The sequence below is a fragment of the Streptomyces sp. NPDC047043 genome (genome assembly GCF_040644055.1).
Classification (GTDB): Bacteria; Actinomycetota; Actinomycetes; order Streptomycetales; family Streptomycetaceae; genus Streptomyces.
This window is the reverse complement of record NZ_JBEYVO010000005.1, coordinates 282831-340501: the sequence shown is the minus strand read 5'-3', so window position 1 is coordinate 340501 and position 57671 is coordinate 282831. Positions and strand designations below refer to the sequence as shown.

Annotated in this window: 52 protein-coding genes (2 of these 52 cut by a window edge); 30 read left to right on the top strand and 22 right to left on the bottom strand. The window is 69.8% G+C overall.

Annotation, left to right across the window (positions count from 1 at the left end; all coding sequences use genetic code 11):
• The 3 genes from ABZ880_RS10605 to mshC form a co-directional block, all read left to right on the top strand.
• Nucleotides 1-142 carry the 3' end of a DUF3090 domain-containing protein gene (locus ABZ880_RS10605; RefSeq protein WP_361259882.1) on the top strand. It extends 449 nt beyond the left edge of the window, so the window shows 142 of its 591 coding nt (coding positions 450-591); the start codon falls outside the window, past its left edge; its stop codon occupies nt 140-142.
• Complete coding sequence (locus ABZ880_RS10600) at nt 106-933, top strand: SCO1664 family protein (RefSeq protein WP_361259880.1); 828 nt, start codon at nt 106-108, stop codon at nt 931-933. The genes ABZ880_RS10605 and ABZ880_RS10600 overlap by 37 nt, the downstream gene beginning before the upstream one ends.
• Before the next feature lie 116 nt (nt 934-1049).
• Complete coding sequence (mshC, locus tag ABZ880_RS10595; RefSeq protein WP_361259878.1) at nt 1050-2279, top strand: cysteine--1-D-myo-inosityl 2-amino-2-deoxy-alpha-D-glucopyranoside ligase; 1230 nt, start codon at nt 1050-1052, stop codon at nt 2277-2279.
• A 71-nt stretch (nt 2280-2350) separates the two neighbouring features.
• Here the strand turns inward: mshC and ABZ880_RS10590 are convergent, their stop codons facing one another.
• The 10 genes from ABZ880_RS10590 to ABZ880_RS10545 form a co-directional block, all read right to left on the bottom strand.
• Nucleotides 2351-2986 carry a hypothetical protein gene (locus tag ABZ880_RS10590; protein ID WP_361259876.1) on the bottom strand — a complete coding sequence of 212 codons (636 nt, stop codon included), beginning with the start codon at nt 2984-2986 and terminating at the stop codon, nt 2351-2353.
• Nucleotides 2987-3050: 64 nt separating this feature from the next.
• Nucleotides 3051-4793, bottom strand: coding sequence for a S8 family peptidase (locus ABZ880_RS10585; protein ID WP_361259874.1), 1743 nt, complete (start codon nt 4791-4793; stop codon nt 3051-3053).
• Between the two features lie 277 nt (nt 4794-5070).
• Entirely contained in the window at nt 5071-5973 is a 903-nt protein-coding gene (locus ABZ880_RS10580; protein ID WP_361259872.1) for a PAC2 family protein, read from the bottom strand.
• A 163-nt stretch (nt 5974-6136) separates the two neighbouring features.
• Entirely contained in the window at nt 6137-6808 is a 672-nt protein-coding gene (locus tag ABZ880_RS10575; protein WP_361259871.1) for a FadR/GntR family transcriptional regulator, read from the bottom strand.
• A gap of 80 nt (nt 6809-6888) precedes the next feature.
• Nucleotides 6889-8190 carry an amidohydrolase gene (locus tag ABZ880_RS10570; RefSeq protein WP_361259869.1) on the bottom strand — a complete coding sequence of 434 codons (1302 nt, stop codon included), beginning with the start codon at nt 8188-8190 and terminating at the stop codon, nt 6889-6891.
• A complete protein-coding gene (locus ABZ880_RS10565; RefSeq protein WP_361259867.1) occupies nt 8187-8939 on the bottom strand; it encodes a nucleoside phosphorylase in 753 nt (250 codons plus the stop codon). Before ABZ880_RS10565 ends, ABZ880_RS10570 begins: the two co-directional genes overlap by 4 nt.
• Nucleotides 8936-9802 carry an ABC transporter permease gene (locus ABZ880_RS10560; protein ID WP_361259865.1) on the bottom strand — a complete coding sequence of 289 codons (867 nt, stop codon included), beginning with the start codon at nt 9800-9802 and terminating at the stop codon, nt 8936-8938. Before ABZ880_RS10560 ends, ABZ880_RS10565 begins: the two co-directional genes overlap by 4 nt.
• Nucleotides 9802-10842: an ABC transporter permease gene (locus ABZ880_RS10555; protein ID WP_361259863.1), complete on the bottom strand. Its 1041-nt coding sequence runs from the start codon at nt 10840-10842 to the stop codon at nt 9802-9804. The genes ABZ880_RS10560 and ABZ880_RS10555 overlap by 1 nt, the downstream gene beginning before the upstream one ends.
• 1 nt (nt 10843) lies before the next feature.
• Nucleotides 10844-12526, bottom strand: a complete 1683-nt coding sequence (locus ABZ880_RS10550; protein ID WP_361259861.1) for an ABC transporter ATP-binding protein — start codon at nt 12524-12526, stop codon at nt 10844-10846.
• Complete coding sequence (locus ABZ880_RS10545) at nt 12507-13559, bottom strand: BMP family ABC transporter substrate-binding protein (RefSeq protein ID WP_361259859.1); 1053 nt, start codon at nt 13557-13559, stop codon at nt 12507-12509. Before ABZ880_RS10545 ends, ABZ880_RS10550 begins: the two co-directional genes overlap by 20 nt.
• 324 nt (nt 13560-13883) lie before the next feature.
• On the opposite strand from ABZ880_RS10545, the gene mtnA reads away from it, so the two are divergent.
• Nucleotides 13884-14915 carry an S-methyl-5-thioribose-1-phosphate isomerase gene (gene mtnA, locus ABZ880_RS10540; RefSeq protein ID WP_361259857.1) on the top strand — a complete coding sequence of 344 codons (1032 nt, stop codon included), beginning with the start codon at nt 13884-13886 and terminating at the stop codon, nt 14913-14915.
• Nucleotides 14916-14965: 50 nt separating this feature from the next.
• Here mtnA and mtnB read toward each other — a convergent pair whose 3' ends face one another.
• From mtnB to ABZ880_RS10525, 3 genes are read right to left on the bottom strand one after another with little or no spacing between them, the layout of a single operon-like run.
• Nucleotides 14966-15574, bottom strand: a complete 609-nt coding sequence (mtnB, locus tag ABZ880_RS10535) for a methylthioribulose 1-phosphate dehydratase (protein ID WP_361259855.1) — start codon at nt 15572-15574, stop codon at nt 14966-14968.
• A complete protein-coding gene (gene mtnC, locus ABZ880_RS10530; protein WP_361259853.1) occupies nt 15571-16296 on the bottom strand; it encodes an acireductone synthase in 726 nt (241 codons plus the stop codon). Before mtnC ends, mtnB begins: the two co-directional genes overlap by 4 nt.
• The gene (locus tag ABZ880_RS10525; protein ID WP_361259851.1) at nt 16293-16892 is read right to left on the bottom strand and encodes a cupin; all 600 of its coding nucleotides are present in this window, start codon (nt 16890-16892) and stop codon (nt 16293-16295) included. Before ABZ880_RS10525 ends, mtnC begins: the two co-directional genes overlap by 4 nt.
• Nucleotides 16893-17419: 527 nt before the next feature.
• Between ABZ880_RS10525 and ABZ880_RS10520 the strand changes: the two genes are divergently transcribed.
• The 4 genes from ABZ880_RS10520 to mtnK are packed head-to-tail and all read left to right on the top strand — an operon-like array spanning nt 17420 to nt 22318.
• Nucleotides 17420-18517 (top strand): substrate-binding domain-containing protein, encoded by a 1098-nt coding sequence (locus ABZ880_RS10520; RefSeq protein WP_361259849.1) that lies wholly within the window; start codon nt 17420-17422, stop codon nt 18515-18517.
• Complete coding sequence (locus ABZ880_RS10515) at nt 18504-20039, top strand: sugar ABC transporter ATP-binding protein (RefSeq protein WP_361259847.1); 1536 nt, start codon at nt 18504-18506, stop codon at nt 20037-20039. The genes ABZ880_RS10520 and ABZ880_RS10515 overlap by 14 nt, the downstream gene beginning before the upstream one ends.
• 38 nt (nt 20040-20077) lie before the next feature.
• Entirely contained in the window at nt 20078-21124 is a 1047-nt protein-coding gene (locus ABZ880_RS10510; RefSeq protein ID WP_361259846.1) for an ABC transporter permease, read from the top strand.
• 21 nt (nt 21125-21145) lie between these two features.
• Complete coding sequence (gene mtnK, locus ABZ880_RS10505; RefSeq protein ID WP_361259844.1) at nt 21146-22318, top strand: S-methyl-5-thioribose kinase; 1173 nt, start codon at nt 21146-21148, stop codon at nt 22316-22318.
• On the opposite strand, the gene ABZ880_RS10500 is transcribed toward mtnK, so the two are convergent.
• The 5 genes from ABZ880_RS10500 to ABZ880_RS10480 all read right to left on the bottom strand — a co-directional run bounded on the left by ABZ880_RS10500 (nt 22307) and on the right by ABZ880_RS10480 (nt 28306).
• Nucleotides 22307-22876, bottom strand: a complete 570-nt coding sequence (locus ABZ880_RS10500; protein ID WP_361259842.1) for an SMI1/KNR4 family protein — start codon at nt 22874-22876, stop codon at nt 22307-22309. The two genes, mtnK and ABZ880_RS10500, sit on opposite strands and share 12 nt — an antisense overlap.
• Nucleotides 22877-23073: 197 nt before the next feature.
• Nucleotides 23074-24690: a glycerol-3-phosphate dehydrogenase/oxidase gene (locus ABZ880_RS10495; protein ID WP_361259840.1), complete on the bottom strand. Its 1617-nt coding sequence runs from the start codon at nt 24688-24690 to the stop codon at nt 23074-23076.
• 51 nt (nt 24691-24741) lie between these two features.
• Nucleotides 24742-26283 carry a glycerol kinase GlpK gene (gene glpK / locus ABZ880_RS10490; protein ID WP_361259838.1) on the bottom strand — a complete coding sequence of 514 codons (1542 nt, stop codon included), beginning with the start codon at nt 26281-26283 and terminating at the stop codon, nt 24742-24744.
• Between the two features lie 80 nt (nt 26284-26363).
• Nucleotides 26364-27164: an MIP/aquaporin family protein gene (locus ABZ880_RS10485; protein WP_361259836.1), complete on the bottom strand. Its 801-nt coding sequence runs from the start codon at nt 27162-27164 to the stop codon at nt 26364-26366.
• Nucleotides 27165-27541: 377 nt separating this feature from the next.
• Nucleotides 27542-28306 (bottom strand): IclR family transcriptional regulator, encoded by a 765-nt coding sequence (locus tag ABZ880_RS10480; protein ID WP_361259834.1) that lies wholly within the window; start codon nt 28304-28306, stop codon nt 27542-27544.
• A 317-nt stretch (nt 28307-28623) separates the two neighbouring features.
• On the opposite strand from ABZ880_RS10480, the gene metH reads away from it, so the two are divergent.
• The 4 genes from metH to ABZ880_RS10460 all read left to right on the top strand — a co-directional run bounded on the left by metH (nt 28624) and on the right by ABZ880_RS10460 (nt 36793).
• On the top strand, nt 28624-32139 hold the full coding sequence (gene metH, locus ABZ880_RS10475; RefSeq protein ID WP_361259832.1) for a methionine synthase: 3516 nt from the start codon (nt 28624-28626) through the stop codon (nt 32137-32139).
• A gap of 230 nt (nt 32140-32369) precedes the next feature.
• Entirely contained in the window at nt 32370-33065 is a 696-nt protein-coding gene (locus ABZ880_RS10470; protein ID WP_361259830.1) for an HAD family phosphatase, read from the top strand.
• Between the two features lie 474 nt (nt 33066-33539).
• On the top strand, nt 33540-35144 hold the full coding sequence (locus tag ABZ880_RS10465) for an ABC transporter substrate-binding protein (protein WP_361259828.1): 1605 nt from the start codon (nt 33540-33542) through the stop codon (nt 35142-35144).
• 68 nt (nt 35145-35212) lie between these two features.
• Entirely contained in the window at nt 35213-36793 is a 1581-nt protein-coding gene (locus tag ABZ880_RS10460) for an ABC transporter substrate-binding protein (protein WP_361259826.1), read from the top strand.
• Nucleotides 36794-36866: 73 nt separating this feature from the next.
• On the opposite strand, the gene ABZ880_RS10455 is transcribed toward ABZ880_RS10460, so the two are convergent.
• Complete coding sequence (locus tag ABZ880_RS10455) at nt 36867-37538, bottom strand: response regulator transcription factor (RefSeq protein ID WP_016639462.1); 672 nt, start codon at nt 37536-37538, stop codon at nt 36867-36869.
• A 127-nt stretch (nt 37539-37665) separates the two neighbouring features.
• Entirely contained in the window at nt 37666-38607 is a 942-nt protein-coding gene (locus ABZ880_RS10450) for a RecB family exonuclease (protein WP_361259824.1), read from the bottom strand.
• A gap of 175 nt (nt 38608-38782) precedes the next feature.
• Between ABZ880_RS10450 and ABZ880_RS10445 the strand changes: the two genes are divergently transcribed.
• The 3 genes from ABZ880_RS10445 to ABZ880_RS10435 all read left to right on the top strand — a co-directional run bounded on the left by ABZ880_RS10445 (nt 38783) and on the right by ABZ880_RS10435 (nt 42029).
• Entirely contained in the window at nt 38783-40294 is a 1512-nt protein-coding gene (locus tag ABZ880_RS10445) for a site-2 protease family protein (RefSeq protein WP_361259822.1), read from the top strand.
• A 38-nt stretch (nt 40295-40332) separates the two neighbouring features.
• Nucleotides 40333-41232 carry a tRNA (adenine-N1)-methyltransferase gene (locus ABZ880_RS10440; protein WP_361259820.1) on the top strand — a complete coding sequence of 300 codons (900 nt, stop codon included), beginning with the start codon at nt 40333-40335 and terminating at the stop codon, nt 41230-41232.
• A gap of 221 nt (nt 41233-41453) precedes the next feature.
• Entirely contained in the window at nt 41454-42029 is a 576-nt protein-coding gene (locus ABZ880_RS10435; protein ID WP_361259818.1) for a hypothetical protein, read from the top strand.
• Between the two features lie 57 nt (nt 42030-42086).
• On the opposite strand, the gene ABZ880_RS10430 is transcribed toward ABZ880_RS10435, so the two are convergent.
• On the bottom strand, nt 42087-42392 hold the full coding sequence (locus tag ABZ880_RS10430) for a ferredoxin (RefSeq protein WP_361259816.1): 306 nt from the start codon (nt 42390-42392) through the stop codon (nt 42087-42089).
• Between the two features lie 242 nt (nt 42393-42634).
• On the opposite strand from ABZ880_RS10430, the gene arc reads away from it, so the two are divergent.
• The 5 genes from arc (at nt 42635) to prcA (ending at nt 48323) form a co-directional block, all read left to right on the top strand.
• Nucleotides 42635-44401, top strand: coding sequence for a proteasome ATPase (gene arc / locus ABZ880_RS10425; protein ID WP_361259814.1), 1767 nt, complete (start codon nt 42635-42637; stop codon nt 44399-44401).
• 245 nt (nt 44402-44646) lie between these two features.
• Nucleotides 44647-46158: a depupylase/deamidase Dop gene (gene dop / locus ABZ880_RS10420; RefSeq protein ID WP_361259812.1), complete on the top strand. Its 1512-nt coding sequence runs from the start codon at nt 44647-44649 to the stop codon at nt 46156-46158.
• A 154-nt stretch (nt 46159-46312) separates the two neighbouring features.
• On the top strand, nt 46313-46531 hold the full coding sequence (locus tag ABZ880_RS10415; RefSeq protein ID WP_030608326.1) for a ubiquitin-like protein Pup: 219 nt from the start codon (nt 46313-46315) through the stop codon (nt 46529-46531).
• Nucleotides 46532-46679: 148 nt separating this feature from the next.
• Nucleotides 46680-47525, top strand: coding sequence for a proteasome subunit beta (gene prcB / locus ABZ880_RS10410; protein WP_361259810.1), 846 nt, complete (start codon nt 46680-46682; stop codon nt 47523-47525).
• Between the two features lie 60 nt (nt 47526-47585).
• Nucleotides 47586-48323, top strand: coding sequence for a proteasome subunit alpha (prcA, locus tag ABZ880_RS10405; RefSeq protein WP_361259808.1), 738 nt, complete (start codon nt 47586-47588; stop codon nt 48321-48323).
• A gap of 60 nt (nt 48324-48383) precedes the next feature.
• Here the strand turns inward: prcA and ABZ880_RS10400 are convergent, their stop codons facing one another.
• Complete coding sequence (locus tag ABZ880_RS10400; RefSeq protein ID WP_361259806.1) at nt 48384-49400, bottom strand: LacI family DNA-binding transcriptional regulator; 1017 nt, start codon at nt 49398-49400, stop codon at nt 48384-48386.
• Between the two features lie 105 nt (nt 49401-49505).
• Here ABZ880_RS10400 and ABZ880_RS10395 point away from each other — a divergent pair, with 105 nt between their 5' ends.
• From ABZ880_RS10395 to tatC, 10 genes are all read left to right on the top strand, one after another.
• Nucleotides 49506-50765: an MFS transporter gene (locus ABZ880_RS10395; protein ID WP_361259804.1), complete on the top strand. Its 1260-nt coding sequence runs from the start codon at nt 49506-49508 to the stop codon at nt 50763-50765.
• A 9-nt stretch (nt 50766-50774) separates the two neighbouring features.
• Nucleotides 50775-52136, top strand: a complete 1362-nt coding sequence (gene pafA / locus ABZ880_RS10390; protein WP_055517796.1) for a Pup--protein ligase — start codon at nt 50775-50777, stop codon at nt 52134-52136.
• A gap of 135 nt (nt 52137-52271) precedes the next feature.
• Nucleotides 52272-53273, top strand: a complete 1002-nt coding sequence (locus ABZ880_RS10385; protein WP_361259802.1) for an FKBP-type peptidyl-prolyl cis-trans isomerase — start codon at nt 52272-52274, stop codon at nt 53271-53273.
• 60 nt (nt 53274-53333) lie between these two features.
• Nucleotides 53334-53705, top strand: a complete 372-nt coding sequence (locus tag ABZ880_RS10380; protein ID WP_030945962.1) for an FKBP-type peptidyl-prolyl cis-trans isomerase — start codon at nt 53334-53336, stop codon at nt 53703-53705.
• Between the two features lie 130 nt (nt 53706-53835).
• Complete coding sequence (locus ABZ880_RS10375; RefSeq protein WP_361259799.1) at nt 53836-54789, top strand: WYL domain-containing protein; 954 nt, start codon at nt 53836-53838, stop codon at nt 54787-54789.
• Between the two features lie 19 nt (nt 54790-54808).
• Nucleotides 54809-55840, top strand: a complete 1032-nt coding sequence (locus tag ABZ880_RS10370) for a WYL domain-containing protein (RefSeq protein ID WP_361259797.1) — start codon at nt 54809-54811, stop codon at nt 55838-55840.
• A 126-nt stretch (nt 55841-55966) separates the two neighbouring features.
• Nucleotides 55967-56257 (top strand): hypothetical protein, encoded by a 291-nt coding sequence (locus ABZ880_RS10365; RefSeq protein ID WP_361259795.1) that lies wholly within the window; start codon nt 55967-55969, stop codon nt 56255-56257.
• 20 nt (nt 56258-56277) lie between these two features.
• Nucleotides 56278-56472, top strand: a complete 195-nt coding sequence (locus ABZ880_RS10360; protein ID WP_360837472.1) for a hypothetical protein — start codon at nt 56278-56280, stop codon at nt 56470-56472.
• 261 nt (nt 56473-56733) lie between these two features.
• Nucleotides 56734-57021 carry a Sec-independent protein translocase subunit TatA gene (tatA, locus tag ABZ880_RS10355; RefSeq protein ID WP_361259793.1) on the top strand — a complete coding sequence of 96 codons (288 nt, stop codon included), beginning with the start codon at nt 56734-56736 and terminating at the stop codon, nt 57019-57021.
• Nucleotides 57022-57068: 47 nt separating this feature from the next.
• A protein-coding gene (tatC, locus tag ABZ880_RS10350; protein ID WP_361259791.1) for a twin-arginine translocase subunit TatC crosses the window boundary here: on the top strand, nt 57069-57671 show its 5' portion. 357 nt of this gene lie beyond the right edge of the window; only the first 603 of its 960 coding nucleotides appear in the window; the start codon lies at nt 57069-57071; its stop codon lies off the right edge, out of view.

Here is a 57671-nt window from a genome sequence, read left to right as displayed (position 1 = left end):
CGGCACGCAGGCGAGAGCCTTCGCCAAGCGCGCCCTCGACGTCGTCAACGCCGGGCGGCCGCCGTGCCCGCTGTGCAGCCTCCCGCTGGACCCGGAAGGACACGTATGTCCGCGCCAGAACGGATACCGCCGCGGAGCGTGACGCCCGTCGAACTGCTCGCCGACGGCGAGCTCACCGTGCGCGGCCGGATCCGCGACGCATCCAATGCCGCGCTGTACTGCACCGTCTCGCACGAGGGCCGGGAGGCGGCCTGCATCTACAAGCCCGTCGCCGGCGAGCGGCCCCTGTGGGACTTCCCGGACGGCAATCTCGCCCGGCGCGAGGTGGCCGCGTACGAGGTCTCCGAGGCGACCGGCTGGGGGCTCGTGCCGCCCACCGTGCTGCGCGAGGGACCGTACGGCGAGGGCATGGTCCAGCAGTGGATCGAGGTGTCCGCCGAGGACGACGCCCCCGAGCTGCTCGCCCTGGTCGACGGTGAGGAGCCCGAGCCCGGCTGGAAGGCGATCGGCTTCGCCGAGGTCGGCGAGGGGCGGACGGCGCTGCTGGTGCACGCCGACGACGAGCGGCTGCGCCGGCTCGCGGTCCTGGACGCCGTGATCAACAACGCGGACCGCAAGGGCGGCCACCTGCTGCCCACCACCGGGGGCCGGCTGTACGGCATCGACCACGGGGTGACCTTCAACACGGAGAACAAGCTCAGGACGCTCCTGTGGGGGTGGGCGGGAGAGCCGCTGGAGCCGGAGGCCATCGACGTCCTCAAGGCCCTCCAGGAAGGCCTGGCGGCGCAGGGAGCGCTGGCCGGGCGGCTGTCCGGGCTGATCACCGGCCCCGAGCTGGACGCCACGCGTGCGCGTGTGGAGGCGCTGCTGAAGTCGGGGAAGCACCCCGAGCCGAGTGGCGACTGGCCCGCCATTCCGTGGCCGCCCGTGTAGGAGGACACTGTCCGGTACCCGCGTGCACACCGTGCGGTACCGCGCAAGACCGCCTTACCGGCCATCCGGCCCGGTCCGGTTCGTATACGGAACTTCCGTCCGGTTAGGCTCATGACATGCATGCCTGGCCCGCTTCCGAGGTCCCCGCCCTGCCTGGTCAGGGCCGCGACCTGAGGATCCACGACACCGCGACCGGTGGCTTGGTCTCCCTTGACCCCGGTCCCGTCGCCCGTCTCTACGTCTGCGGCATCACGCCGTACGACGCGACCCACATGGGGCACGCGGCGACCTACAACGCGTTCGACCTCGTTCAGCGCGTGTGGCTCGACACCAAGCGGCAGGTTCACTACGTCCAGAACGTGACCGACGTCGACGACCCGCTGCTCGAGCGGGCGCACCGTGACGGCGTCGACTGGGTCGCCCTCGCCGAGAAGGAGACCGCCCTCTTCCGCGAGGACATGACCGCCCTGCGGATGCTGCCCCCGCAGCACTACATAGGCGCGGTCGAGGCGATACCCGGCATCGTGCCGCTCGTCGAGCGGCTGCGGGACGCCGGTGCCGCCTACGAACTCGAGGGCGACATCTACTTCTCCGTCGAGTCCGACCCGAACTTCGGCAAGGTCTCGAACCTCGACGCGGCCGCCATGCGGCAGCTGTCCGCCGAGCGTGGCGGCGACCCGGACCGCCCGGGCAAGAAGAATCCGCTCGACCCGATGCTGTGGATGGCCGCCCGCGAGGGCGAGCCCAGCTGGGACGGCGGCTCACTGGGGCGCGGCCGCCCCGGCTGGCACATCGAGTGCGTGGCCATCGCCCTGGACCACCTCGGGATGACCTTCGACGTGCAGGGCGGCGGCTCCGACCTCGCCTTCCCGCACCACGAGATGGGCGCCTCGCACGCTCAGGTGCTGACCGGCGAGTTCCCCATGGCCAAGGCGTATGTGCACGCCGGCATGGTCGCCCTGGACGGCGAGAAGATGTCCAAGTCCAAGGGCAACCTGGTGTTCGTGTCCAAGCTGCGGCGCGACGGGGTGGACCCGGCCGCGATCCGGCTGGCGCTGCTCGCCCACCACTACCGCTCCGACTGGGAGTGGACCGACCAGGTCCTCGAGGACGCCCTGGCCCGGCTCGGCCGCTGGCGCGCCGCCGTCTCCCGGCCCGACGGACCGCCCGCCGAGGCCCTCGTCGAGGAGATCCGCGAGGCCCTCGCGAACGACCTGGACGCCCCGGCCGCGCTCGCCGCTGTCGACCGCTGGGCCGGACAGCAGGAGGAGCAGGGCGGCACGGACATCGGGGCCCCCGGTGTCGTATCGCGTGCCGTGGACGCTCTGTTGGGCGTGGCCCTGTAACCACGCCGGGCACCGAGAAGGGGCGCTTCCTCCCCGCGGGTGGAAGCGCCCCTCGTCTTACCCGGTGACTGTCAGATCCTGCGGACCTGGATGCTGCGCAGGACGTTCGGGGAGCCCGAGTCCCAGATACCGACCACCTGGTGGCCGAAGGCGAAGGCCTCCTGCACCTGGTCGTGGGTCTGCGGGTTCGGGTTGGCGAAGATCCTGAACTGGCCCTGGATGCGCAGCGCGATCAGGCTGGGCTGCCCCGGGAGCGGCTGGACGACGTCGATGTAGCCGTCCGCGATGCCGGCCTGCAGCACCTGCGACTGGACCTGCTGCTGGGCGTGCTGCACGGCGATCTGCTGGATCTGGTGGAGCTGCTGCTGCACCTGCTGCTCGACCTGCTGTTGCTGTTGCTGGCCGTAGCCCTGCTGCTGCCCGAGCTGCTGGAGCAGCTGCTGGAAGGGCTGCTGCTGGCCGAGCTGCTGGAGCTGCTCCAGCGAGCCCATGCCCATACCCATGGGCTGCTGCTGTCCGAACGGCTGCTGCTGGCCGTAGCCCTGCTGCTGCCCGAACGGCTGCTGCTGCTGTCCGAACGGCTGCTGCTGGCCGTAGCCCTGCTGCTGCCCGAACGGCTGCTGCTGGTACTGCTGGTAGGGCGATGTGCTCGGGAACTGCTGGCCTTGCTGTTGTCCCAGTTGGCTCATCTGCGGGGTGGTGCTCATGCGGGTGTCACCTTCCCTTGATGGACTTGCCTTGATGGGTTGGTTCTTGCTGTGTTGCGCTGCGTCAGCCCGTGACGACCAGGCCGACGATCTCGTCGTCCGAGAACCACACCCGGACGTCGGGCCGTCCCCCCGCGAAGGCGGAGTGCACCGCCTGGCGGATCTCGGGGGACGGGTGGTTGAGGTTGCGCCAGGCGCCGGCCACGAACAGCCGTAGCCTCGGCGGGAGTTCACGGGGGTAGGGCAGCAGCTCGTCCCAGTACCGTTCGGCCTGGCCCGAGCCGACCGCCTGCGGCAGCAGATGGGTGACCGCCGCCTTGATGTCGGGCCGGTTGCCGATCCGCTGGGAGGCGGGCCGGCCCGGTGCGTCCTGCTGCGGGGAGCCCGTGGCCCGCAGCACCTCCCGGGCGCGCTCCGGGGACATCGGTTGCTGGGCCGCCGACTTGAGCATGCCCTGCAGTGCGGCGAGTGCGCCGACCACCACCGGGGAGGCGGAGGAGGTCCCGGAGAACGTGTCCGTGTACCAGGCGATCTCCTCGGGCCCGCCCTGCAGATCGCCGGGTCGGTCCCAGAAGCCGCCGGTGGTCGTGACCTCGCGTCCCCAGCCCTGCGCGTCCACACGGGCGCCGTAGTTGGAGAACGCCAGCCTCGACCGGTCCGGGCCGTGATCGCGGCCGTGCGTGCCGGGCGGCGGTGCGCCCGCGCCGACCACGACGGCACCGGAGGACTGGTTGGAGGGGTTGAACGGGTTGCGCCACCACTCCGGGAACTCGTCGGGGCGGCGCTCGTAGACCGCGTCGTCGAGCGACTCGGAGCCGTTGCCGGCCGCCTCGACCACGAGGACGCCCTTGGCGGTGGCGTACCGGATGGCCGCGAAGTCGTCCGGCCACCACTCGATCGCGATGTAGCCGCGCTGGTCGTCACGCTCGGCGTACTCGAACCGCGGTCCTGGTCGGTGGAGTTCGATCAGTACGACGTCGCCGGGGCCGAGCCGCTCGGCCGCCGCGTGGATCGCGGCCGCCGTGCCGATGCCCTGGAAGGACGCGGCCGCGGTCACCGCCTCCGGCACGATGCCGTTCACGCCGTACTCGCCCAGGTCACCGCCGATCACGCCGATCACGGCGGTGCCGTGGTTGCGCCAGGCGAGATCGGACAGCGGGGTGCCGACCACGACGCCGGCCAGCTTGGCTGCCAGGTCCTCATGGCCCAACTGCCAGGCGCCTTCGACGTCGATGACCGTCACCCCCTGACCCGCCCCACCGGGGCGCTGCCAGGCCCAGTGGGCGTCTATCCCCTCGGGCGCGGGACGCAGATAGCCCTGCCGGCTGCTGAAGTCGGGCGTGACGGGCGCGCCTTCCTTCAGCCGCCGGCTGTCGTCGGCGCTCTGCCCGACCTGCCCCAGGGAGGCGGGTACGGCGCCCGGTTTCACGTACGCCGTCTCGATCCCCGGCAGCGCGGCGATCCGCGAGCGCAGCTCCTGGGCGCGGCTCTCGCCGCCGCGCACCCGGTAGAACATCGCGAGGTCGGGCACGTTCCCGTCGCCCGGGGCCGCGGTCTGCTGCTGCAGCCGCTCCTCGCTGCCGAACAGGGGCTCCAGCGCCAGCTGTTCGTCGCTGAGGAACATGTTCAGCGACGAGACGTCGGCCCCCGCCGCCGAGCGGACGCCCTCGGCCTGGGCGCGCAGCCGGGCCTCGGGGCGGGCGACGACGATCAGTTCCTGCTCGGCTCCTCGATAGGTGAATCCCGCGCCGTCGGGCCCCGGCCCGGACGTTCCCGGCCCTTGCGCCGGCTGTACCTGGTCGCTCATCGGGTACCGCTCCCTTCGGTCCGTGCGGGTGGCCATCGGTGCACAACCAAGCACGCCGTCGGCGAGGCGTCCAGACCGTCTTCACCAACTCGGTTTGAAAACAAGTTGAATTGGGTACCGTGTGCAATCCGTCCTGAAGTAGATGTCACGTAGCAATCCGGCCAAATGCTGCAGAGGCGACTGGCAACTGACGGGACACGGGCGCCAGTTGACGCCGACTCGGACGAAAAAGAAGGGCGGTGCGCCTCATGCGCACCGCCCTCAGTGATTCAAGCGTTCATTCCTCCGACGACTCTTCGTCGTCGATTCCCGGCCTCGGCGGCTTCGGCGGTTTCGTCCGTCCGTCCCTGCGCCGCAGATACCGCTCGAACTCGCGGGCGATCGCCTCGCCCGACGCCTCCGGCAGCTCCGCGGTGTCCCGGGCCTCCTCCAGCGTCTGCACGTACTCGGCGACCTCGCTGTCCTCGGCGGCCAGCTGGTCCACGCCCACCTGCCAGGCGCGCGCGTCCTCGGGCAGCTCGCCCAGCGGGATGCGCACGTCGATCAGGTCCTCGAGGCGGTTGAGCAGGGCCAGCGTCGCCTTGGGGTTCGGCGGCTGCGACACGTAGTGCGGTACGGCCGCCCACAGCGACACCGCGGGTACGCCCGCGTGCGTGCACGCCTCCTGCAGGACGCCGACGATGCCCGTGGGGCCCTCGTACTTGGTCTCCTCCAGGTCCATGCGCTGCGCCAGGTCCGCGTCGGACGTGGTGCCGCTGATCGGAACCGGGCGGGTGTGCGGGGTGTCGCCGAGCAGGGCGCCGAGGATGACGACCAGCTCCACGCCCAGCTCGTGTGCGAAGCCGAGCAGTTCGTTGCAGAACGAGCGCCACCGCATCGACGGTTCGATGCCCCGGACGAGCACGAGGTCGCGCGGCTTCTCGCCGCCGACCCGCACCACCGACAACCTTGTCGTCGGCCACGTGATCTTGCGCACGCCGCCGTCCATCCACACTGTGGGGCGGTTCACCTGGAAGTCGTAGTAGTCCTCGGCGTCCAGCGCCGCGAACACCTCGCCCTTCCACTCCCTGTCCAGATGCGCGACCGCGGTGGAGGCGGCGTCGCCGGCATCGTTCCAGCCCTCGAACGCGGCCACCATGACCGGGTCGATCAGCTCGGGAACCCCCTCGAGCTCGATCACCCAGGCCTCCTTCCGACGTGCCCTCGCTTGACCACCCAACCTTACGGCGTGCGGCGGGGGCGCCCGCAGCCCCCTTGCACGGGGGAGTGAACGGATCACTGCCCCGTCCGGGGCCCCCGAACACCCATGATCGCCATCACGGGCCACCCCCGCGCGAAGCCCCTCAGAGCGAGGAGCGCAGCCACTGCTCCACGCTTGCGATGTGCACCGTCGCCCAGGACCGCGCCGCCTCCGCGTCCCGGTCGCGCAGCGCGGCCAGGATCGCCCGGTGCTCGTGCAGGGTGCGGCTGACCGCGTCCTCCTGGGTCAGACCGCGCCAGATACGGGCCCGGGTGGTCGGCCCGGACAGGCCGTCCAGCAGCGAGCAGAGCACCGAGTTGCCGGAGCTCTGCACGATGCCCCGGTGGAAGTCGAGGTCGCAGGCGACGAGCTCCTCCACCGAGGGCGCGTCGCCGAGCTTCTCCAACTGGGCCGACAGCGCATCCAGTTGCTGCTCGCTGATCCTGGAGGCCGCCATCGCCGTGGCGGCCGGCTCCAGGATGCGGCGCACGGCCAGGAACTCCAGGACCGTGTCGTCTCGGTGGAAGTCGACGACGAAGCTCAGCGCCTCCAGCAGCAGCTGCGGATCCAGGCTGGTCACATACGTGCCGTCGCCCTGCCGCACGTCCAGGATCCGGATCAGCGACAGCGCGCGCACCGCCTCCCGCAGGGAGTTGCGGGACAGCCCCAGCTCGGAGGCGAGCTCGCTCTCCTTGGGCAGCCGGTCGCCGGGGCGCAGCGCGCCGGAGACGATCATGCCCTTGATCTTCTCGATCGCCTCGTCGGTGACTGCCATGACCGGCCTCCCTGTCGTTCAGACATCCGATGTCTCAGGCCATTATGGGGGTTCAGTGGGCTGAACGGGACTGTGAATGCTCAGCTCAGGGCGAGGATCTCCAGGTCGGCGACCACAGCCGCCTCGTCGAGGGTCCGCAGCACCCGATCCCGCATCAGCACCCGCCCGTCGACGACGGTCTCCCGTACGTCCGCCGAGTGCGCGGCGTACGCGAGCGATGACCACGGGTCGTGCAGCGGCCGAAGATGTGCGCCGCCGAGGTCGAGCACGATCAGGTCGGCCCGCTTGCCCGCCTCCAGCGAGCCCAGCTGCTCCCCGAGCCCCAGCGCCCGCGCACCCTCGATCGTCGCCATCCGTACGGCCTGTTCGGCGCCGACCGCCGTCGGGTCGCCGCCCGCCTTGTGCACCAGCCCCGCCTGCCGTACGGCGCCCAGCACGTCCAGTGTGTTGGAGCTGACGGCCCCGTCGGTGCCGAGCCCGACGGTCACGCCGGCGCTCAGCAGCCGCGGCACCGGCGCGATTCCGCAGCCCAGCTTCAGGTTGGACACCGGGCAGTGCGCGACCGAGGTGCCGGTGCGGGCCAGCGCGGCGATCTCGGGGCCGGTGAGGTCCACGGCGTGCGCGAGCAGCACGTCCGGGCCGAGCACGCCGAGCGAGTCGAGCAGCTCGACCGGCCGCTTGCCGTACTTGACCTCGACGGTGGCGACCTCGGTGGCGTTCTCGGCCGCGTGGATGTGCAGCAGCGCCCCGAACTCCCGGGCCAGGGCGGCGATTTCGGTGAGCTGGTCGGGGGAGAGGGTGTAGGTGGAGTGGGCGAACACCACGGGACGGTGGCCGGGGCGGGCCGCGCCGCGCGCCTCCAGGTCCCGTCGCGCCCACTGCATCCGGTCCTGGTAGGCGATGCCGTCGGGCGGTTCCGGTACGTCCATGAAGGTGGGGCCGGAGTGCAGCCGCCAGCCGGACTCGCGGGCCGCCTGCTCGGCCGCCTCGTGGAACCAGTACATGTCGAGTGCCGAGGTCACCCCTGCCCGTACGCTCTCGGCGATCGCCAGCCGCACCGCCGCCGCCACGGTCTTCGGCGCCAGCAGTTCGGCCTCCGCCGGCAGCACCCGCTCCAGGAAGCCCTGCAGGGTGACGTCGTCGGCCCGGCCCCGCAGCAGGGTCATGGCGAGATGCGTGTGCGTGTTGACGAGGCCGGGCAGGACGAGACAGCCCGCGGCGTCAATGGACTCGGCGGCCGTGAACCGCGCTTTCAGCTCCTCGGCCGGTCCGACGGCGACGATCTCGCCCTCGTGGACGGCAACCGCCCCGTCCCGTACGACGGTTCCGGTCTCGTCGACGGTCAGTACGTCACCGCCGTGCACCAACAGGTCGATGCTCACGCCTGACACTCCTCAGCCAGCAGTCGCAGTGCCTCCAGTGACACCACCGCGCCGCGCTCGACGCCCGCCGCGACGACGTCCCGATGCGGGTTGTACCCGCCGGTGCTCTCCTCGTCGACGAGTTCGTCCGCGTTCGCGCCATCGACGACGAGCACACCGCCGGCGACGAGTCCGCGCAGCGAAGCCGTCACCAGCAGCGCGGACAGCTCCATCTCGATGGCGGCGAGCCCGGCACCGTCGTAGGAGAACAGCGGAATGAGCCCCGGCTGGAAGGCCGCCCGCGTCCACACGATGCCCCGGTGGTGCGGGACTTGGGCCTCTCGGGCCGCCCGCTGCAGTGCGAAGACGGCCTCGGGGGAGGAGACCGCCGGGTACTCGGGCGGCAGCAGCTGGTGCGTGACGCCGTCGTCACGTACGGCCGCCTCGGCGATGACCAGATCGCCGTCGCCGATGCCCGGCTTCATCGCGCCCGCCGTGCCGAACCGCAGGAAGGTGCCCACCCCCGCGTCCGCCAGCTCCTGGAACAGCAGGATCGCACCCGGCGCACCCACCCCGTGCGAGGCGACGGCGACCGGCAGTCCCTTCCAACTCCCGCTGAACACACGGTATTCACGGTGGTACGACACCTCTTCGGCACCGTCGAGCAGCGCGGCGACCGCGGCGGCGCGCGCCGGGTCGCCGACGACGACCGCGTGCGCCGGAAGTCCCGTGCGCGGTATCCGGGTGATGGGCAGCAGGTCCTGCGTCATGAGGCGGCTCCGGGGGAGGGGCGGATACGGCGACGGCGAGCCGTCGTGAGGAAGAGGGCGCCCAGCGTGACGACGTAGGGCGCGGCGTCGGTCGCCTGCTGCGGCAGACCGAGGCCCTGGAGGCGGAAACCGGCCGCCTCGGCGAGACCGAAGAGCAGCGCGGCGAGCAGCACGCCGACGGGCGCGGCACGCCCGAGCATCACCGCCACCACGGCGATCCAGCCGCGGCCCGCCGTCATGTTCTCGGAGAACAACGTGACGTTCCCGAGAGCGAGTTGGGCGCCGGCAAGACCGCACAGCACGCCCGAGACCAGCACGGCAGCGTACTTGTACTTCGCCGGGCTCACCCCGAGCGTCGCCGCCGCGTCCGGTGCCTCGCCGACCCCGCGCAGCCTGAGGCCCCACACATGCCGCGACAGCAGCACCGCGGCCACCGCGACCGCCAGCCACGCCAGATACGCGAGCGGTGTGAAGCCACCGACCAGCGGCAGCCCGGCAAGTGACGGGTCGTCGAAAGTGCCCTGCACACCGAAGACCGTACGGAGAAGGAAGCTCGTGAGGCCAACTGCCAGGAGATTCATGGCGATTCCCAGCACCACCGCGTCCCCGCGCAGGGTCACGGCGCCGATGGCCAGGACGAGTGAGTAGGCGGCGCAGGCGAGGGCTGCGGCCAGCACGCCCAGCCAGGGGCTGCCGGTGAACCAGCTCGTGGCCACGGAGGTGAAGCAGCCCAGCAGCATCATGCCTTCGAGGCCGATGTTGAACACGCCCGCCCGCTCGCAGATGGCCCCGCCCAGCGCGGCCAGCAGGATCGGGGTCAGCGCGCGCAGCGCCGACATCAGGAGATCGGAGTCGAAGAACATCACACCGCCTCCTTGCGACGGTCGAACCACCGGCTGGGAAAACGCAGTCGGGCCGCCAGGAACACGATCACCACGGCCTGCAGCACCTGGGTCAGCTCCCGCGGCACCTCGGTCGTCCGCTCCATCGCGAGCCCGCCGACCTGAAGGACGGCGAAGAAGAACGACGCGATCACGGTGCCTAGCGGAGCGGCGAACGCGAGCAGCGCGGCCGTGAGTCCCGTCCAGGTGTAGCCCGGTGCGGTCAGGGAGCCGTCGACGAAGCGGTACGGGAAGCTCAACACCCCTACGGCCCCCACGAGTCCGGCGAGCGCGCCGGACACGGACATCAACTTGAGGGTCAGGCCCCGGCGTTCGACACCGGCGTACGCGGAGAAGCGGGCGTTGAGGCCGGTCATGCGGATCTCGTATCCGAGGGCGGTGCGCTTGTCCGTGAACCAGTAGGCGACGGCCGCGAGGACGACCAGGACGAGGCCCACCGTCACCGTCGAGTCACCGAAGGCGGGCAGTGCCACGCCGTCGGGCAGTGCGCGGGTCTGGGGGAGGCTGGAGCCGGGGTCCTTGAGCGGGTAGCGCGCCAGATAGGAGGCGAGCGAGACCGCCGGGTAGCTGAGGAGAAGGCTGCTGACCAGGAGCGGGACACCGAGGTGGTTCTCGCAGAGGGCGGCCAGGACGGCGTACGCGGCACCGGCCGTCATGCCCGCGAGCAGCGCCAGTACGACGGTGAGGGGCGCGGGCAGCGGCGAGTACAGGCCGGTCACGGCAGCCGTGATGCCACCGAGCACCATCTGTCCGTCGCCGCCGAGGTTGATCAGCCCGGCGCGCAGCGGGATCGCCAGCGCGAGCGCCATGCCGAGGACGCTGGTGCCGGTGGACAGGGTGGAGCCGATGCCGTCGGCGCCGAGCGAGCCGGTGAGGACCGCCTCGTAGGCCGAGACCGGGTCCGCGCCGGTGCCGACGAGGAAGAGCGCGCCGATGAGGACGCCGGCGAGGACGGAGAAGGTGATGGGGGAGCGGAGGGCTCCGAGTACGGGGTGGTTCATGTCAGTCGACGGCCTCCACGGCGTCAGTGGAAGGTGAGATACCACTGGTCTGTGGCGGGGTGTCGTGGGACATGGCACCGGTCACTGGCGGGGCGTCGTGTGACATGGCACCGGTCACTGGCGGAGTGCCATGTGACATACCACCGGTCTGTGCGGGCGCGCCCGCCATGGCCAGCCCCAGCGTCCGCTCGTCCGCCTCGTCCTTCGCGTACGACGCCGTCACCCGGCCCTCGTACATCACCAGCACCCGGTCCGCGAGCCCGCGGATCTCGCTCAGCTCGGCCGAGACGAGCAGGACCGCGTGACCGGCGTCGCGGTAGGCGATCAGCTGGTCGTGGATGTTCTGGATGGCGCCGATGTCGACGCCGCGGGTGGGCTGCTCGACGAGCAACAGCGGTGCGTCGTGGGCGAGTTCGCGGCCGATCAGCAGCTTCTGCAGATTGCCGCCGGAGAGCGCGGAGGCGGGCACGTCGGGTGTGGACGCCTTGATGCCGAAGCGCTCGACGAGCTTGCGTGCGTGGGCGCGGACGGCCACGGGCGCGAGCAGACCTCGGGAGGACAGGCTCGTACGGTGGTGACCCATCGCGAGGTTGTCCGCGACGGACGCCGCAGGGGCCGTACCGACCGCGTGCCGGTCCTCGGGGACGTACGCCAGCCCCTGCGCCCGGCGTTCGGTGGCCGAGGCGTGGGTGATGTCCTGGGCGTTGAGCGACACCCGCCCGGCCGTGACCGGCCGCAGCCCGGCCAGCGCCTCGACCAGCTCGCTCTGCCCGTTGCCGGCGACGCCCGCGATGCCGACGATCTCCCCTGCGCGCACGGCGAGTTCGACGTCGTACACGGCGTCCGTGCTCAGGCCGGAGACGTCGAGGACGACGTCGCCCGGCGTGCCCGGCGCGTGGATGCGGTCCAGCTCGACCGCGCGCCCGGTCATCGCGGCCGCGATCTCGTCGGCGGACGTCTGCGCGGTGACCAGCCGGGCCACGACCCGGCCGTCCCGCAGCACCGTCACGTTGTCGCTGCCCTCAAGCACCTCGCGCAGCTTGTGCGTGACGAGGATGACCGAACGTCCCTGCGCGGCAAGGGACTTGAGCACCGCGAACAGGGCGTCCGCCTCGGCGGGCGTGAGCACCGCGGTCGGCTCGTCGAGGATGAGCGTACGGGCGCCGCGGTGCAGCAGCTTCAGGATCTCCACCCGCTGCCGCAGCCCCACCGGCAGCTCGCCGACCCGGGCGTCCGGATCGACCGCCAGCCCGTGCACCTCGGCGAGTTCGCGCACCCGGCGGCGGGCCGCGGCCCGGTCCACCAGACCGAAGCGGCGCGGCTCGGCGGCGTACACGACGTTCTCGGCGACCGTCAGCGAGTCGAACAGCTTGAAGCTTTGGTGGACCATGCCGAGCCCGGCGGCCATGGCCTCGCTCGGGCTGGCGAAGCCGGACCTGACGGCCCGCCCGTCGATGCTGATCGAGCCCGCGTCGGCGCGCTCCATGCCGTAGAGGACCGACATGAGCGTGGACTTCCCGGCGCCGTTCTCGCCCATCAGGGCGTGGATCTCGCCGCGGCGGACGGTCAGGTCGACGGAGTCGTTGGCGATCGTGCCGGGGAACCGCTTGGTGATTCCCCGGAGTTCGACCGCGACGTCCGTGAGACCGGCGCCTTCCGCGACCTCAGCCAGCGGCGGGGTCATCGACCTTCAGCTTCCCGGCGACGATCTGGTCGCGCAGCGCCTCGACCTTCTTCAGCACGTCCTTGTGGTCGGCGATCACGCACTTCGAGGAGTCCACGCCGGACTCCAGCCCGGTCAGGCTGATGCCGCCCTCCTTGAGGCCGTACGAGACGGTCGCGCCCGCCTTGCCGCCCAGGACCGCGTCGATGCCCTTCTCCACGGCGACGTCCGTTCGCTTGATCACATTGTCGACGACCGTGCCGGGCGACGAGGGGCACTGGTTGACGTCGACGCCGTACGCGAACGCGCCCTTGGCCTTCGCGGCCTCGAAGACGCCGTAGTTGCCGGCCGCGGCCGCCGCCATGATCTGGTCGTAGCCCTTGGACAGCAGGGAGTTCGCCTGCTCCTTGGCGCGCGCCGAGTCGTCGAACGGGGACTGGCCGCCGACGAAGCGGGTGGAGGTCTGCGTCGTGGCGGCGACCTTCCTGGCGCCGGCCGCGAACGGGTCGCTGTAGCGGCGGAACTGGGGCGTGTCGAGCACGTCGACCGCGCCGACCTTGGCGGACTTGCTGAGCAGGCCCGCCTCGGCGCCCGCGAGGTAGACGCCCTCGTGCTCCCGGAAGACCGCGCAACTGACGTTCTTGAACGTCTTCGTCGTGCACGCGTCGATCATCAGGAACTGCTGCTCGGGGTGCGCCTTGGCCTGCTGTGCCACCAGGTCGGCGAACTCGAAGCCGACCAGCACGATGGCGTCGGGCTTCGCCTCCACGGCGGCCTGCACGTTCTGCTGCTGCGAGGCGGTGTCCGTCGACTCGTACACCTTCTGCGACCCGTCGTGCTGCTTCGCCGCGGCCTTGACGCCGGTGACGGCTAGCTTCAGGAACTCGTTCTGCCCGACGGCGTCCGGCGTGACCAGGGTGAAGGACTTGCCGCTGCCGCCGCTCGCACTGGTGGAGGCGTCGTTCTTGGCGGCGGCGTTGCAGGCGGTGGCCACGGTGACCAGGAGCGCGGTGGTGACGGCGACTTGCAGGGTACGACGGGATCTGCGGTGCATCGGGGGACCTTCCGGGGATGCGGCAAGGAGCGCTCGACGGCGAGCGTGCGAGGGTGAGGGCGGGCGACGGGGCCAGGGCTGAGAGGGGGGCGGCTCAGCGGCTCAAGGTGCGACTCAAAGTCGACAGCCGTCGCCGGCGCACCGGCCGAAGTCCAGGAAGCGGCGCTTGGTGAGCAGCACTCGTCCTCCCTCGTCTCGACTGGTGGGCTGCGGGTGGGTGGACTGTACACCGAGGATTCGGACATCCGCCCGACCGTCTCGAACTGTGGTTCTTCAAGGTCATGTACCGTGGCGAGACCCACAGGAGCAGCAGGAGTACCCGTTATGTCCCAGGAATTGCGCGCCGTCGACTGGACCGGATCCGGTCTTGCGCTGATCGACCAGACCCTGCTTCCACAGCGCACCGAGACGATGGTTGTCCAGGATGTGGACACTCTGGTCGACGCGATCCAGCGCCTCGTGGTGCGCGGCGCTCCCGCGATCGGGGCGGCCGGGGCGTACGGCGTCGCGCTCGCGATCCTCCAGGGGCAGCGGGAGGGCTGGACGGACGGCGAGATACGCGCGGCCGTCGCCCGTGTCCGGCAGGCCCGGCCCACCGCCGTCAACCTCATGGTGTGCGTGGACCGCGTCATGACCCGCTTCGACGAGGGCCTCGACGCGGCGCTCGACGAGGCCGCCGCCGTCCAGCGCGAGGACGTCGAGGCGAACCGCGCGATGGGCGCGTTCGGCGCCGACTGGCTGCTCGAAAAGGTGGGCGTGGAGCGTCCGTTGCGCATCCTCACGCACTGCAACACGGGTGCGCTCGCCACGGCCGGCTGGGGCACGGCGCTCGGTGTCATCCGCGAACTGCACACCCGCGGCCGCCTCGAGGTCGTCTACGCCGACGAGACGCGCCCCCTGCTGCAGGGATCCCGCCTGACCGCCTGGGAGTTGGTCCAGGAGGGCATCCCGCACTACGTCCAGGCGGACGGCGCCGCCGCCGGCACCGTCCTGCGCGGCGAGGTCGACGCGGCGATCGTCGGAGCGGACCGCATCGCGGCCAACGGCGACACGGCGAACAAGGTCGGCACGGTGGGCGTGGCGCTGGCCTGCGCCGACGCGGGCATCCCGTTCCTGGTGGCGGCTCCCACGACCACGGTGGATCTGTCGACGAAGACCGGCGACGACATCCACATCGAACTCCGCGGCGAGGCCGAGGTGTTGGAGTGGGGCGGGGTACGAGTGGCTCCCGCCGAGTCCCGCGGCCACAACCCGGCGTTCGACGTGACGCCGGGGCGGTTGGTGACGGGGTTGGTCACCGAGCGCGGAGTGCTGGAAGTGGCCTCCGGTCAACTGCCCGCCGATTACCTGAAGTAGAAAGAAGGGGCACCCGAACTCGGGGGCCCCTCCTCGATATCGGCTCGGTGTCAGCGCTCCGTGAGCTCCAACTCCAGCAGCCACTCCACCACTTCGGTGTGATGACGCGCCTGACGCGGATCGGCGCCCCACACGTACAACCCGTGCCCGGCCACCACCACGGCCGGCATCCGCGGATCCCGCGCCGCCTCCAGCCGGTCCCCAAGTACCTTCATGTCCTGGCTGTTGGCGATGACCGGCAGCGTCACCTCGACGTCGTGGGCCGGCTGCCCGAGCCCCTTCAGCATCTCCAGGTCCTTGAAGACGATCCCGCCGGGCTCGCGCTTGCCCATCGCCACCGAGGCCACGGTGTGCACGTGCACCACCGCACCCGCACCGGTCAGCGCGGCCACGCGCGCGTGCAGCTCGGCCTCGGCGGACGGCTTCCCGCCCTGTACGGCTGCTCCCTGACCGTCCACCAACACCACGTCCGCGGGCGTCAGTTCACCCTTGTCGTGGCCGCTGGCGGTGACCGCGAGGCGCAGCGGCTCACGTGAGAGCACCGCGGACAGGTTCCCGGAGGTGCCTCGCATCCAGCCGAAGGAGGCGAAGCGTGCGGACTCGGCGGCGAGTACCGCCCCCGCCTCCTCGAGGTCGAGTGCGCTGATGCCGTCGGTCATGTGGTGCTCCCGGTGGTGCTGATGGTGATCTCGTCGAACGTCCCCGCCTGCGCGTGGTCCCCGACGCCCCGCTCGTAGTACGGCTCCCCGGGCCGCCGGATCCCGACGGCGTGCCAGCCGGCCGTACGGGCCGCGTCCAGCTCGCCGGGCCGGTCGGAGAGGAAGAGGAGACGGTCCGGCGCGATGCCGGTCGCCCCGGCGATACGGCCGTACGACTCCGGCTCCTGCTTGGGTCCGGCGTTCTCGGTGTCGTACAACCCCGAGATCAGCGGCAGCAGATCGCCCTCGGAGCTGGAGGCGAACCAGGCCCGCTGCGCCGCCACCGACCCGGACGAGTAGACGTACAGCCGCACACCCGCCGCGTGCCACGCCCGCAGTTGCGGTACGACGTCGTCGTAGAAGTGCGAGACGAGGTCGCCGCGTGCGAAGCCCTTGGACCAGATGACGCCCTGGAGGGTTTTGAGCGGGGTCGCCTTGCGGTCCTGGTCGAGCCAGGCGTTCAGCGCCTTCTCGATGCGGACGTTGTCGGCGTCGGGCTCGCCGAGCTCTTCCCGCACCTGTGCGACCGCCCGCGCCACGTCAGGATCGTCGGCCCGCTCGGAGAGCAGCGCTCCGAAACGAGAGCGCGAGTACGGGTACAGCACGTCGACGACGAATCCCGTGGCGCTCGTGGTGCCCTCGATGTCGAGCACCACCGCGTCCACGTCGTAGTGCAATGTCACACTGCACCCTTGTCTGCCTCGTAACCCGCCGCGATCGTGTCGTAGTCCGGAAAGCGGGAAGCGATCGTCGAACCGGTGAAGTTGCCGATCCAGCCGTCCTCCTCGTGGAAGAACCGGATTGCGGTGAACGACGGCTTCGTGCCCATGTCGAACCAGTGAGTGGTGCCGCGCGGCACGCCCAGCAGGTCGCCCTTCTCGCAGAAGACCGCGTGCACTTCACCGTTGACGTGCAGGTAGAAGATGCCGGAGCCGGAGACGAAGAAGCGGACCTCGTCGTCGTCGTCGTGCGTGTGCTCCTGCAGGAACTTCTCGCGGGCCGCCTTCGCCTTCGCCGGGAACTCCGGGTCGTCGCTGGGATGCAGGCCAAGCACGTCGACGGTGGTGAAGCCCTCCTCGGCGTTCAGCTTGTCGATCTCGGGGCCGTACGCGGCGAAGACCGTGTCGCTGTCGGCGTCGAACGGGACGTCCTCGCGGATCGGCCACTGCTCGTAGCGCACACCCAGCGGCTTGAGCGCCTCGGCGATCTCCGCGGGGTCCGCGGTGCGGCGCACAAGGGTCTCGGGGCCGGACTCGGACCAGGTCGTCAGCAGGGTCATGGCTCAACTCCAGGAGTCTGGAAGGGAAGTCCGGATACCGAGACAAGCACCGGACGGGCGGGGAGGAAAGGGAGACTTCGGCGAACAGGGATTCAGCCGCGACACAGCGCGCCGGGACAGCGGCGCATGCAGGGCATGAGCAGCGCGGTCGCGCGAGTGGTCGTCATCAGGGCCTCACTGTGCCGGGTCGGGTGCCGGTCAGGCGATGGTAACTCGCGGGGTCGCGGCGACCAGGTGTGACGTAGTCGTTGTCTCAACAATTGAGAAAGCGCATTCATCCCTTTGACGCATGGCTGAAATCGTTCTCATGATCTGAACATGAAGACGCTGCTGCTCGTGCGGCGGCTGTACGTGGACCTGCTCCGGTCGACCACGGCCAGCTGTCGCTGACCCCATCCGGAGCCCTGCCGCGCCCTGTCCGCGCGTGCGTCCGCCACCCCTCTGCGTGCCGGCGTGTTCCTTGCCCTGCTCCGGTTCAAGCATCCCCTCTTCCCTTCTGCACCACCCCTTGCACCTGGAGCCCCCTCATGTCCCGTACCCGCGTCCCCCTCGCCGCGCTCTCGCTGGCCTCCGCCTCCGCGCTCCTCCTCGCGGGCTGCTCCCAGTCCACGGACGCCTCGAAGAACACAGGCGACACCGCGGCCTCGGCCTCCGCCGCCACCGGCAAGAAGCCCGCCCCCTTCAGCAAGGGCAAGGTCAAGGTGGCCCTGGTCCGGCAGAGCGGCGCCGGCGACTACTTCGAGCAGTGGGGCAACGGCGCCAAGGCGCAGGCCAAGGCCCTCAGCATCGACCTGACCACCTACGACGCGCAGGCCGACAACGCCAAGCAGGCCACCGACCTGTCCTCGGCGATCAACTCCGGCGCGCAGGCGATCATCATCGACCACGGCTTCCCGGCGACCATCCAGCCGGAGATCGACAAGGCCGTGCAGAAGGGCATCAAGGTCGTCGTCTACGACGTCGAGACCAAGACCAAGGGCGTCGTCTCCACCGAGCAGGACGACGCCAGCATGGCCCAGGCCGTGCTCGACGTGATGGCCAAGTCGGTCGGCAAGAACGCCAAGGTCGGCTACGTGAACGTGGCCGGCTACGCCGCCCTCGACAAGCGCAACACCGTCTGGAAGAAGACGCTGGACGCGCAGGGCTGGACGCAGGAGTTCAAGGTCGGCAAGGTCACCGACTCCACGGCCACTGACAACGTTCCCCTGGTCTCCGCCGCACTCACCCAGCACTCAGACGTGACCGGCATCTTCGCCCCCTACGACGAGCTGGCGAAGGGCACCGTCCTCGCCGTCCAGAACAAGAAGCTGCAGGGCAAGGTGAAGGTCTTCGGCGCGGACGTCTCCAACGCCGACATCCAGAACATGACCGCGGCGAACAGCCCCTGGGCCGCCACGGCGGGCACCGACCCGTCCGCGGTCGGCGCCGCCGTCGTCCGCACGGCCGCCCTGGAACTGGCCGGACAGCTGAACAAGGACACCGTCTCCTTCCCGGCCGTCGCCATCACCCAGGACTTCCTGCGCAAGAACAAGATCGAGAACATGGACCAGCTGCGCGAGGCACTGCCCGCGCTGAACCTCTCCAAGGTCAGCACCGCGGACTGGATCCCCAATGTCGCCCACTGACACCGCCGTTGAGGACGAGCCCGCGGTCAGCCTGCGGGACGTCAGCATGGCCTTCGGCGGCAAGACGGTACTCGCCTCCGTCTCCCTCGACATCGCACCGGGCAGCGTGGTCGCGCTGCTCGGTGCGAACGGCGCCGGCAAGTCCACGCTGATCAAGATCCTCTCGGGCGTGCACACGGACCACGGCGGGGAGGTGCGGGTCGCAGGGGAGCCGGCAGCTCTCCCATCGCCGCTCGCGGCCCGGCAGCTGGGCATCCAGACGGTGCATCAGCGCATCGGCGAGGGCATCGTGCCCGGCCTCACGGTCGCCGAGAACCTGGTCTTCGAGGAGCTGGCACAGAAGAGGGGCAACCCGTTCCTCAACAGCAGCCGTGTCCTCGCCCGCGCCCGCCAGATCCAGTCGGGTCTCGGACTGGACTGGAGCGACAGCCTGCTTCGCCGCGATGTGAGCGAACTCGGCATCTCCGACCGCCAGTTGCTCATCCTGGCGCGCGCCCTGGCCACCCGCCCCCGTCTGCTGATCCTCGACGAGCCGACCTCGGCGCTCTCCGCCGCGGAGGCGGAGCGCCTGTTCGCGCTCGTCGAGAGGATGCGGGACGACGGCATCGCGGTGCTGTACGTCTCCCACCGCCTCGGCGAGATCGACGCGCTCGCCGACCGGCTGGTCGTCCTGCGGGACGGCCGTCTCACCGAGGACCAGGCCAGGCCCTTCGACTGGGGCACCGCCCTGCGCGCCATGCTCGCCCAGACCCATGAGGCGACCACGGCCCGCCCGGTGCGGGACGGGGCCGAGGGAGATGTCGTGCTGTCCCTTCGAGGGGTACGGCTCTTCGAAGGCCGCACCCCGCTCGACCTCGACCTGCGCACCGGTGAAGTCACCGGAGTCGTGGGCCTGTTGGGCGCCGGCAAGACCGAGCTGGCCCGCGGCCTCTTCGGCGCCGAGCCCTTCACCACCGGCACGGTCGAACTGGACGGCAGGCCGTACCGGCCCCGCCGTCCCTCCGACGCCATCCGCGGCGGCATCCACCTGGTCCCCGAGGACCGGCACGCCGACGCGCTCGTGCCCGGCTGGTCGCTGGCCCAGAACATCTCGCTGCCGTTCCTGAAGTCCCTGTCCCGGCTCGGACTCGTGAACTCGGCGAAGGAGGACGCCCTGGGCCGCGAGACCATCGACGCCCTCGGTGTCGTCACCCGCGACGAGCACAGCACCGTCGAGGAGCTGTCCGGCGGCAACCAGCAGAAGGTCGTCGTCGGCCGCTGGCTCGCCGAGACACCCCGCGTCCTCATCCTGGACGAGCCGTTCCGAGGTGTGGACATCGGCGCCCGCCGCGACATCGGCCGCCGGGCCCGCGCCCTGGCCGCCGAGGGCTCGGCCGTCCTCGTCCTGTCCGCCGACGTCGACGAGATCCTCGAGATCGCCGACCGGGTCGTCGTGCTCGCCGCCGGTGAGATCCACCTCGACGCCCACGGCGAGGACGCGGAGCGCGACCGCGTCATCCAGACCATCTCCGCGTCCGTCTGAGTCCCTCCGACACCGGCCGCCGAAGGAAGCAGGCACCCATGACCACCACCCAGAGCACCGAGGTCCCCACCAAGGCGGCGATCCCGCCCGCGACCTCCACCGCCGTGCGCGTCCAGAACGCCGTGATCAAGTACGGCTTCATCTTCGTGACGGTCGCGCTCTTCCTGTACTTCGCGCTGAGCGAGGGCTCGTTCCGTGAGTCGGCGACCCTCCTCGACACCCTCCGCTACGTCTCCGTGGCCGCCATCCTCGGCCTCGGCGTCACCCTCACCATGGCCGTCGGCGGAATGGACATGTCCGTCGGCGCGGTCGCGGGCCTCGGCGTCTCGGTCGCCGCCCAGACGATGGTGGTCTTCAACCAGATCGGCACGGTTGCCATCATCGCGGTGCTGGCGGCAGGTGCCCTCGCAGGCCTGCTCAACGCGCTCCTCATCGTCGTACTGAAGATCCCCGACATGCTGGCCACCCTGGGCACCATGTTCGTGATCCAGGGCTCCAAACTCATCCTGGTCGACGGCCAGTCCATCACCCCGGGCATGACGATGTCCGACGGCTCCACCGCGCCCGGCAGGTTCACTGCGGGCTTCCTGAAGATCGACCGCGGGGCGGTCCTCGGCATCCCCATCTCCGTCCTGGTCTTCGGCGGTCTGACGATCGCCGCCTGGGTGTTCCTCGCCCGCACCCGCTGGGGCCGGATCCTGTACGCCATCGGCGCCAACCCCGAGGCCTCCCGCCTGGCCGGCATCCGCGTGGGCGCCTACCGGGCCCTCGCCTACGTCATCTCAGGCGTCCTCGCTTCGACCGGCGGCCTGATCCTGGCGTCCCGCATCGGCCAGGGCGACGTCTCGGCCGGAACCTCCCAGCTGCTGGAGGCGGTCGCGGTGGCACTGGTCGGCACGTCCGTCCTCGGCCGAGGCCGCCCGAACGTCTGGGGCACGGCCCTGGGCGCCGTCCTGATCGGCATCATCACCACCGGCCTGACCATCAAGGGCCTGCCGTACTACACACAGGACGTCGTCGAGGGCGCGGTGCTGATCCTCGCCCTCGTCTTCAGCTTCACGTTGTCCAAGCGCCGTACCGCATAAGGAAGTTCGAGGAGTTCTGCGATGGGCTACCGCATCCTGGAGACCGACGACATCCCCGGCTACCTGCACGAGCGGGGCCACTGGGAGGACGTCGGCGACATCCACGTCCGCGAGGTTTCGGACGGCAACATGAACCGCGTCTTCCTGGCGTCCAGTGCGGACGGCACCCGCAGCCTCGCCGTCAAGCAGGCGCTGCCCTGGGTCCGTGTCGCCGGCCCCTCCTGGCCGATGAACCCGGACCGCGCCGACGCCGAGGCCCGCGCGTACGAGCAGGTCGCCAAGGTCGCCCCCGACAAGATCCCGGCGATCCACGGCTACGACCCCGAGAACTACGCCCTCGTCATGGAGGACATGTCCGACCTGGAGGTCCTGCGCACGCTCCTCAACGAGGGCACCTCCTACGGTCCGGACACCTCCGCCCGGATCGGCGAGTTCGTCGCCCAGTTCTCCTTCGCGACCAGCGACTTCGGCATGGGGTCGGCGGACCGCAAGGCGCTGATCGCGGCCTCGGTCAGCCCCGAGCTGTGCAAGATCACCGAGGACGTGGTCCTGTCCGAGCCGTACCTCGAGCACGAACACAACCACTGGCACGAGGGGTTGGACGACCTGGCGGCGGAGTTCCGCGCGGACGCCAAGCTCCGCACGGAGGTCGCCGACCTGCGCCATGCCTTCATGACCAGCGCCCAGGCCCTCCTCCACGGCGACCTGCACACCGGCAGCATCATGGTCGGCACCCGCGAAGGCGCCCCCGTCGTCCGGGTCTTCGACCCAGAGTTCTCCTTCGTCGGCCCGATCGGTTACGACCTCGGCCTGTACTGGGCGAACGCGCTGGTGTCGGAGGAGCGGGCCCGGGCTCTGGGCACCCTGTCCGACCACGCGGACCAACTCCGCCTGTCCTGGGAGGCGTTCGAGAGGGAGTTCCGCCGCCTGTGGCCGACCCGGGTCGACACGTTCTTCGACGACGCCTACCTGGACCGCTTCCTGCGCCGCGTCTGGACGGAGTCCCTCGGCTACGCCGGCACGGAAATCATCCGCCGCATCATCGGCTTCGCCCACCTGACCGACCTGACGACCCTGCCCGACCCGGTACCGGCGTCGCGGCGGGCCCTGCTGCTGGGACGCGAACTGATCGTGCGGCGGGAGGAGTTGGGGGACTCGGCCGCCGTACGCGAGGTCGTGGCCTCACTCGGTTGACGCCGCGTCGAACCACTCCTTGCCGGCGCCCCAGTGCGCGACCCAGCCGGGGAAGCCGGGCGCGGAGGTGGTGAAGCCGAACTCCGCGCCGAACGGCATGGCGCCCACATCGGTGACGTGCCATATGTGCCCCCGGTGCGGGCCGGTGACGACGAGATGCCAGTTCATGGCGCACCCGTCCGTCCCGAGCACGACCGAACCGTGGTTGAGCACCTGGTCGATGACGGCGTCGGCGTCCTCGTACGTCCCGTCGTCCTCCTCCCAGAGCCAACCCCCGGTGAGCGGGAAGGGTTTGCTCAGGTCCCGGTCCTGCCCGTCGTTCCCCCAGTCGTCGGGCAACTCGGCCAACCCCATGAGTCCGTACTCCGGCGGCCCCTGGAACGACCCGTCGGACACCTCCGCGACGAACGTCCGATACGGCTCGGGCAGTACCACCCCGTGCTCCGCCTCGAAGGCACGCACCGCCTCCCAGCCAAGTGCCGATTCCCCGCCGTCGTCCACGCCGAACGCCGCACGCAGCGCGGCGAGGTCCTCGGGACCGGCCTGTTCAGTGTTCATGCGCTCATGAAAACACCCGCCACTGACAACGGTGGGCGCACGCGAAAAGGGGCGGCTCCGTCGGCGCGGAGTCGCCCCTTTTCGCGGATCCGGCGCCCTGGGGGAGAGGGGCCGTTCCCTGTCGTGCCGGCCCTGGTCAGGGAAGGGGCCGGCACGAGGTCTGCTGCATCCGGCAGGTCACTTCCAGTCCAGGCAGGTCACTTCTTGTCGAGCAGGTCCTGGACCTTGGCGCGGACCTCGTCCGTGGCCAGACCCCGGATCGTCAGCGTCGTACGGCGGCGCAGCACGTCGTCCGGCGTCTCGGCCCACTCGTTGTCCCGGGCGTAGACGACCTGCGCCCAGATCTCCGGCGCGTCGGGGTGGACCCGCTGGGCCAGTTCCGGGTTGTCGTTGGCCAGGCGGGCGATGTCGAACGCCAGCGAACCGTAGTGCGTCGCCAGGTGCTTGGCGGTGTCGGCCGCCATGCGCGGACCCGGCGCAGGGTGGTCGACGAGCAGCCGGTGCGCGACCGCGCGCGGATTGGCGACACCCGGCAGCGGCAGCTTCTTCGGCAGCGAGGAGATCGGCTCGAAGTCGTCACCCAGCGGAGCGCCCGGCAGCGCCTCCAGCTTCTGCATGACCGTACGGCCGATGTGCCGGAAGGTCGTCCACTTGCCGCCCGCGACGGACAGCATCCCGCCACGGCCTTCCGTGACGACGGTCTCGCGCTTGGCCTTCGCCGTGTCGCCGGGACCGCCCGGCAGCACCCGCAGACCCGCGAAGGAGTACGTGATCAGATCACGGCTCAGCTGCTGGTCCCGGACCGAGAACGCGGCCTCGTCCAGGATCTGGGATATGTCCTGCTCGGTGACCGCGACGTCCGCCGGGTCGCCCTCGAACTCCTCGTCGGTCGTCCCGAGAAGGAGCATGTCCTCCCACGGGAGGGCGAAGGTGATGCGGTACTTGTCGATGGGGGTCGCGAGCGCGGCCTTCCAGGGGGAGGTCCGCTTCAGGACCAGATGCGCGCCCTTCGACAGCCGGATCGACGGAGCGGCATTCGGATCCTCCATGCGGCGCAGGTGGTCGACCCAGGGGCCGGTCGCGTTGAGCACCAGCCGGGCGTTGACGCCGAACTCGTCACGGGACGTGCGGTCGCGCAGGTCGGCGCCGGTCACCCGGCCCTTGGTGAACCGCAGGCCGGTCACCTCGGCGTGGTTCAGGACGACCGCGCCCGCCTCGACGGCCGCGCGGACCGTCATCAGCGCCATGCGGGCGTCGTTCATCTGGTCGTCGCCGTAGACGGCGACGGCCTTGAGGTTCTCGGTGCGCAGCTCGGGCACGTCCTGCGCCGCCTTCGCGGGGGACAGGAGGTGACCGACGCCGTCACCGAACGCGGAGAGCGCGGAGTAGGCGAAGACGCCCGCCCCGAGCTTCGCAGCGCCGTGCGGCCCGCCCTTGTACACGGGGAGGTAGAACGTGAGCGGGTTCGCCAGGTGTGGTGCCACCTGGCGAGAGACCGCACGGCGCTCGAAGTGGTTCTCCGCCACCAGCTTCACCGCGCCGGTCTGCAGATAGCGCAGACCGCCGTGGAGAAGCTTGGAGGAGGCGGAAGAGGTGGCGCCGGCGAAGTCGCCGGCGTCGACCAGAGCCACCCTCAGGCCGGACTGCGCGGCGTGCCAGGCGGTGGAGATGCCCAGGATGCCGCCGCCGATCACGAGAAGGTCGTACGACGCCTTGGCGAGCTGCTCCCGGGTCTCGGCGCGGCTCGGGTTGGAGCCGGAGGCCGGGCGCGTACCGAGGGCAGGCACGGACTGCAGGGTGGACTGACTGGTCATTTCGGGTTCTTACTCCTCATCAGAGCGTGCTGAGCCGTCGAGTGGCTCTCGTCAGCTCTCTTCGTCCTCGAGCCAGCCCATCGTCCGCTCGACGGCCTTGAGCCAGCTCTTGTACTCACGGTCGCGGGCGTCCGCGTCCATGCGGGGGGTCCACTCGGCGGCCCGCCGCCAGTTGGCGCGCAGGTCGTCGGTGCTGGTCCAGAAGCCGACGGCGAGACCGGCGGCGTAAGCGGCGCCGAGGCAGGTGGTCTCGGCGACCATCGGGCGCACCACGGGGGCGTCCAGGAAGTCCGAGAGCGTCTGCATCAGCAGGTTGTTGGAGGTCATGCCGCCGTCGACCTTGAGGGCCGCGAGCTCGACGCCCGAGTCCTTGGTCATGGCGTCCGTGATCTCACGGGTCTGCCAGGCGGTGGCCTCCAGGACGGCGCGCGCGAGGTGCGCCTTGGTGACGTACCGGGTCAGACCGGCGATCACACCGCGGGCGTCGGAGCGCCAGTACGGGGCGAACAGACCGGAGAAGGCCGGCACGAAGTAGGCGCCGCCGTTGTCCTCGACCGAGAGCGCGAGCGTCTCGATCTCGGCGGCGGTGGAGATCAGGCCCATCTGGTCGCGCATCCACTGCACCAGCGAACCGGTGACGGCGATCGAGCCCTCGAGGGCGTAGACCGGCTTCTCGTCACCGATGCGGTAGCCGACCGTGGTCAGCAGGCCGCTGTACGAGTTGATGATCTTCTCGCCGGTGTTCAGCAGCATGAAGGTGCCGGTGCCGTACGTCGACTTGGCCTCGCCCTCCGCGAAACAGGTCTGGCCGAACAGGGCCGCCTGCTGGTCGCCGAGCGCGGAGGCGACCGGAATGCCGCCGAGCAGGTCGCCCAGCTTGCCGCCCTTGATCTCGCCGTAGACCTCGGCGGAGGAGCGGATCTCCGGCAGCATCGCCAGCGGGACGCCGATGGACTCGGCGATCTTCTCGTCCCACTCCAGCGTGTGCAGGTTCATCAGCATGGTGCGGGAGGCGTTGGTGACGTCGGTGTAGTGCTTGCCGCCGTCGACACCACCGGTCAGGTTCCAGATGACCCAGGTGTCCATGGTGCCGAAGAGGATGTCGCCCGCCTCGGCGCGCTCACGCAGACCCTCGACGTTGTCGAGCAGCCAGCGGGCCTTGGGGCCGGCGAAGTAGGAGGCCAGCGGCAGGCCGGTCTCGCGGCGGAAGCGGTCCTGGCCGACGTTGCGGCCGAGCTCCTTGCAGAGCGCGTCGGTGCGGGTGTCCTGCCAGACGATGGCGTTGTGGACGGGCTCACCGGTGTTCTTGTCCCAGAGCAGCGTGGTCTCACGCTGGTTGGTGATGCCGATGGCCTTGATGTCGTCACGGGTGATGCCGGCCTTCTGGATGGCTCCGGCGACGACCTCCTGGACGTTGGTCCAGATCTCGTTGGCGTTGTGCTCGACCCAGCCCGGCTTCGGGAAGATCTGCTCGTGCTCCTTCTGGTCGACGGAGACGATACGGCCGTCCCGGTCGAACACGATGCAGCGGCTGGAGGTGGTGCCCTGGTCGATGGCGGCGATGAAGGGGCCGGCGGTGTGCGCGTCGGTCACTGTGTGCTCCTGAAATTCCTTGGAGGGAGGGGCTGTCTGTACGGCGCGGTGCTGTTTAAGTGCGGTGAAGGCTGGTGCTCTTAAGCAAAGGCGACGTTGTAGATGCCTGCAGCGAGCGCGGCGCCGATCAGGGGACCGACGACCGGGACCCAGGCGTAGCCCCAGTCCGAACCGCCCTTGTTGGGCAGGGGCAGGAGGGCGTGCACGACACGCGGACCGAGGTCACGGGCCGGGTTGATCGCGTAACCGGTCGGACCGCCGAGGGACAGACCGATGGAGACGACGACGAGCGAGGTGATCAGGGCGCCCAGGACGCCCAGGCCCTTGCCGCTGTCGTTGAGGCCCTGCGTGAGGACGGCGAGCACCAGCACGATGGTGCCGATGACCTCCGTGGCGACGTTCTGCCAGGCGACCCGGACCTCGGGGCCGGTGGAGAAGATGCCCAGGACCGGGCCCGCGCCCTTCTCCTGCGCCTCGACGGCCTTGGAGGTGGTGGCCTGCGCGCCCGGACCGCCGACGATCTCCCTGTCGGTGAGGTGCGCGTGGAACTGGCCGTAGTAGGCCACCCAGACCAGAGCCGCACCGATCATGGCGCCGAGCAGCTGCCCGCCCCAGTAGATCGGGACGTCGCTCCAGTCGATGCCGTCCTTCTTGAGCGCGAGTGCGAGCGTCACGGCCGGGTTGAGGTGGGCGCCGGAGAGCGGCGCCGAGGTGTAGACCGCCGTGAGTACGGCGAAGCCCCACCCGAAGGTGATGGCGAGCCAGCCGGCGTTGCGTGCCTTGGAGGCCTTCAGCGTCACGGCGGCACAGACGCCGCCGCCGAGCAGGATGAGTATGGCGGTACCGATGGTCTCGCCGATGAAGATGTCGGAGCTGGACACCCGCGACTCCTTTGTCCTTCGTCCAGGGGACCGAACCCCGGGTCCCTCCGGAGGTTCGAGCTGCCCTCGGGGGTGAGAGCGATGGCCGGCCCTTGGCGTTGTCACACTCTAGCGCGTATTGCCGGTAGGTGTTCGACAATGCCGACCGATGGACGGGAGTCTTGCCGCGGCGTTACGTGCGCGTCAAGGGTTCTGTTCTCGAAAACGGGATCGTTACTGATTGCTGTGAGCAGTCGATCTTGCAGGTCAGCTGCGTACGGACGAGTAACAAGCACCGTCCGTGCCTGCAAGGGCTTTCGACGGGTTTGTCACGTTACGAATGAGGCCGGAACGTCACCCGACGTTCCGGCCTCCCCATGCGTCCCTCTGTGCGTCCCTCAGAAGCGGCCGCCGCCCAGATCCCGCGACACCGCACGGGCGCAGTCCCGCACCGCCGCGATCAGCTCGGGGCGCAGCTCGCCGTCCCGGCACAGCCGCTCCACGGCGCCGGTGATGCCGACCGCGCCCACCGGCATCCGCCGCCGGTCGTGGATCGGTGCCGCGACGGAGGCGACGCCCTCCCACGTCTCCTCGACGTCGGCGGCGTAGCCACGCGCGCGTGACATGTCGAGGATGTGCTCGAAGTCCTCCAGCTCGCACACGGTGCGGTCGGTGAAGGGCTTGCGGTCGGCCTCGATCACCTCGCTGTGCGCGACCGGGTCGTACGCCGACAGGACCTTGCCCAGGGCCGTGGAGTGCAGCGGCTGCATGGCCCCTATCTCCAGCACCTGCCGGCTGTCGTCGGGCCGGAAGACGTGGTGCACGATCAGCACGCCCTGCTGGTGCAGGACACCGAGATACACGCTCTCGCCGCTGGACCGGGCCAGGTCGTCCGTCCACACCAGGGCGCGCGCCCGCAGCTCGTGCACGTCGAGATAGGTGGTGCCCAGGCGCAGCAGTTCGGCGCCCAGCTGATAGCGCCCGGAGGCCTCGTCCTGCTCGACGAAGCCCTCCTGCTGGAGGGTGCGCAGAATGCCGTGGGCGGTGCCCTTGGCGAGGCCCAGCGAAGAGGCGATGTCCGAGAGGCCGAGCCGCCGCTCGCCGCCCGCGAGCAGCCGCAGCATCGCGGCCGCCCGCTCGAGCGACTGGATGTTCCGTGCCATCGCCGTACTGCCTCCGTCCCCTCGACCGTCGACGAAACTTCGTCATTACACCGTGGTTGCCGCCGTTCGGCAATGTCGAACACTACCGGTCGATGCCGACCTCCCGCCAATGGTCGGTCCGCATCGGTCGGTTCTGTTGTCTCACTGGTATCCCGCAAGGCAGGCCCTGGGTGACCTGCCCGTCACCCTCGTCCGGCCCGTGGACGCACCTGACCATCCCAGGCCGACCCCGGTTACCCTGACGGGGTGCGCCCATCGCGGAGAGTTCCGCGGACCGCGCAAAGCCGACAGCCGTCGCACCAAAGGGAGCCCCTTTCATGGCCTCGTCGCCACTGACCCCTTCCGCCGACAGCCGGACCCGTGCGTCCGCGCTCCGTGAGGCGCTCGCCACCCGTGTGGTGGTCGCCGACGGAGCGATGGGGACCATGCTCCAGGCGCAGGACCCCACACTGGAGGACTTCCAGCAGCTCGAAGGCTGCAACGAGGTCCTCAACCTGACCCGCCCGGACATCGTCCGCTCGGTGCACTCCGCCTACTTCGACGCGGGTGTGGACTGCGTCGAGACCAACACCTTCGGCGCCAACCTCACCGCCCTCGGCGAGTACGACATCCCCGAGCGCGTCGCAGAGCTGTCCGAGGCCGGCGCCCGTATCGCCCGCGAGACGGCGGACGAGTTCGCCGCGCGCGACGGCCGTCAGCGCTGGGTGCTGGGCTCGATGGGCCCGGGCACCAAGCTGCCCACCCTCGGCCACACCACCTTCCACGCCATCCGCGACGCGTATCAGCAGAACGCCGAGGGCCTGCTCGCCGGCGGCGCCGACGCGCTCCTCGTGGAGACCACCCAGGACCTGCTGCAGACCAAGGCCTCGGTCATCGCCGCCCGCCGGGCGATGGAGACCGCCGGCTACGAGGTCCCGCTGATCGTCTCGGTCACGGTGGAGACCACCGGCACCATGCTGCTCGGCTCCGAGATCGGCGCCGCGCTGACCGCGCTGGAGCCGCTCGGCATCGACATGATCGGCCTGAACTGCGCCACCGGCCCCGCCGAGATGAGCGAGCACCTGCGCTATCTGGCCCGCCACTCGCGCATCCAGCTGTCCTGCATGCCGAACGCGGGCCTGCCGGTCCTCGGCAAGGACGGCGCGCACTACCCGCTGACCGCGCCGGAGCTCGCCGACGCGCAGGAGACCTTCGTCCGCGAGTACGGCCTCTCGCTCATCGGCGGCTGCTGCGGCACCACCCCCGAGCACCTGCGCCAGGTCGTCGAGCGCGTCCGCGAGCTGGCCCCGACCGAGCGACACCCGCAGCCCGAGCCAGGCGCCGCCTCGCTCTACCAGACCGTCCCGTTCCGCCAGGACACCTCGTACCTGGCCATCGGCGAGCGGACCAACGCCAACGGCTCGAAGAAGTTCCGCGAGGCCATGCTGGAGGCCCGCTGGGACGACTGTGTGGAGATGGCCCGCGAGCAGATCCGCGAAGGCGCCCACATGCTGGACCTCTGCGTGGACTACGTCGGCCGGGACGGCGTCGCCGACATGGAGGAGCTGGCCGGCCGTTTCGCCACCGCCTCCACCCTGCCGATCGTCCTCGACTCCACCGAAGTCGACGTCGTCCGGGCCGGGTTGGAGAAGCTGGGCGGCCGCGCGGTCATCAACTCCGTCAACTACGAGGACGGCGACGGCCCCGAGTCCCGCTTCGCGAAGGTCACCGCGCTCGCCCAGGAGCACGGCGCCGCGCTGATCGCGCTGACCATCGACGAGGAGGGCCAGGCCCGCACCCCCGAGAAGAAGGTCGAGATCGCCGAACGGCTCATCGACGACCTCACCGGCAACTGGGGGATCCACGAGTCGGACATCCTCATCGACACCCTGACCTTCACCATCTGTACCGGTCAGGAGGAGTCACGGGGGGACGGCATCGCGACGATCGAGGCGATCCGCGAACTCAAGCGCCGCCACCCGGACGTGCAGACCACGCTGGGCCTGTCCAACATCTCCTTCGGCCTCAACCCGGCCGCCCGCATCCTGCTCAACTCCGTCTTCCTCGACGAGTGCGTGAAGGCGGGCCTGGACTCGGCGATCGTCCACGCGTCGAAGATCCTGCCGATCGCCCGGTTCAGCGAGGAAGAGGTACAGACGGCCCTCGACCTGATCCACGACCGCCGTACCGAGGGCTACGACCCGCTGCAGAAGCTCATGCAGCTCTTCGAGGGCGCCACGGCGAAGTCCCTGAAGGCGGGCAAGGCCGAGGAGTTGGCCGCCCTTCCGCTGGAGGAGCGTCTCAAGCGCCGCATCATCGACGGCGAACGCAACGGCCTGGAACAGGACTTGGACGCCGCCCTGCAGGAGCGCCCGGCCCTCGACATCGTCAACGAGACGCTCCTGGACGGCATGAAGGTCGTCGGCGAGCTGTTCGGCTCCGGCCAGATGCAGCTCCCGTTCGTGCTGCAGTCCGCCGAGGTCATGAAGGCCGCGGTCGCCCACCTCGAACCGCACATGGAGAAGTCGGACGCCGAGGGCAAGGGCACCATCGTGCTGGCGACCGTGCGCGGCGACGTGCACGACATCGGCAAGAACCTCGTCGACATCATCCTGTCCAACAACGGCTACAACGTCGTCAACCTCGGCATCAAGCAGCCGGTCTCCGCGATCCTGGACGCCGCCGAGGAGCACCGCGCCGACGTCATCGGCATGTCCGGCCTCCTGGTCAAGTCGACCGTGATCATGAAGGAGAACCTGGAGGAGCTCAACCAGCGCGGCCTGGCGACCAGGTTCCCGGTCATCCTCGGCGGTGCGGCCCTCACACGCGCGTACGTCGAGCAGGACCTGCACGAGCTGTACGGGGGCGAAGTCCGTTACGCCCGCGACGCGTTCGAGGGCCTGCGTCTGATGGACGCGCTGATCGGCGTCAAGCGGGGCGTGCCCGGCGCGAAGCTGCCCGAGCTCAAGCAGCGCCGGGTGCGCGCAGGCGCCCTACAGGCCGAGGAGGAGCGCCCCGAGGAGGGCAACGTCCGCTCCGACGTCGCCACCGACAACCGCATCCCCGCCCCGCCGTTCTGGGACACCCGCGTCATCAAGGGCATCCAGCTGAAGGAGTACGCGAGCTGGCTGGACGAGGGCGCGCTGTTCAAGGGGCAGTGGGGGCTCAAGCAGGCCCGCACCGGCGAGGGACCGTCGTACGAGGAACTCGTGGAGAGCGAGGGCCGGCCGCGGCTGCGCGGTCTGCTGGACCGGCTGCAGACCGAGAACCTCCTCGAAGCGGCCGTCGTCTACGGCTACTTCCCGTGCGTCTCCAAGGACGACGACCTGATCATCCTGGACGAGCACGGCAACGAGCGCACCCGCTTCACCTTCCCGCGCCAGCGCCGCGGCCGCCGGCTGTGCCTCGCGGACTTCTTCCGCCCCCAGGAGTCGGGGGAGACGGACGTCGTCGGTCTCCAGGTCGTCACCGTCGGCTCGCGGATCGGCGAGGAGACGGCCCGTATGTTCGAGGCCAACGCCTACCGCGACTACCTCGAACTGCACGGCCTGTCCGTCCAGTTGGCCGAGGCGCTCGCCGAGTACTGGCACGCGCGCGTGCGTTCGGAGCTGGGCTTCGCCGGTGAGGACCCGAGCGAGATGGAGGACATGTTCGCCCTGAAGTACCGGGGCGCCCGCTTCTCCCTCGGCTACGGCGCCTGCCCCAACCTGGAGGACCGCGCCAAGATCGCCGATCTGCTCCAGCCCGAGCGCATCGGCGTCCACCTGTCCGAGGAGTTCCAGCTGCACCCCGAGCAGTCCACGGACGCGATCGTGATCCACCACCCGGAGGCGAAGTACTTCAACGCCCGCTGAGAAGGGTCCCCCGGGCGGCCGCAAGCGTCGCCCGGGACGCACCGAAACGGCGCCCGGAAGGGACAGAAAGCGCAGCTCACAGCTGCCCCCGGCGGTATACACGGTGTGCCCCGGACCACGCCGAATAAACGAGGCGCTTCGCTCGCGGGCGACGTACACTGGTCGGTCCACTGCAGGCCGGTTCCCCCAGCGGGAACCGGCCTGCTCGCCCCTCAAGGAGGTGCGCCCGGATGACCAGTACGGTCCCTGCGCTCGGAACCCGTACGGCCGAAGGCTCAGCCCTGCAGGCCGTGCTCCTCGACATGGACGGAACCCTGGTGGACACCGAGGGCTTCTGGTGGGACGTCGAGGTCGAGATCTTCGCCGGCCTCGGCCACGCCCTCGACGACACCTGGCGCCATGTCGTGGTCGGCGGCCCCATGACCCGCAGCGCGGGATTCCTGATCGAGGCCACCGGCGCCGACATCACGCTCGCCGAGCTCACGGTGCTGCTCAACCAGGGGTTCGAGGACCGCATCGACCGCACCCTGCCGCTGATGCCGGGCGCCGCACGGCTGCTCGCCGAGCTCACCGAGTGCGAGATCCCCACCGCTCTGGTCTCCGCCTCCCACCGGCGCATCATCGACCGGGTGCTGACCTCGCTGGGTCCACAGCACTTCGCCCTGTCGGTCGCCGGCGACGAGGTGCCGCGCACCAAGCCGCACCCCGACCCGTATCTGGTCGCGGCCGCCGGGCTCGGTGTGGATCCGGCCAGATGTGCGGTCGTCGAGGACACCGCGACCGGCGTCGCGGCGGCCGAGGCCGCGGGCTGCCATGTCGTGGTGGTGCCCTCGGTGGCCCCCATCGCCCCCGCCCTCCGGCGCACCGTCGTGGGCTCGCTCGAAGAGGTCGACCTGGCATTTCTGCGCGGACTGATCGCCGCCTGATCACTTTCTGATCGCCAACTGATCGCTGTTCGATGACGGAAATGCGCCGGGTGTTCACCCAGCGTGCAAGGCTGATAGACAAGGAATTCCCGGCACCGGTGTGCGAAAGAATTCGAAGCACGCCGGATGGCCGAATTCCGGTGCGGTTCCCGACCGTTGGGAATGTGACGTTCCCCACTGACGCGAGGGTCGACAGGTCGGGCAACGTGTGCTCTTCGCCCCCTTTCGGGGTCCTGCGGCCTGCCCTTGTGTCCCGATTGATGGAAGGCTGCACTAATCCTTCCGCTGTCGGGTTTTCAGTCTGTCCGCACCCGGTTTCGCTGCGTGATGGGTTCTCAACTCCGGTGGCCGCGAACCCTCGTGCTGGTGCGGACTAATCTCGTCGCGAGAACCAACACCTCTACCCCCGTGATCCGCCGCGACACCCCTGCATGCCGGATACACGGACTAGTACAGCTCTGGAGAAACACGAGCATGAACCGCAAGACTTTGGTGCTGCCTGCCGTCGTCGGCCTGCTCGCACCCGTGCTCGCCGCCTGTGGGGGCTCCGACAGCGGCAGTGGCGGATCCGCCGAGATCGCCGTCGGCACCACGGACCAGTTCACCGCCACGAAGGACGCTCCCGCGCCGCTCGACCCGGCGTACGCGTACGACGTCGGCACCTGGAACATCCTGCGCCAGACCGTGCAGACCCTGATGATCCAGCCGAAGGGCGAGGGCGACCCGGTGCCCGAGGCCGCACAGAGCTGCGGTTTCACCGACTCGGGCAACGAGCGCTACGCCTGCAAGCTGCGCGACGGCCTGGAGTTCGCCAACGGCGACAAGATCACTGCGGCCGATGTGAAGTACTCCATCGACCGCGCCCTCGCCATCAAGGCCGACTCCGGCGTCTCCGCCCTGCTGAACACCATCGACACCGTCGAGACGCAGGGTGACAACGAGGTCATCTTCCACCTCAAGACCGCGGACGCCACCTTCCCGTACAAGCTGTCGACTCCGGTCGCGGGCATCGTCAACCCCGACGACTACGAGAAGAACAAGCTGCGCGACGGCTTCGACGTCGACGGCTCCGGCCCGTACACCCTCTCGACCGAGGTCAAGGACGACGCGGTCGTCAAGGCCACGTTCACCAAGAACCCCAACTACAAGGGGACGCTGAAGGTGAACAACTCCAAGGTCGACATGATCTCCTACGCGGACGCCGACGAGATGGGCAAGGCGCTCGACAAGGGTGACATCGACGTCATGACCCGCACGATGTCGCCGGAGCAGATCAAGAAGCTGGACAGCGGCGCGGACAGCAACGCCGACCTGGTCGAGATGGCCGGCCTCGAGATCCGCTACCTCGCCTTCAACACCGACGCCCCGAGCGTGAAGTCCAAGGCCGTCCGCCAGGCGATGGCCCAGCTGATCAACCGCGGCGAGATCGTCTCGAAGGTGTACGGCACCCAGGCCGAGCCGCTCTACTCGCTGGTCCCGGCGAGCATCACCGGCCACTCGAACTCGTTCTTCAACAAGTACGGCGACCCGAGCAACGCCAAGGCCAAGGCCCTGCTGACCGCCGCGAACATCAGCACCCCGGTCAAGCTGACGCTGCACTACACGACCGACCACTACGGCTCGGGCACCAAGAAGGAATTCGAGATCCTTCAGAAGCAGCTCAACGACAGCGGCCTGTTCGACGTCGACATCAAGGGCGCACCCTGGGCGACCTTCGTCCCGGCCGAGCGCAAGGGCCAGTACGACGTCTGGGGCATGGGCTGGTTCCCGGACTTCCCGGACGCCGACAACTACCTCGCGCCCTTCCTCGACAAGGACAACTTCCTCAAGTCGCCGTACCGCAACAGCAAGATCATCAACACTCTGATCCCGGCGTCCCGCCGAGAGGCGGACCGCATCGCCGCCTCGGGCAACCTCACCGAGATCCAGGACATCGTCGCCGACGACGTCCCGATCCTGCCGCTGTGGCAGGGCAAGCAGTACGTCGCCGCCCGCGACGACGTCACGGGGACCGCGTATGCGCTCAACTCCTCCTCGACCCTTCAGCTCTGGGAGCTCGGCCGTGGCGTGAGCGGCTGATCTCTGTTCGTGCCCGGGGCCCAGGGACGGCGCCCCGGGGTCCCGTAACCGACGAGAAGGCACCTGCAGTGAACTTGCGTAACCAGTGGCCGGTCCTGCCCGTAGTGGCGGGGCTGGCCTCCGGCCTTTTGACCGGCTGTGGAACGGACGGCGGTGACTCCGGGGGGACCGGTTCATCCGTGGTGATGGGGATGTCCGACGACGTCCTGGCCACCGACCCCGCCTCCGGTTACGACCCCGGCTCCTGGCTGCTGTTCAACAACGTCTTCCAGTCGCTGCTCAGCTTCCCCAACGGAGGCACCGAGCCCGAGCCGGACGCCGCCCAGTCGTGCGGCTTCAGCGACACGACGACCAAGGTCTACAAGTGCACGCTCAAGGACGGCCTCAAGTTCAGCAACGGTGACTCGCTCACCTCGGAGGACGTGAAGTTCTCCTTCGACCGCATGCTGAAGATCAACGACGCGGCCGGCCCGGCGATCATGTTCCCCATGCTCGACAAGGTCGAGGCGCCGGACGAGAAGACGGTCGTCTTCCGGCTGAAGGTGCCCGACGCCACCTTCCCGAGCAAGATCGCCTCGGGTGCGGGCTCCATCGTCGACCACACCCAGTACGACGGGAACAAGCTGCGCAAGGACGGCAAGGCGGTCGGCTCCGGCCCGTACAAGCTGGACTCCTTCGGCGAGGACGAGGCCGACTTCTCGGTCAACGAGAGCTACAAGGGCAACGCCGAGGTGAAGAACTCCGGCGTGAAGCTCAAGTTCTTCCACGGACGCCAGTCCGCCCTGAAGAAGGCTTTGCTGGACGACAAGATCGACATCGCCTACCGCGGTCTGACCGCGACGGACATCGCCGACATCCAGAACGCCGACAACAGCTCCAAGGTGGAGGTCGTCGAGGGCAGCAGCGCCGAGGTCCAGCACCTGGTCTTCAACATGGACGACCCGGTGGCCGGAAAGCTCGGCGTGCGCAAGGCCATCGCCTACCTCATCGACCGCGACGCCCTCATCAAGGACGTCTACGAGGGCACTGCGACCCCGCTGTACTCGATCATCCCGGCGGGCATCGCGGGCCACAACACGGCCTTCTTCGACACCTACGGCGCGAGCCCCTCGCCGGCCAAGGCCGCCGCCGCCCTGAAGGCCGAGGGCATCAACGGCAAGGTCAAGCTGACCCTGTGGTCCACGCCGTCGCGCTACGGCCCGGCCACCGACGAGGAGCTGAAGGCGATCGCCAAGCAGCTCAACGCCAGCGGGCTGTTCGACGCCGACGTGAAGTCCGTCGCCTTCGACCAGTACGAGAAGGACATCGCCAAGGGCAAGTACGGCGTGTACGTGAAGGGCTGGGTGCCGGACTACCCGGATGCCGACAACTTCACGGCCCCCTTCTTCGGCAAGGGCAACGTGCTGAGCAACAACTACAACAACAGCACCATCACCAGCACGCTCATCCCGCGCACCGCCGCCGAGAGCGACCGCGCCGCGACCGACAGCGACTACGGCCGCCTCCAGGACATCGTCGCCGACCAGCTGCCCGTCCTCCCGGTCTGGCAGGCCAAGCAGTACGCGGTCACCCGCGAGGGCGTCTACGGCCTCGAGTACTGCCTCGACGCCTCAACGGTCTTCCGCTTCTGGGAACTCAGCAAGGACTGAGCAACAGCCGTACGCACACAGAAGGGCGCCCTCTCACGGAAGAGGCGCCCTTCGTGTCGTACGACGACTGCCGCTACTGCGCGCCGGGCCGCACCAGTCCGCTCTCGTAGGCGTACACCGCGGCCTGTACCCGGTCGCGCAGCCCCAGCTTGGTAAGGACATGCCCGACGTGCGTCTTGACCGTGGTCTCGCTGACGAACAGGTCGGCGGCGATCTCGGCGTTCGAGAGCCCGCGCGCCACCAGCTTCAGCACCTCGACCTCGCGCTCGGTCAGCGTGTGCAGCGTGTCCGGGACCGGCTCGTCACCGGAGGGCAGATGACCGGCGTACTTGTCGAGCAGCCGTCGGGTGATGCTCGGTGCGAGCATCGCCTCGCCGGCCGCCACCACCCGGATCGCCTGCACCAGCTCGTTGGCCGGCGCGTCCTTCAGCAGGAAGCCGCTGGCACCCGCCCGCAGTGCCTCCACCACGTACTCGTCGAGGTCGAAGGTGGTCAGCACCAGCACCTTCGCCGGGCCGTCCCGCCCGGGCCCGGTGATCTGCCGGGTCGCCTCCACACCGTCCATCCGCGGCATGCGGATGTCCATCAGGACCACGTCGGGCTGCAGCGCCCGCACCTGGTCGAGCGCCTGGAGGCCGTCTCCGGCCTCGCCGACGACCGCGATGTCCTGCTCGGCCTCCAGGATCATCCGGAAGCCGGTACGCAGCAGCGGCTGGTCGTCGACCAGTAGGACGCGGATGGCCACGTAAGTCTCCTTCGCTAGTCCGGCCCCATTCTGCCCTGCGGGACGTCAGCGGACCCGACCGCCCTCGGAGCCGGTGGTCGAACCCCGGCCGGGCGCCCGCCGCCTGGCACGTGCGCCCGGCCGGGGTTCAGCCACCGGCTCTGACCGGCAGCGGATAGGGCGGGGGGGTGCCCCCGAACTCCGGGCAGTGCGCCTGGTGGTCGCACCAGCCGCACAGCTTGGTGGGCCGCGGCCGCCAGTCGCCCGACTCCGTCGCCTGCCGGATCGCCTCCCACAGCGCGAGCAGCTTGCGCTCGACGCGCTCCAGGTCGGCGAGGACGGGGTCGTACGTCAGGACGTCCCCGCTCCCGAGATACACGAGCTGCAGCCGCCGCGGGACGATCTTCTTCAGGCGCCACACCACCAGGGCGTAGAACTTCATCTGGAACAGCGCGCCCTCGGCGTACTCGGGCCGGGGCGCCTTGCCCGTCTTGTAGTCGACGATCCGCACCTCGCCCGTGGGCGCCACGTCGACCCGGTCGATGATCCCGCGCAGCGTCAGCCCCGAGTCCAGCTCGGCCTCGACCCACAACTCCCGCTCGGCGGGCTCCAGCCGGGTCGGATCCTCCAGCGTGAACCAGCGCTCCACGAGCTGCTCGGCCTCGCCCAGCCACCGCGCGAGCCGCTCCCCGTCGGGATCGTCCTCGAACAGCTCCACGACCTCGGGCCTGCTCTCCCGCAGCCGGTCCCACTGGCCGGGGATCAGCGACTTGGCGCGCGGCGCGGTCCGCTCCGCGGCCGGGGCGTCGAAGAGCCGCTCCAGGACCGCGTGCACCAGCGTGCCGCGCGTGGCCGCCTCGCTCGGCTTCTCGGGCAGCCGGTCGATGACCCGGAACCGGTAGAGCAGCGGGCACTGCATGAAGTCACTGGCACGCGAGGGCGACAGACTGGCGGGCGCTATGGCGACCGGCGGGGGCGTGTCCGCCGTGTCGACCGCCGTCGCCGGCGTCTGTTCCTCCGTCACGGGCGGATCCGCCTGTGCCGTACCGCTGCCGGCGGCCTCCGCCGCGCCCTCCGTGCTCGTCTCCATGACCCCAGACCTTACGGCCCGCCACTGACAGTGACTCACCCGCGGCCGTGACGGGTGCGACGGCTGGGAAAACACAGGGGGTGCCGGGGCGGAACGCGCCGCGACGGCCGCATACCATCGACCCCAGACCCTTCCGCCCGGCAGGCGCGGAAGACGCTTCGAACGAGGGGACATCGTGGACGAGAGCGGCGGGAGCGGGCAGCCGCGGCCCGGCACCGACGAGCCGGCCGAGCACCACGCAGGGGCCCCGGCCCCAGCCGCGCCCACACCCACCCCGGCCGAGGAACAGCCCACACAGGCCGCCGAGCGGGAGGACGGCAGCGAGCCCACGAAGAGCAACGGCACCGGGCCGGACCCGTCCCAGGGTGCCGACCCGGAAGCGAGCCCTGCGGACAGCCACCCGGACCAGAGCTCCGCGGACGACCGCCCCTTCCACGACGGCGACCACGCCGCGCCCCACGCCTCCGGCCACGGCGACCACCGCACCCTCGCCCACTCCGGCACCACCAGGACCACCCCGCCCCAGCGCCCCGAATCCCCCCGCGGCGGCCTCCTCATGGGCCGCCCCTTCGGCGTGCCCGTGTACGTCGCGCCCAGCTGGTTCCTCGTCGCCGCCCTGATCACCTGGGTCTTCGGCGGCCAGCTCGACCGCGTCCTGCCCGAACTCGGCGCCGCCCGCTACCTCGTCTCCCTCTTCTTCGCGGTCGCCTTCTACGCCTCCGTCCTGGTCCACGAACTGGCCCACACGGTCGCCGCGTTGCGCTTCAAGCTCCCGGTCCGCCGCATCCAGCTCCAGTTCTTCGGAGGCGTCTCCGAGATCGAGAAGGAGGCCGAGACCCCCGGCCGGGAGTTCGTCCTGGCCTTCGTCGGCCCCCTCCTCTCCCTCGTCCTCGCAGGCCTCTTCTACGTCGCCCTGCAGCCCGTCGAGCCCGGCACCGTCCCCGGCGTCCTGCTGGCCGGCCTGATGATCTCCAACCTCATCGTGGCCGCCTTCAACCTCCTGCCCGGACTGCCCCTCGACGGCGGCCGCATGCTCCGCGCCGTCGTCTGGAAGATCACCGGCAAGCCGATGAGCGGCACCATCGCCGCCGCCTGGGTCGGCCGGGCCCTCGCCGTCTCCGTCCTGATCGGCCTTCCGCTGCTCACCCAGTCCGGCGCCCTCGGCTCCACCGCCGAGGACAGCGTCGGCATGGACACCGTCACCGACGCCCTGCTCGCCGCGATCCTCGCCGCCATCATCTGGACCGGCGCGGGCAACAGCCTGCGCATGGCCCGGCTGCGCGAACACCTCCCCGAGCTGCGCGCCCGCAACCTCACCCGCCGGGCCGTCCCGGTCGAGACGGACACCCCGCTGTCCGAGGCCCTGCGCCGCGCCAACTCCGCCGGTGCCCGCGCCCTCGTCGTGGTCGACGCCGAGGGCAACCCGCTCTCGCTGGTGCGCGAGGCCGCCATCGTCGGCGTACCGGAACACCGCCGCCCCTGGGTGCCCGTCAGCGGTCTCGCCCAGGACCTCACGGACGGCATGCGCGTCTCGGCGGAACTGGCGGGGGAGGACCTCCTCGACGTCCTGCGGGCCACCCCCGCCACCGAGTACCTGGTGGTCGAGGAGACCGGCGAGATCTACGGCGTCCTGTCCGCCGCCGACGTCGAGCGGGCCTTCGTGAAGGCCATGGCCAGACCGTCCTAGTGGTCGGCGGCCCTGCCAAACCCCGGTAGTCTGTTCACATGTCCGAACCGACCGGTGCCGCCCGCAGGCGCGGGCCCTTCAAGGTCGGGGACCAGGTTCAGCTGACCGACCCCAAGGGCCGCCACTACACGTTCACGCTCGAGGCCGGGAAGAACTTCCACACCCACAAGGGTTCCTTCCCGCACGACGAACTGATCGGTGCTCCCGAGGGCAGCGTTGTCCGCACCACCGGGAACGTCGCCTACCTCGCGCTGCGCCCCCTGCTCCCCGACTATGTCCTGTCCATGCCCCGCGGGGCTGCCGTCGTCTACCCCAAGGACGCCGGGCAGATCCTCGCCTTCGCCGACATCTTCCCCGGCGCCCGCGTCGTGGAGGCCGGCGTCGGCTCCGGCTCGCTCAGCAGCTTCCTGCTGCGCGCCATCGGCGACCAGGGCATGCTGCACAGCTACGAGCGCCGCGAGGACTTCGCCGAGATCGCCCAGCAGAACGTGGAGCGCTACTTCGGCGGCCCGCACCCCGCCTGGCAGCTCACCGTCGGCGACCTCCAGGACAACCTGAGCGACGTCGACGTCGACCGCGTCATCCTCGACATGCTCGCCCCCTGGGAGTGCCTGGAGGCCGTCTCCAAGGCGCTCGTCCCCGGCGGCATCCTGTGCTGCTACGTCGCGACCACCACCCAGCTCGCGAGGACCGTCGAGTCCATCCGCGAAATCGGCTCCTTCAACGAGCCGACCGCCTGGGAGACGATGATCCGCAACTGGCACATCGAGGGCCTGGCCGTCCGCCCGGACCACCGGATGATCGGCCACACCGGCTTCCTCCTCACCGCCCGCCGCCTCGCCGACGGCGTCGAGCCCCCCATGCGCCGCCGCCGCCCCGCCAAGGGCGCCTACGGCGAGGACTACGCCGGCCCCAACGCGGACGGGGGCGGTCGCTGACGCGACCGCGTACCGCAGTCAACGCAATGGCGCTGCGGCCGAGTTCCCGGATGCCGTCCCGAACTCGGCCGCAGCGCCCTTCTGTTGACACGGCGCCACAAAACGAACAATCCCGGCGCGGCGTTGTCGAGGAACCGAACACCCCGCCGTTCCCCCGTACTGTGACGTGTGGCACGATGCAGCCACCCCCACCGGCACAGCCCTCACAGGAGACACTCCTAGTGCAGCAATCCGCCGTTCCGGAACTGGCACACACGCACACCCGACCGATCCACTGGGTCGCCACCGCCACGGCCGTCGCGGGCGTGATGGCACTCTCCTCGCTCCTGCAGCCCAACTCCGCGACGGCGGCCCAGGCAGCAGGCCCGCACACCAAGGCCGCCCCCGCGGCCCCCGCGCCCAGTACCGCGGGCGTCGACTTCCCGATCACCTGCGGTCCGGTGAAGGCGGTCGTGCAGAAGAAGGCCACCGGGGACCTCGACGGCGACGGCAACCCGGAGACCGTTGCCGTGGTGCACTGCGACGCCCCCATGGGCACCCCGCCCGACGGCGTGTACGTCCTCACGCGCGCGGCGCACAGCGACAAGCCGCGCGTGGTGGCGACCCTGCTCGACCCCAAGGACGGCGACACGGTGAGTGACTTCGCCGTACGCGAAGGAGCCGTCGTGGCCACCGTGCTCGGCTACTCGTCGAGCGACGTACCGCGCTGCTGCCCGGACGTGACGGACAGTGCCAAGTGGCAGTGGAAGAATGGCGCGTTCATGCGCTCGACACCCGCCGGCGCGCACAGCGTCTGAGTCGCGCAACCAGGTGTGTGAGAAATCCGACAGCGGTGACGGAGCGTGCCGTTCAGGTCACTCGGCGTCGGGGCCGTAGACCTCGACCCTGTCCGAAACTCGTCGTACATGGATGCAGTCGCCCGGGCACTCCTTCGCCGAGTCCACCACATCCGTGAGAAGCGGCAGCGGTACGGGCGTTGTGGCCCCCGGGGCCTGCAGCAACTCGTCGTCCGCGCCCTTCACGTAGGCCAGTCCGTCGATGTCCAACTCGAACACCTCGGGCGCGTACTGGGCGCAGATGCCGTCGCCGGTACACAGGTCCTGGTCGATCCAGACCTCCAGCTCCGAGCCCCCGGCCACGGCCTCCTGCTGCACGCTCATGTCTCCTGCCGACTAATGTCGAGCGGGCGGGAATCCGGCCAGCTCTGACGGGTGTTGAACACTTCGACCCTACCTCCGGCGGCTTCCCAATCATGTTCGGTGGGTATTCCCCTGGCGTGAGGGAGAGCGCAAGGGTGAAGATCGGACACACCTCGACAGTCTTTGTGATCTAGGGGTTTCAATCGACACCCACCCAGGTAGGGTCTGGAAGCGTCCAGCTCCCCTTGGAGGAGGTGAGGACCGTGGCAGCCCACGACGACGACATGAACCGCGGCATCCGCCCGGGACGAGGGTCCGACGACCCGGCCGGGCAGATTGCCTACCTTGAGCAGGAGATCGCCGTCCTGCGACGCAAGCTCGCCGACTCTCCGCGACACACGAGGATTCTCGAAGAGCGGATCGTCGAGCTGCAGACCAACCTGGCCGGCGTGTCCGCCCAGAACGAGCGACTCGCGAACACGCTCCGTGAGGCCCGCGACCAGATCGTGGCCCTCAAGGAGGAGGTCGACCGGCTCGCGCAGCCGCCGGCCGGCTTCGGAGTCTTCCTGACGGCGAACGAGGACGGCACGGCCGACATCTTCACCGGGGGCCGCAAGCTCCGGGTGAACGTCAGTCCGAGCGTCGATCTCGAAGAGCTCCGGCGTGGCCAGGAAGTGATGCTCAACGAAGCGCTCAACGTGGTCGAGGCCATGGAGTTCGAGCGCGTCGGGGACATCGTCACCCTCAAGGAGATCCTCGAGGACGGCGAGCGCGCCCTGGTGCTCGGGCACACCGACGAGGAGCGGGTGGTACGGCTCGCGGAGCCGCTGCTGGACGTCAACATCCGCCCCGGTGACGCCCTGCTGCTCGAACCCCGTTCCGGCTATGTCTACGAGATCGTTCCGAAGAGCGAGGTCGAGGAACTCGTCCTCGAAGAGGTTCCCGACATCGGTTACGAGCAGATCGGCGGACTGGGCGGCCAGATCGAGGCCATCCGCGACGCGGTCGAGCTGCCGTACCTCTACCCGGACCTGTTCAGGGAGCACGAACTGCGGCCGCCCAAGGGCGTCCTGCTCTACGGACCTCCCGGATGCGGAAAGACGCTGATTGCCAAGGCCGTCGCCAACTCGCTGGCCAAGAAGGTCGCCGAGGTCACCGGCCAGGCCGCCGGCAAGAGCTTCTTCCTCAACATCAAGGGCCCCGAGCTGCTGAACAAGTACGTCGGTGAGACCGAGCGGCAGATCCGCCTCGTCTTCCAGCGTGCTCGTGAGAAGGCGTCCGAGGGCACGCCCGTCATCGTCTTCTTCGACGAGATGGAGTCCCTGTTCCGCACCCGAGGCTCCGGCGTCAGCTCGGACGTGGAGAACACGATCGTCCCGCAGCTGCTCGCCGAGATCGACGGTGTCGAGGGCCTGCAGAACGTGGTCGTGATCGGCGCCTCCAACCGCGAGGACATGATCGACCCGGCCATCCTGCGCCCCGGCCGCCTGGACGTGAAGATCAAGATCGAGCGTCCCGACGCCGAGGCCGCGAAGGACATCTTCGGCAAGTACCTCACCGAGCGCCTCCCGCTGCACGCCGACGACATCGGCGAACACGGCGGCAGCAAGACGACCACCGTCGAGAGCATGATCCAGACGGCCGTCGAGCACATGTACGCGGAATCCGAGGAGAACCGCTTCCTGGAGGTCACCTACGCCAACGGTGACAAGGAAGTCCTCTACTTCAAGGACTTCAACTCCGGCGCCATGATCGAGAACATCGTGGGTCGCGCCAAGAAGATGGCGATCAAGGACTTCCTCGACCACAACTCCAAGGGTCTTCGGGTCTCCCACCTCCTCCAGGCATGCGTGGACGAGTTCAAGGAGAACGAGGACCTGCCCAACACCACCAACCCGGACGACTGGGCCCGAATCTCCGGAAAGAAGGGCGAACGGATCGTCTACATCCGTACCCTCATCACCGGAAAGCAGGGCGCCGACACCGGACGCTCCATCGACACGGTGGCGAACACCGGTCAGTACCTGTAAAAGACAGGGCGGCTGCGGGTGCCCTCACCGGGTACCCGCAGCCGACTGCTTTTCAGGCGACAACCGGAGCAAGGGGCGCGCAAGGCAATGACGCAAATGATCTCCCCACCAGCGCAAAGCCGTTCTAGGCTCTTCGGTACCGCCGAGTCGCGCAGTGCGGGGACGGGCACCGCACACGCACCGGAGCGCCAGCGGTACTTGAGCGCCGCCCCCGACCGAGGGCAGCGCCGGGCAAGGAGGGCCGCATGACCGTACGGCGAGTAATGGGCATCGAGACGGAGTACGGCATCTCCGTCCCCGGTCACCCCAACGCCAATGCCATGCTCACCTCGTCCCAGATCGTCAACGCCTACGCGGCGGCGATGCACCGGGCCCGCCGGGCCCGCTGGGACTTCGAGGAGGAGAACCCGCTGCGGGACGCGCGAGGCTTCGACCTCGCCCGCGAGGCCGCCGACGCCAGCCAGCTCACCGACGAGGACATCGGCCTCGCCAACGTGATCCTCACCAATGGCGCGCGCCTGTACGTCGACCACGCGCACCCCGAGTACAGCGCTCCCGAGGTCACCAACCCGCGCGACGCCGTCCTGTGGGACAAGGCCGGCGAGCGCATCATGGCGGAGGCCGCCGAGCGCGCGGCCGCGCTCCCCGGCGCCCAGCCGATCCACCTCTACAAGAACAACACCGACAACAAGGGCGCCTCCTACGGCACGCACGAGAACTACCTGATGAAGCGGGAGACCCCCTTCTCGGACATCGTGCGCCACCTGACGCCCTTCTTCGTCTCCCGTCAGGTCGTCACCGGAGCGGGCCGCGTCGGCATCGGCCAGGACGGGCACGAGCACGGCTTCCAGCTCAGTCAGCGCGCCGACTACTTCGAGGTCGAGGTGGGCCTCGAGACCACCCTCAAGCGCCCGATCATCAACACCCGCGACGAGCCGCACGCGGACGCCGAGAAGTACCGCCGTCTGCACGTGATCATCGGTGACGCGAACCTCTCGGAGATCTCGACCTACCTCAAACTGGGCACGACGGCGCTCGTCCTGTCCATGATCGAGGACGGTTTCATCGCCGTCGACCTGGCCGTGGACCAGCCCGTCCGCACCCTCCACCAGGTCTCCCACGACCCGACGCTCAAACGTCTGGTCACGCTCCGCAGCGGCCGGACCCTCACCGCGGTCCAGCTGCAGATGGAGTACTTCGAGCTGTCGCGCAAGTACGTGGAGGAGCGCTTCGGCTCCGACGCGGACGAGCAGACCAAGGACGTCCTGACCCGCTGGGAGGACACGCTCAACCGTCTGGAGAACGACCCGATGAGCCTGGCCGGCGAGCTGGACTGGGTCGCCAAGCGGGAGCTGATGGAGGGCTACCGGCGCCGCGACGGCCTCGACTGGGACGCCGCGAAGCTGCACCTCCTCGACCTCCAGTACGCCGACGTGCGGGCCGAGAAGGGCCTCTACAACCGTCTGGCGGCCCGCGGCCGCATGAAGCGGCTGCTGGACGAGAGCGACGTCGAGCGGGCCCGTACGAAGCCGCCGGAGGACACGCGCGCGTACTTCCGCGGACGCTGTCTGGAGCAGTACGCGGACGACGTCGCGGCGGCCTCCTGGGACTCGGTGATCTTCGACCTCCCGGGCCGGGACTCGCTCCAGCGGGTCCCAACCCTGGAACCGCTTCGCGGAACGCGAAATCACGTCAAGGAGCTCCTGGACCGCTGCCGCACGGCGGAGGACCTGGTCAGGGTGCTGTCGGGCGGCTGACCGGGCACTCGGGCGGAGGCGGCCGGACAGGGTGGAAAGTCCACCGTCCGGGAATCATCGAGGTGGCCCCCGTACGTTAAGGAACTGCGGGGCCGATGTCGGACCCTGCTTGTAGGGTCTGATCAAGAACGTCGAACCGAGCGGGGTGAGGGTTATGGCGACCAAGGACACCGGCGGCGGACAGCAGAAGGCGACGCGCTCCACCGAGGAGGTCGAGGAGCAGGCACAGGACGCGCAGGCTTCGGAGGACCTCAAGGAGCGCCACGAGAAGCTGTCCGACGACGTCGACTCCGTACTGGACGAGATCGACGACGTCCTCGAGGAGAACGCAGAGGACTTCGTGCGTTCCTTCGTCCAAAAGGGCGGACAGTAACGCCAGTTGCCCGTCCCGGAGCCGGCCCGATGCAACGGGTCGGTGCCGGGACGGATGACCGGCGGTGGCGCGGGTATGGTCCGTGCACAGATGTGAAGATCGGCTCGGCCGTCTGGGCGGGCCGTCGCCTTACCGTGGAAGGAATCGCGTGGAAGCCAACCCTCGTAGCACCGGGCGTCTGCCGGCTGCCTTCCTGACGCCCGGCTCGTCCTCGTTCATGGACTTCCTGGGGGAGCACCAGCCGGAGCTGCTGCCGGGCAACCGGCAACTGCCTCCCACCCAGGGCGTGATCGAGGCTCCGCACGGCACCACCATCGTCGCCGTCTCGTTCCCGGGCGGTGTGGTGCTCGCCGGTGACCGTCGGGCCACGATGGGCAATGTCATCGCGCAGCGGGACATCGAGAAGGTGTTCCCCGCCGACGAGTACTCGGCCGTCGGCATCGCCGGCACCGCCGGTCTCGCCGTCGAGATGGTCAAGCTGTTCCAGCTGGAGCTGGAGCACTTCGAGAAGGTCGAGGGGGCGCAGCTCTCGCTCGAGGGCAAGGCGAACCGGCTGTCGACCATGATCCGTTCCAACCTCGGCATGGCCATGCAGGGCCTGGCCGTGGTGCCCCTCTTCGCGGGTTACGACGTGGACCGCGAGAAGGGCCGCATCTTCTCCTACGACGTGACGGGCGGCCGCTCCGAGGAGCAGGGCTACGCCGCCACCGGCTCCGGCTCGATCTTCGCGCGCGGCGCCATGAAGAAGCTCTTCCGTGACGACCTGACCGAGGACCAGGCCACGACCCTCGTGGTCCAGGCCCTGTACGACGCGGCAGACGACGACTCGGCGACCGGCGGTCCCGATGTCGCCCGCCGGATCTATCCGATCGTCACCGTGATCACCGAGGACGGCTTCCGCCGGCTCACCGACGACGAGTCCTCCGAGATCGCCCGCTCGATCCTGGAGCGGCGCCTGGAGCAGCCCGACGGCCCGCGGGCCGCGCTGCTGTAGCCGGCGGCCCGGTCTTATCAAGGTGATCCAGTGACTTCGACAGAAAGGGACGGATAACCGGTGTCGACGCCGTTCTATGTCTCCCCCCAGCAGGCCATGGCCGACCGGGCGGAGTACGCCCGCAAGGGCATCGCCCGTGGCCGCAGCCTCGTCGTGCTGCAGTTCGCCGACGGCATCGTGTTCGTCGGCGAGAACCCGTCCCGCGCGCTGCACAAGTTCAGCGAGATCTACGACCGGATCGGCTTCGCGGCCGCCGGCAAGTACAACGAGTACGAGAACCTGCGGATCGGCGGCGTACGGTACGCCGACCTCCGCGGTTACACCTACGACCGTGACGACGTGACCGCCCGGGGTCTCGCCAACGTCTACGCGCAGACGCTGGGCACGATCTTCTCCAGCGCGGCCGAGAAGCCGTACGAGGTGGAGCTGGTCGTCGCCGAGGTCGGCGAGACGCCCGAGGGCGACCAGATCTACCGGCTGCCGCACGACGGCTCGATCGTGGACGAGCACGGCTCGGTCGCGGTCGGGGGCAACGCCGAGCAGATCAGCAGCTACCTCGACCAGCGCCACCAGGACGGCATGACCCTGGCCGAGGCCCTCAAGCTGGCCGTCCAGGCCCTCTCCCGCGACACGAACGGCACGGAGCGGGAGATCCCCGCCGAGCGCCTGGAGGTCGCGGTCCTGGACCGTACGCGCCCGCAGGCGCGCAAGTTCAAGCGCATTGTCGGCCGCCAGCTCTCCCGGCTCCTGGAGAGCGACGGAGCGGCCACCGAGGCCGAGAGCTCCGACGAGGAGTAACCGCGCCTCACCTCACCCCTTCTGTGCCCCGGCCGACGACTCGGCCGGGGCACAGGGCGTTCAGGGGGTGCCGGGCGGCGCCGTGGAGCCCCGTACGACCAACTCGACCGGGATGTCCCCGGCCTCGGGCGTGCGGCCGTCCAGGACGGCCAGGAGCGCCCGCATGCCCTGCTCGCCGAAGAGCTCGGCGTCCAGGCGTACGGTCGTCAGCTCGGGGTCGAGGGCGGTGGCCAGGGCGAGGTCGTCCAGGCCGGTGACGGACACGTCGTCGGGGATGCGCAGGCCCAGGCGCCGGGCCGCCTTGTAGGCGCCGGCGGCCAGTTTGTCGTCGTCGCACACCAGGGCCGTGGGCCGGGGGCCGGGAGCCGACAGGGCGGCCTCGGCGGCGGCCAGGGCGCCCTCGATGGAGATCGGCGCACGGACTGTGCGTACCGAGGTGCCCGGGACCGCGCCGACCCGGGTGGCGAGCTCACGCGCGCGTACCTCGAAGGTCCAGGACGCCACGTCCGCCGCCAGATGCAGGAAGCGCCGGTGGCCGAGGCCCAGCAGGTGCTCGGCGACCTGCCGGACGCCGTCGGCGATGTCCAGGTTCACCGTGGCCGCGCCCAGGCTGCCCTCCGGGTCGCTGTCGAGCATCACCAGGGGCAGCTGGTCGCCGCGGATGGCGGTCAGGGCGTCCGCGGCCATGGAGGAGGCGATGACGCCGTCCAGGGCGGCCTGGGCGGAGGCGAAGGGGTCGCGGGCCGGGCCGATGCCCTCGGGGGAGGGGTACAGGACGACTCCGAAACCATGGTCGGCGGCGACGCGGGCGGCACCCGTGTAGACGCCCGCGAAGAACTCCGTCGTGAGGGCCGGGACCACCAGGAGGACCGTCCGGGTGCGCCCCAGACGCAGGTTGCGTGCGGCGAGGTTCGGGCGGTAGCCGAGGTCGCGCGCCGCTTCCCGTACGCGCTCTGCGGTCGCCTCCGAGACCCGGCCGCGCCACTTGTCGCCGAGCACCAGGGAGACCGCGGCCTGGGAGACGCCGGCGGCCTGGGCGACGTCACGGCTCGTGGGGCGTGTGCTGCCTCGTGCCACCGTGGGCCTGCTCCTTCGTCTGGACTCGTGAACAGCGCACATGGTACGTATGAGAGACGAAGTTATACGTAAAACTTCCGATGGTGCCGACGAGGGGAAGCGGACATGGCTGCGGGATACATCGAGATCCTCAGGGCTCGGTACGCCGTCCGCCTGCTCGCCGGCACGCTGGTGGGCCGGCTGCCGTGTGCCGTCGCCGCGATCGCCGTCGTGCTGTTCGTGCGCTCGGAGGGCGGGACCTACAGTCTCGCCGGAGGGCTCGCCGCCGTGTACGGGGTGGCCAATGCCGTGGGGCAGCCGTTGCTGGGCCGGCTCGTGGACCTGTACGGGCAGCCGCGCGTCCAGTTGCCGGCCGCGGTGGTCTCCGCGCTCGCCATGTCCGCCTTCGCCTTCGTCGGCACCGCTCCGCTCGTGCTCGCGTACGCGTGCGTGGCGCTCTCCGGGCTGTTCACGCCGCCCCTGGAGGGCGGTCTGCGGGCGCTGTGGTCCTCGGTTCTGCGCAGCGAGGGTCAGGTGCAGACGGCGTACGCGATGGACGCCGTGGCCCAGGAAGTCATGTTCACCGTCGGCCCGTTGCTGGTGACCCTGTGCGTGTCGCTGTGGTCGGCGCAGGTGGCGCTCGTGCTCGTCAACGTCGTCGGCGTGCTCGGTGCCCTCTCGGTGGTCGTCTCGCCGCCCTCGCGCGCGTGGCGTTCGGCGCCGCGCGAGGCGCACTGGCTCGGCGCGCTGCGCTCGCCCGGACTGCTCGTCCTGCTCGGCGCGTTCCTGGCCGTCGGGATGGCGCTCGGCTCCATCGCGGTCGCGGCCGTGGCGTACGCCGACGGCCACGGCGGGGACGCGGTGTACGGCTGGCTGATGGCGGCCATCGGCCTCGGGGCGCTCGTCGGCGGCACCGCGTACGGCGCGCGGCAGTGGAGCGGTGCGCCGGAGCGGCGACTGCGGGTGCTGGTCGCACTTCTGGCGGTGTGTTACCTGCCGCTCACGCTGACGCCGGGTCCGGTCGCCATGACGGTGCTCACGGCCGTCGCCGGGCTCTTCCTCGCGCCCTGCCTCGCGTGTGCGTTCGTCCTCGTCGACCGGCACGCGCCGCGCGGCACGGTCACCGAGGCGTTCTCGTGGATCGTGACGACGTTCACGGTGGGTTCCTCGGTCGGAACGGGCCTGGCGGGCCCGGTCGTCGAGTGGGGTGGGGCGGTGTGGGGCTTCGCCGTACCGGGTGCCGCGGGGGCCGTGTCGCTGCTGGTTCTGCTGGCCACCGGGCGGGTCCTCGCAGCTCCCGCAGGGGGCGCGGTGGTTGCGGCTTCATCGGAAAATGATCCAAACCGTGCTGCCGAACCCCGTTTCAGCTCAGGGGATCGGGCGTAATGTTCACTCATGGACCGCCGCATTTTCGGGCTGGAGAACGAGTACGGCGTCACATGTACGTTCAGGGGACAGCGCCGCCTGTCTCCCGACGAGGTGGCGCGGTACCTCTTCCGCCGTGTCGTGTCATGGGGCCGCAGCAGCAATGTCTTTCTGCGAAACGGCGCCCGCCTCTATCTCGACGTGGGCTCACATCCGGAATACGCGACACCCGAATGTGACAACGTGACCGAACTGGTCACCCACGACAAAGCAGGCGAGCGCATTCTCGAAGGACTCCTGGTGGACGCCGAACGACGCCTGCACGAGGAAGGAATCGCGGGCGACGTCTACCTCTTCAAGAACAACACCGACTCGGCGGGCAACTCCTACGGCTGCCACGAGAACTATCTCGTCGCGCGCCACGGGGAGTTCTCCCGGCTCGCGGACATCCTCATTCCCTTCCTTGTCACCCGCCAGCTGCTGTGCGGCGCGGGCAAGGTTCTGCAGACGCCGCGCGGTGCGGTGTACTGCGTCAGCCAGCGGGCCGAGCACATCTGGGAGGGCGTCTCCTCGGCGACGACCCGCTCCAGGCCCATCATCAACACCCGCGACGAACCGCACGCGGACGCCGAGCGCTACCGTCGGCTGCACGTCATCGTGGGCGACTCGAACATGTCCGAGACGACCATGCTGCTCAAGGTCGGCGCCACCGACCTGGTGCTGCGCATGATCGAGGCGGGCACCGTGATGCGCGACCTCACCCTGGAGAACCCGATCCGGGCGATCCGCGAGGTCAGCCACGACATCACCGGCCGGCGCAAGGTGCGCCTGGCCAGCGGCCGCGAGGCCTCCGCCCTCGAGGTGCAGCGCGAGTACTTCGAGAAGGCCGTGGACTTCTGCGAGCGCCGCGGCATCCGCACCGGCACCGTCGAGCAGGTCCTGGAGCTGTGGGGCCGCACGCTGGACGCGATCGAGGCCGAGGACCTCGACCGGATCGGCACCGAGATCGACTGGGTCATGAAGTACAAGCTCATCGAGCGGTACCGCGCCAAGCACAACATGACCATGTCCCACCCGAGGGTCGCGCAGATAGACCTCGCCTACCACGACATCCACCGCCGTCGTGGCCTGTACTACCTGCTCGAGAGGAAGGGTCAAGCAGCGCGTATCTGCAACGACTTGAAGATCTTCGAGGGCAAGTCCGTTCCCCCGCAGACCACTCGGGCCCGGCTGCGCGGCGACTTCATCCGCAGGGCCCAGGAACAGCGCCGGGACTTCACCGTCGACTGGGTCCACCTCAAGCTCAACGACCAGGCGCAGCGCACGGTGTTGTGCAAGGACCCGTTCCGCTCCGTGGACGACCGGGTGGAGAAGCTCATCGCAGGAATGTGAGCAATGTGAGCCATGCCTTCCGGTGAAAGTCCGGAACGCAACACGGGCGCCGTACGTTTCCCGTACGGCGCCCTTCTCACGCCGTAGAGTTGCGCGCACGCCATCCACAAGATCGACCGATACGAGGCCTCAACCGTGCGCCGACGCTCACTACTCATTGCCGTACCCGCAGGATTTGCCACGCTCGCCGCATGCGGTGACGACAAGTCCGACTCGAGCAAGGCCAGCGACAGCGCCTCGCCCTCCGCCTCGGCGACCTCCGCCGCACCGGCGCCGAAGATCGTCGACGGACCGCTGCCGGCCGTCACGGGGGGCACGAAATTCGGTTCGAAGCCGACGGTCGCCAAGGGCACGGGCGATCCGTCGATGAACCTCGCGGTGAAGACGCTGATCGCGGGCGGCGGTCAGACGGTCGCGGAGAACGACTACATCCAGGCCCACTACCTGGGCCAGATCTGGAACACGGCGAAGGTCTTCGACAACTCCTACGACCGCAAGACTCCGCTCGTCATCCAGCTCGCCGAGGGCAGCATCATCGACGGCTGGCGCTACGCCCTGGCGGGCAAGAAGGTGGGCAGCCGCGTCCAGTTCTCCGTGCCGCCCACCTGGGGTTACGGCAAGGAGGGCAACGCGCAGGCGGGCATCAAGGGCACCGACACGCTGGTGTTCGTCGCCGACATCCAGGGCACGTTCAACGCGAACAGCTCCGCCAAGGGCACCAAGGTCGCGCAGAACGACGCGGCCCTGCCCAAGGTCGGCACCAACACCGACGGCAAGGCGCCCTCCATCGACATCCCCAAGAAGGACGCGCCCACCAAACTGGTGGCGAACTACATCATCGAGGGCGACGGCGACGAGGTCGGCGCGAAGGACACCGTCCTCGTGCAGTACAAGGGCGTGTTCTGGGACGGCGGCAAGGAGTTCGACTCGACGTACGGCCGCAAGGCGCTCACCTCGTTCGGGCTCCAGCAGGTCGTCAAGGGCTGGGGGCAGGGCCTGACCGGCAAGAAGGTCGGCAGCCGGGTCCTCATCGTGATCCCCCCGAAGCTGGGCTACGGCGACAACCCGCCGTCCGGCAGCGGCATCAAGAAGGACTCCGTGCTGGTCTTCTCGGTCGACATCCTGGCGAAGATGTGACCCCGCCGAGATGTAAGACTGTCCGTGTTGCCTTTCCGCAGACAAGCAGGAGCTAGAGACGTGAGCATCGAGAAGCCCGAGATCGACTTCCCGGGCGGCGAGCCCCCGGCGGACCTCGAGATCAAGGACATCTGGGAGGGCGACGGCGCTGTTGCGCAGGCGGGCCAGACCGTCACCGTCCACTACGTGGGCGTTGCCTTCAGCACCGGCGAGGAGTTCGACGCCAGCTGGAACCGCGGCACCCCGTTCCGCTTCCCGCTCGGCGGCGGCCGGGTCATCAAGGGATGGGACCTGGGCGTGCAGGGCATGAAGGTCGGCGGCCGTCGCCAGCTGACCATCCCCGCCCACCTCGCCTACGGCAACCAGAGCCCGACCCCGGCGATCAAGCCGGGCGAGACCCTGATCTTCGTGGTCGACCTCGTCGCGGTCTGATCGCGCACGCGACCGGACCCGATCACCTGGGGCCCATGCCTGTCCGGGCATGGGCCCTCGGCTTTTGCCACGCCACTTCGGGGCGGTACGGTCATCGTCGTAAAGCACCATAGGGAGGCGAAGGGCGTCGATGGCCATTGCCAAGGCCGAGCGGCTGATGAACCTGGCGCTGTGTCTGCTCGGGACGCGGCGGCCGCTCAGCAAGCGCGAGCTGCGTGAGTCCATCGAGGCCTATCTCGAAGCCAACTCGGACGACTCCTTCAGCCGGATGTTCGAGCGCGACAAGGACGATCTGCGCGAACTCGGCCTGGTCATCGAGACCGTTGAGAACCTCGACGGCGAGATGGGCTACCTGGCCCGCCGCGACAGCAACCGCCTCCCGCCCATCACGCTCGACGCCGAGGAGGCCGCCGCCCTCGGTCTCGCTGCCAAGGTCTGGCAGCAGGCCCGGCTCGCGGGCGCGGCCAGCGGCGCCCTGCAGAAGCTGCGCGCGGCCGGGATGCCCGAGGACGTCGACCCGTACGAGGCCCACGGAGCCCTGGAGCCCCGTATCCCCGTGCACGAGGCCGCTTTCGAGCCGCTGATGCTGGCCTGCCGCGACCGCCGGCCGGTCGTCTTCGACTACCGCAAGGCCACCGCCGCCCACCCCGAGCCCCGGCACGTCGAGCCCTGGGCGCTGGAGTGTTGGCGCGGGCACTGGTACCTGGCGGGCTGGGACCGCGACCGCGGCGCCGAGCGGGTCTTCCGGCTGTCCAGGATCACCGGCAAGGTGCGCAGCCGCAGCGGGCAGTTCACCGCCGAGGTCCCCGACGTCGTCACCGTCCGCGAGACCGTCGCGAGCTGGGCGGGGGAGACCGCCGACCGCTCCGCGCTGATCCGGCTGCGCTCGGACGCGGGGTACCCCCTTCGGGCGAAGGCCACCGCGGTGCGGGAACTCGGCGACGGCTGGGACGAGTTGGAGATTCCGTACGGACACGGGCTGGACGCCTGGCTGGTGGAGTTCGGGCCGGACGTGGTGGTGCTGGAGCCGGCCGAGCTGCGTGCGGACGTGGTGGACCGGCTGCGGGCCGTGGCCAAGGGCTGAGGGGGAGCGGAGCAAGACAGTGGCAGGCAAACCGGTCAGGCCCGTGAACGCCATCGACCAGACGCGGCGGATGCTCTCCCTGGTGACCTATCTCAAGGAGCGCCCCGGAGCCCGGGTCGAGGACGTCGCGCGCGCCTTCGGCATCAGCGAGGACGAGCTGGTCTCCGACCTCGATGTGCTGCCCATGTGCGGCACCAGCTTCCGCGGCGGCGACCTGCTCGACATCGACACCGACGGCGAGCGCATCTGGTGGCACAACCCCGACGACGTGGCGGAGCCGCTGCGGATCGCCGCCGACGAGGCGACCGCGCTGCTCGTGGCCGCCCGCGCGGTGTCCACCCTGCCCGGGCTGCGCGAGAGCGACCGGCAGGCACTGCTGAGGGCCACCGCCAAGCTGGAGACCGCGGCCGGCGAGGCGGCGGGCGCCAGCGCCCGGCTGTCCGTGACCTTCGAGGCCGAGGGTGGCGTCTTCGCCGACGTCGACCGCGCGATCTCCGAGCGCCGCCGACTGTGGATCCGCTACTACTCGCCCGCACGCGACGAGCTCACCGAGCGCGAGATCGACCCCATCCGGCTCGTCAGCGTCGGGCACACGTACGTGGAGGCCTGGTGCCGCCGCTCCGAGGCGCGCCGCACCTTCCGGCTCGACCGGGTCGCCGAGATCAGAATCCTGGACGAGCCGTCCGCACCGCCCGAGATCGAGCTCAGGGACCTGTCGGAGGCGCTGGTGCAGCCCGCCGCCGAGGACCCCGAGGTCGTCGTCGAGGTCGGCCCCGGCGGCCGCTGGGTCGCCGAGTACTACCCGCACGACAGTGCGGATGAGCTTCCGGACGGCGGGCTGCGTATCACTCTGCGGACCCCGGACCCGACGTCCCTGCGGCGGCTGGCGCTGCGGCTCGGGCGCGACGGCCGGATCGTCTCGCCGCGTGACCTCGCCGACAGCGCCCGCCGGGCGGCCCGCGAGGCCCTGGCGGCGTATGACGGGGTCGAGGCGCAGCAGCCCCAGGCAGGGCATGCGGTTCAGGACGGGCAGTACGGCAGGCGGGAGTGAGCCGTAGGGGCGCGCCGGTGTCGAGGGGGGAGCGCGCGGAGGCCCGAGGGGGTGAGCGCGGTCGCCGCCTCGACACCGGCTGAGGCGCCCCGGAGGCGAACGACCAAGGGAAGAGGAGCAGGGGCTTTGAGCGAGTCGTCGGTGTCTGGTGTGCGGGAGATTTCGGTGGCGTCGGCGTTCGCCGGGATGAGAAGCGTCTCCCCGGTCGTGTTCCGGGCGGGCTGCCCGGACTGCCGGGGCAGCTTCGAACTCGCAGCCGGCGCCCTCCGCCTCGTCATCGGCGCCACCAGCCGCACCACGTTCTACTCCTTCACCTGCCCCGACTGCGGCGCCACGGTCCGCAAGCCGGCGGGGGAGCGGATCGTCGAGCTGCTCACCGGCGGCGGGGTCAGGACCCTGCGACTGCACACGCCGTAGCAAGGTCTAGGCTCGGCGTCATGTTCTGGCCGATGTTCGCGGTAGCTGTGGGTTTCCTGGGCCTCGCCGTCCTCGGGGTGTTCGCCGTGCGGGTCTTCCTCGAGGCGCAGCGCCTGGGCAGGCAGGTCACGGACTCCGCACGCCGTATCAACAGGGCAGCCGAGGATCTCGAGCGCGCGGCAGTGAGTACGGCCCGGGCTGTGGACTCCCTCTGAGCTGCGCTGTGCAAGGCATGTGAGTCCTGCGCCGGAGGCGGTTTGGGTCACTTCGACCTGTCACCGGGGCCGCCCTGGCAGGTACGCTGCTGGTCGCGGACCGGAGAACGAGGCCCGGGCCGCTGACCGGGAGTACGCACGGGGATTGCCTCACGTTTACCCCTGAGCGTTACGATCGCTGCCAGCACGGTCGGTCGGACGTATGTCCGACCGGTCGGACAGCACCCCACCCCAGCCGCCTCGGTGAGAAGGTAAAGACTTATGTTCGGAAGGCTCGGCGCCCCCGAGATCATTCTCATCCTCGTCGTCGTCATCCTGCTGTTCGGCGCGAAGAAGCTTCCCGACATGGCGCGCTCGCTCGGCAAGTCCGCCCGCATCCTCAAGAGCGAGGCGAAGGCGATGAAGGAAGAGGGCAGCAGCACGGCCACCCCGGCCGGCCCGCCGAACAACGGTGAGCAGCCCCCCTCCCAGCGCACCATCCAGGCCGCCCCCGGCGACGTGACCAGCTCGCGCCCGGTCACCGAGCCGACGGACACCACCAAGGCCTGATGCAGGGCCGGACTCTTCCGGCCTGCCGCACGAGATGAGGACGTGGGTTGCCCAAGTCTGCCCGCAAGAAGGAGAAGGATCCCGAGGGGCGGATGCCCCTTGCGGACCACCTTCGTGAGCTCCGCAACCGGCTCGCGAAGGCGATGCTGGCCATCGTGCTCGTCACGGTCGTCGCCGCCTTCTTCTACAACGACATCATCAACTTCCTCACCAAGCCGATCCTCGACTCGGTCGGCTGTGGGAAGACGTTCGAGGAACTGGCGAACGCCGCCAAGTCCGACGACACCCAGCAGCAGTGCGCGCGGATCACGATCAACGGTCTGCTCGCGCCCTTCACGCTCGCCCTGCAGGTCTCGCTGATGGCCGGCGTCGTGTTCGCCTCGCCGATCTGGCTGTACCAGCTGTGGGCCTTCGTCGCCCCCGGTCTGCACCGAAGCGAGAAGAAGTACGCCTACGGGTTCGTCTTCACCGGTGTGCCGCTCTTCCTGGGCGGTGCCTTCTTCGCGTACAAGGTGCTGCCCACCACGGCGAAGGTGCTGATCAACTTCACACCGCACGGCGTGGACAACCTGCTGCCGCTGGACGACCTGCTCCAGCTGGTCACGCGCATGGTGATCGTCTTCGGTCTCTCCTTCGAGCTCCCCCTGCTG

Excerpts from the sequence above, each read along its gene's own strand:
- ABZ880_RS10495 (WP_361259840.1), bottom strand. The coding sequence starts at position 24,690 with ATGACCAGTCAGTCCACCCTGCAGTCCGTGCCTGCCCTCGGTACGCGC.
- ABZ880_RS10575 (WP_361259871.1), bottom strand. The coding sequence starts at position 6,808 with ATGGCAGTCACCGACGAGGCGATCGAGAAGATCAAGGGCATGATCGTC.
- ABZ880_RS10415 (WP_030608326.1), top strand. The coding sequence starts at position 46,313 with ATGGCGACCAAGGACACCGGCGGCGGACAGCAGAAGGCGACGCGCTCC.
- ABZ880_RS10525 (WP_361259851.1), bottom strand. The coding sequence starts at position 16,892 with ATGACCCTGCTGACGACCTGGTCCGAGTCCGGCCCCGAGACCCTTGTG.
- mtnK (WP_361259844.1), top strand. The coding sequence starts at position 21,146 with ATGGGCTACCGCATCCTGGAGACCGACGACATCCCCGGCTACCTGCAC.
- ABZ880_RS10555 (WP_361259863.1), bottom strand. The coding sequence starts at position 10,842 with ATGAACCACCCCGTACTCGGAGCCCTCCGCTCCCCCATCACCTTCTCC.
- ABZ880_RS10500 (WP_361259842.1), bottom strand. The coding sequence starts at position 22,876 with ATGAACACTGAACAGGCCGGTCCCGAGGACCTCGCCGCGCTGCGTGCG.
- ABZ880_RS10585 (WP_361259874.1), bottom strand. The coding sequence starts at position 4,793 with ATGAGCGACCAGGTACAGCCGGCGCAAGGGCCGGGAACGTCCGGGCCG.
- ABZ880_RS10395 (WP_361259804.1), top strand. The coding sequence starts at position 49,506 with ATGGCTGCGGGATACATCGAGATCCTCAGGGCTCGGTACGCCGTCCGC.
- ABZ880_RS10360 (WP_360837472.1), top strand. The coding sequence starts at position 56,278 with ATGTTCTGGCCGATGTTCGCGGTAGCTGTGGGTTTCCTGGGCCTCGCC.
- pafA (WP_055517796.1), top strand. The coding sequence starts at position 50,775 with ATGGACCGCCGCATTTTCGGGCTGGAGAACGAGTACGGCGTCACATGT.
- ABZ880_RS10430 (WP_361259816.1), bottom strand. The coding sequence starts at position 42,392 with ATGAGCGTGCAGCAGGAGGCCGTGGCCGGGGGCTCGGAGCTGGAGGTC.
- ABZ880_RS10450 (WP_361259824.1), bottom strand. The coding sequence starts at position 38,607 with ATGGAGACGAGCACGGAGGGCGCGGCGGAGGCCGCCGGCAGCGGTACG.
- ABZ880_RS10560 (WP_361259865.1), bottom strand. The coding sequence starts at position 9,802 with ATGTTCTTCGACTCCGATCTCCTGATGTCGGCGCTGCGCGCGCTGACC.
- ABZ880_RS10520 (WP_361259849.1), top strand. The coding sequence starts at position 17,420 with ATGTCCCGTACCCGCGTCCCCCTCGCCGCGCTCTCGCTGGCCTCCGCC.
- ABZ880_RS10480 (WP_361259834.1), bottom strand. The coding sequence starts at position 28,306 with ATGGCACGGAACATCCAGTCGCTCGAGCGGGCGGCCGCGATGCTGCGG.
- ABZ880_RS10515 (WP_361259847.1), top strand. The coding sequence starts at position 18,504 with ATGTCGCCCACTGACACCGCCGTTGAGGACGAGCCCGCGGTCAGCCTG.
- ABZ880_RS10510 (WP_361259846.1), top strand. The coding sequence starts at position 20,078 with ATGACCACCACCCAGAGCACCGAGGTCCCCACCAAGGCGGCGATCCCG.
- ABZ880_RS10565 (WP_361259867.1), bottom strand. The coding sequence starts at position 8,939 with ATGACGCAGGACCTGCTGCCCATCACCCGGATACCGCGCACGGGACTT.
- metH (WP_361259832.1), top strand. The coding sequence starts at position 28,624 with ATGGCCTCGTCGCCACTGACCCCTTCCGCCGACAGCCGGACCCGTGCG.
- dop (WP_361259812.1), top strand. The coding sequence starts at position 44,647 with ATGACCGTACGGCGAGTAATGGGCATCGAGACGGAGTACGGCATCTCC.
- ABZ880_RS10465 (WP_361259828.1), top strand. The coding sequence starts at position 33,540 with ATGAACCGCAAGACTTTGGTGCTGCCTGCCGTCGTCGGCCTGCTCGCA.
- ABZ880_RS10550 (WP_361259861.1), bottom strand. The coding sequence starts at position 12,526 with ATGACCCCGCCGCTGGCTGAGGTCGCGGAAGGCGCCGGTCTCACGGAC.
- ABZ880_RS10590 (WP_361259876.1), bottom strand. The coding sequence starts at position 2,986 with ATGAGCACCACCCCGCAGATGAGCCAACTGGGACAACAGCAAGGCCAG.
- ABZ880_RS10375 (WP_361259799.1), top strand. The coding sequence starts at position 53,836 with ATGGCCATTGCCAAGGCCGAGCGGCTGATGAACCTGGCGCTGTGTCTG.
- ABZ880_RS10600 (WP_361259880.1), top strand. The coding sequence starts at position 106 with ATGTCCGCGCCAGAACGGATACCGCCGCGGAGCGTGACGCCCGTCGAA.
- mtnB (WP_361259855.1), bottom strand. The coding sequence starts at position 15,574 with ATGACCGACGGCATCAGCGCACTCGACCTCGAGGAGGCGGGGGCGGTA.
- tatA (WP_361259793.1), top strand. The coding sequence starts at position 56,734 with ATGTTCGGAAGGCTCGGCGCCCCCGAGATCATTCTCATCCTCGTCGTC.
- mtnA (WP_361259857.1), top strand. The coding sequence starts at position 13,884 with ATGTCCCAGGAATTGCGCGCCGTCGACTGGACCGGATCCGGTCTTGCG.
- ABZ880_RS10440 (WP_361259820.1), top strand. The coding sequence starts at position 40,333 with ATGTCCGAACCGACCGGTGCCGCCCGCAGGCGCGGGCCCTTCAAGGTC.
- ABZ880_RS10545 (WP_361259859.1), bottom strand. The coding sequence starts at position 13,559 with ATGCACCGCAGATCCCGTCGTACCCTGCAAGTCGCCGTCACCACCGCG.
- mshC (WP_361259878.1), top strand. The coding sequence starts at position 1,050 with ATGCATGCCTGGCCCGCTTCCGAGGTCCCCGCCCTGCCTGGTCAGGGC.
- ABZ880_RS10470 (WP_361259830.1), top strand. The coding sequence starts at position 32,370 with ATGACCAGTACGGTCCCTGCGCTCGGAACCCGTACGGCCGAAGGCTCA.